This is a genomic window from Amycolatopsis sp. NPDC004368, assembly GCF_053602515.1.
Genome location: NZ_JBSGDT010000039.1, coordinates 1 through 56862 on the forward strand (window position 1 = coordinate 1; position 56862 = coordinate 56862).

The 56862-nt window shown below is 71.1% G+C and carries 53 protein-coding genes, 2 pseudogenes and 1 riboswitch (1 of these 56 only partly in view); of the genes and pseudogenes, 16 read left to right on the forward strand and 39 right to left on the reverse strand.

From position 1 onward, the window contains the following. The 10 genes and pseudogenes from ACWEOE_RS35295 to ACWEOE_RS35340 all read right to left on the reverse strand — a co-directional run. A pseudogene (locus ACWEOE_RS35295) lies at positions 1-126 on the reverse strand (lipoyl synthase); the annotation flags it as partial. After that, entirely contained in the window at positions 123-1397 is a 1275-nt protein-coding gene (glyA, locus tag ACWEOE_RS35300; RefSeq protein ID WP_452016978.1) for a serine hydroxymethyltransferase, read from the reverse strand. The gene glyA and the pseudogene ACWEOE_RS35295, both read right to left, overlap by 4 nt. Beyond that, a complete protein-coding gene (gcvH, locus tag ACWEOE_RS35305; protein ID WP_452016980.1) occupies positions 1398-1775 on the reverse strand; it encodes a glycine cleavage system protein GcvH in 378 nt (125 codons plus the stop codon). It abuts the gene before it with no gap. A gap of 11 nt (positions 1776-1786) precedes the next feature. Next, positions 1787-2896 (reverse strand): glycine cleavage system aminomethyltransferase GcvT, encoded by a 1110-nt coding sequence (gcvT, locus tag ACWEOE_RS35310; RefSeq protein WP_452016982.1) that lies wholly within the window; start codon positions 2894-2896, stop codon positions 1787-1789. A 7-nt stretch (positions 2897-2903) separates the two neighbouring features. Then, a complete protein-coding gene (gcvP, locus tag ACWEOE_RS35315) occupies positions 2904-5735 on the reverse strand; it encodes an aminomethyl-transferring glycine dehydrogenase (RefSeq protein ID WP_452017097.1) in 2832 nt (943 codons plus the stop codon). Between the two features lie 151 nt (positions 5736-5886). Beyond that, positions 5887-5979, reverse strand: a riboswitch (glycine riboswitch). A gap of 85 nt (positions 5980-6064) precedes the next feature. Next, on the reverse strand, positions 6065-6502 hold the full coding sequence (locus tag ACWEOE_RS35320) for a hypothetical protein (RefSeq protein ID WP_452016984.1): 438 nt from the start codon (positions 6500-6502) through the stop codon (positions 6065-6067). 153 nt (positions 6503-6655) lie between these two features. Continuing rightward, a complete protein-coding gene (locus ACWEOE_RS35325; RefSeq protein ID WP_452016986.1) occupies positions 6656-7423 on the reverse strand; it encodes a 3-oxoacyl-ACP reductase in 768 nt (255 codons plus the stop codon). Positions 7424-7428: 5 nt separating this feature from the next. Further along, positions 7429-8796 (reverse strand): aldehyde dehydrogenase family protein, encoded by a 1368-nt coding sequence (locus tag ACWEOE_RS35330; RefSeq protein WP_452016988.1) that lies wholly within the window; start codon positions 8794-8796, stop codon positions 7429-7431. Then, positions 8793-9521: a gamma-glutamyl-gamma-aminobutyrate hydrolase family protein gene (locus ACWEOE_RS35335; protein ID WP_452016990.1), complete on the reverse strand. Its 729-nt coding sequence runs from the start codon at positions 9519-9521 to the stop codon at positions 8793-8795. The genes ACWEOE_RS35330 and ACWEOE_RS35335 overlap by 4 nt, the downstream gene beginning before the upstream one ends. Further along, on the reverse strand, positions 9502-10869 hold the full coding sequence (locus tag ACWEOE_RS35340; protein WP_452016992.1) for a glutamine synthetase family protein: 1368 nt from the start codon (positions 10867-10869) through the stop codon (positions 9502-9504). Before ACWEOE_RS35340 ends, ACWEOE_RS35335 begins: the two co-directional genes overlap by 20 nt. 214 nt (positions 10870-11083) lie before the next feature. Between ACWEOE_RS35340 and ACWEOE_RS35345 the strand changes: the two genes are divergently transcribed. After that, positions 11084-11605, forward strand: coding sequence for a general stress protein (locus tag ACWEOE_RS35345; protein WP_452016994.1), 522 nt, complete (start codon positions 11084-11086; stop codon positions 11603-11605). 137 nt (positions 11606-11742) lie between these two features. On the opposite strand, the gene ACWEOE_RS35350 is transcribed toward ACWEOE_RS35345, so the two are convergent. The 13 genes from ACWEOE_RS35350 to rsmD all read right to left on the reverse strand — a co-directional run bounded on the left by ACWEOE_RS35350 (position 11743) and on the right by rsmD (position 21564). Continuing rightward, positions 11743-13011, reverse strand: coding sequence for a DUF1700 domain-containing protein (locus ACWEOE_RS35350; protein ID WP_452016996.1), 1269 nt, complete (start codon positions 13009-13011; stop codon positions 11743-11745). Beyond that, entirely contained in the window at positions 13008-13331 is a 324-nt protein-coding gene (locus ACWEOE_RS35355; protein WP_452016998.1) for a PadR family transcriptional regulator, read from the reverse strand. Before ACWEOE_RS35355 ends, ACWEOE_RS35350 begins: the two co-directional genes overlap by 4 nt. Positions 13332-13442: 111 nt before the next feature. Beyond that, a complete protein-coding gene (locus ACWEOE_RS35360) occupies positions 13443-14639 on the reverse strand; it encodes an MAB_1171c family putative transporter (RefSeq protein WP_452017000.1) in 1197 nt (398 codons plus the stop codon). Then, positions 14636-15178 (reverse strand): hypothetical protein, encoded by a 543-nt coding sequence (locus ACWEOE_RS35365; protein WP_452017002.1) that lies wholly within the window; start codon positions 15176-15178, stop codon positions 14636-14638. Before ACWEOE_RS35365 ends, ACWEOE_RS35360 begins: the two co-directional genes overlap by 4 nt. Positions 15179-15181: 3 nt before the next feature. Further along, positions 15182-15613: an XRE family transcriptional regulator gene (locus tag ACWEOE_RS35370; protein ID WP_452017004.1), complete on the reverse strand. Its 432-nt coding sequence runs from the start codon at positions 15611-15613 to the stop codon at positions 15182-15184. 51 nt (positions 15614-15664) lie between these two features. Next, positions 15665-16528, reverse strand: a complete 864-nt coding sequence (mutM, locus tag ACWEOE_RS35375; RefSeq protein ID WP_452017006.1) for a bifunctional DNA-formamidopyrimidine glycosylase/DNA-(apurinic or apyrimidinic site) lyase — start codon at positions 16526-16528, stop codon at positions 15665-15667. A 105-nt stretch (positions 16529-16633) separates the two neighbouring features. Further along, on the reverse strand, positions 16634-17401 hold the full coding sequence (rnc, locus tag ACWEOE_RS35380; protein WP_452017008.1) for a ribonuclease III: 768 nt from the start codon (positions 17399-17401) through the stop codon (positions 16634-16636). A 14-nt stretch (positions 17402-17415) separates the two neighbouring features. Further along, positions 17416-17598, reverse strand: coding sequence for a 50S ribosomal protein L32 (gene rpmF / locus ACWEOE_RS35385; RefSeq protein ID WP_220237671.1), 183 nt, complete (start codon positions 17596-17598; stop codon positions 17416-17418). Positions 17599-17673: 75 nt separating this feature from the next. Then, positions 17674-18291 carry a YceD family protein gene (locus tag ACWEOE_RS35390; RefSeq protein ID WP_452017010.1) on the reverse strand — a complete coding sequence of 206 codons (618 nt, stop codon included), beginning with the start codon at positions 18289-18291 and terminating at the stop codon, positions 17674-17676. A 79-nt stretch (positions 18292-18370) separates the two neighbouring features. Beyond that, positions 18371-19102 (reverse strand): DivIVA domain-containing protein, encoded by a 732-nt coding sequence (locus ACWEOE_RS35395; protein ID WP_452017012.1) that lies wholly within the window; start codon positions 19100-19102, stop codon positions 18371-18373. Between the two features lie 217 nt (positions 19103-19319). Further along, the gene (locus tag ACWEOE_RS35400; protein ID WP_452017014.1) at positions 19320-20030 is read right to left on the reverse strand and encodes a ribonuclease domain-containing protein; all 711 of its coding nucleotides are present in this window, start codon (positions 20028-20030) and stop codon (positions 19320-19322) included. A 432-nt stretch (positions 20031-20462) separates the two neighbouring features. After that, positions 20463-20945 (reverse strand): pantetheine-phosphate adenylyltransferase, encoded by a 483-nt coding sequence (gene coaD / locus ACWEOE_RS35405; RefSeq protein WP_452017016.1) that lies wholly within the window; start codon positions 20943-20945, stop codon positions 20463-20465. A gap of 52 nt (positions 20946-20997) precedes the next feature. After that, positions 20998-21564 carry a 16S rRNA (guanine(966)-N(2))-methyltransferase RsmD gene (gene rsmD / locus ACWEOE_RS35410; protein ID WP_452017018.1) on the reverse strand — a complete coding sequence of 189 codons (567 nt, stop codon included), beginning with the start codon at positions 21562-21564 and terminating at the stop codon, positions 20998-21000. 121 nt (positions 21565-21685) lie between these two features. Between rsmD and ACWEOE_RS35415 the strand changes: the two genes are divergently transcribed. The 4 genes from ACWEOE_RS35415 (at position 21686) to ACWEOE_RS35430 (ending at position 26821) form a co-directional block, all read left to right on the forward strand. Continuing rightward, positions 21686-23809 carry a HelD family protein gene (locus ACWEOE_RS35415; RefSeq protein WP_452017020.1) on the forward strand — a complete coding sequence of 708 codons (2124 nt, stop codon included), beginning with the start codon at positions 21686-21688 and terminating at the stop codon, positions 23807-23809. Between the two features lie 631 nt (positions 23810-24440). Then, positions 24441-25436: an LLM class flavin-dependent oxidoreductase gene (locus ACWEOE_RS35420; protein ID WP_452017022.1), complete on the forward strand. Its 996-nt coding sequence runs from the start codon at positions 24441-24443 to the stop codon at positions 25434-25436. Between the two features lie 275 nt (positions 25437-25711). Continuing rightward, a complete protein-coding gene (locus ACWEOE_RS35425) occupies positions 25712-26434 on the forward strand; it encodes a hypothetical protein (protein WP_452017024.1) in 723 nt (240 codons plus the stop codon). After that, positions 26435-26821: a GntR family transcriptional regulator gene (locus ACWEOE_RS35430; RefSeq protein WP_452017026.1), complete on the forward strand. Its 387-nt coding sequence runs from the start codon at positions 26435-26437 to the stop codon at positions 26819-26821. 145 nt (positions 26822-26966) lie between these two features. Here ACWEOE_RS35430 and ACWEOE_RS35435 read toward each other — a convergent pair whose 3' ends face one another. The 3 genes from ACWEOE_RS35435 to ACWEOE_RS35445 all read right to left on the reverse strand — a co-directional run bounded on the left by ACWEOE_RS35435 (position 26967) and on the right by ACWEOE_RS35445 (position 32299). Continuing rightward, positions 26967-27764, reverse strand: a complete 798-nt coding sequence (locus ACWEOE_RS35435) for an arginase family protein (RefSeq protein WP_452017028.1) — start codon at positions 27762-27764, stop codon at positions 26967-26969. 121 nt (positions 27765-27885) lie between these two features. Further along, on the reverse strand, positions 27886-31263 hold the full coding sequence (locus tag ACWEOE_RS35440) for a pyruvate carboxylase (protein ID WP_452017030.1): 3378 nt from the start codon (positions 31261-31263) through the stop codon (positions 27886-27888). A gap of 142 nt (positions 31264-31405) precedes the next feature. Continuing rightward, positions 31406-32299, reverse strand: a complete 894-nt coding sequence (locus ACWEOE_RS35445) for a S8 family peptidase (RefSeq protein WP_452017032.1) — start codon at positions 32297-32299, stop codon at positions 31406-31408. 165 nt (positions 32300-32464) lie between these two features. Here ACWEOE_RS35445 and ACWEOE_RS35450 point away from each other — a divergent pair, with 165 nt between their 5' ends. After that, the gene (locus tag ACWEOE_RS35450) at positions 32465-32695 is read left to right on the forward strand and encodes a DUF4288 domain-containing protein (RefSeq protein ID WP_452017034.1); all 231 of its coding nucleotides are present in this window, start codon (positions 32465-32467) and stop codon (positions 32693-32695) included. A gap of 84 nt (positions 32696-32779) precedes the next feature. Here ACWEOE_RS35450 and ACWEOE_RS35455 read toward each other — a convergent pair whose 3' ends face one another. Continuing rightward, positions 32780-33997 carry an erythromycin esterase family protein gene (locus ACWEOE_RS35455; RefSeq protein WP_452017036.1) on the reverse strand — a complete coding sequence of 406 codons (1218 nt, stop codon included), beginning with the start codon at positions 33995-33997 and terminating at the stop codon, positions 32780-32782. A gap of 31 nt (positions 33998-34028) precedes the next feature. Here ACWEOE_RS35455 and ACWEOE_RS35460 point away from each other — a divergent pair, with 31 nt between their 5' ends. Further along, a complete protein-coding gene (locus tag ACWEOE_RS35460) occupies positions 34029-34661 on the forward strand; it encodes a TetR/AcrR family transcriptional regulator (protein ID WP_452017038.1) in 633 nt (210 codons plus the stop codon). A gap of 969 nt (positions 34662-35630) precedes the next feature. Here ACWEOE_RS35460 and ACWEOE_RS35465 read toward each other — a convergent pair. The 3 genes from ACWEOE_RS35465 to ACWEOE_RS35475 all read right to left on the reverse strand — a co-directional run bounded on the left by ACWEOE_RS35465 (position 35631) and on the right by ACWEOE_RS35475 (position 40039). Continuing rightward, on the reverse strand, positions 35631-36128 hold the full coding sequence (locus ACWEOE_RS35465) for an N-acetyltransferase family protein (protein ID WP_452017040.1): 498 nt from the start codon (positions 36126-36128) through the stop codon (positions 35631-35633). A gap of 164 nt (positions 36129-36292) precedes the next feature. After that, entirely contained in the window at positions 36293-38446 is a 2154-nt protein-coding gene (gene recG, locus ACWEOE_RS35470) for an ATP-dependent DNA helicase RecG (RefSeq protein ID WP_452017042.1), read from the reverse strand. Then, the gene (locus tag ACWEOE_RS35475) at positions 38447-40039 is read right to left on the reverse strand and encodes a DAK2 domain-containing protein (protein ID WP_452017044.1); all 1593 of its coding nucleotides are present in this window, start codon (positions 40037-40039) and stop codon (positions 38447-38449) included. Between the two features lie 177 nt (positions 40040-40216). On the opposite strand from ACWEOE_RS35475, the gene rpmB reads away from it, so the two are divergent. Beyond that, positions 40217-40408 carry a 50S ribosomal protein L28 gene (gene rpmB / locus ACWEOE_RS35480; protein WP_091623274.1) on the forward strand — a complete coding sequence of 64 codons (192 nt, stop codon included), beginning with the start codon at positions 40217-40219 and terminating at the stop codon, positions 40406-40408. Positions 40409-40555: 147 nt separating this feature from the next. On the opposite strand, the gene ACWEOE_RS35485 is transcribed toward rpmB, so the two are convergent. The 5 genes from ACWEOE_RS35485 to ACWEOE_RS35505 form a co-directional block, all read right to left on the reverse strand. Beyond that, complete coding sequence (locus ACWEOE_RS35485) at positions 40556-41347, reverse strand: alpha/beta fold hydrolase (protein ID WP_452017047.1); 792 nt, start codon at positions 41345-41347, stop codon at positions 40556-40558. A 64-nt stretch (positions 41348-41411) separates the two neighbouring features. Beyond that, positions 41412-42089 (reverse strand): uracil-DNA glycosylase, encoded by a 678-nt coding sequence (locus ACWEOE_RS35490; RefSeq protein ID WP_452017049.1) that lies wholly within the window; start codon positions 42087-42089, stop codon positions 41412-41414. 31 nt (positions 42090-42120) lie between these two features. Beyond that, on the reverse strand, positions 42121-42651 hold the full coding sequence (locus tag ACWEOE_RS35495) for a gamma carbonic anhydrase family protein (protein WP_452017051.1): 531 nt from the start codon (positions 42649-42651) through the stop codon (positions 42121-42123). Positions 42652-42667: 16 nt separating this feature from the next. Continuing rightward, positions 42668-43093, reverse strand: coding sequence for a GNAT family N-acetyltransferase (locus ACWEOE_RS35500; protein WP_452017099.1), 426 nt, complete (start codon positions 43091-43093; stop codon positions 42668-42670). A 58-nt stretch (positions 43094-43151) separates the two neighbouring features. Next, positions 43152-44114 (reverse strand): thiamine-phosphate kinase, encoded by a 963-nt coding sequence (locus ACWEOE_RS35505; protein ID WP_452017053.1) that lies wholly within the window; start codon positions 44112-44114, stop codon positions 43152-43154. 138 nt (positions 44115-44252) lie between these two features. Here ACWEOE_RS35505 and ACWEOE_RS35510 point away from each other — a divergent pair, with 138 nt between their 5' ends. The 6 genes from ACWEOE_RS35510 to ACWEOE_RS35535 all read left to right on the forward strand — a co-directional run bounded on the left by ACWEOE_RS35510 (position 44253) and on the right by ACWEOE_RS35535 (position 49180). After that, positions 44253-44486: an Lrp/AsnC family transcriptional regulator gene (locus ACWEOE_RS35510; RefSeq protein WP_220237647.1), complete on the forward strand. Its 234-nt coding sequence runs from the start codon at positions 44253-44255 to the stop codon at positions 44484-44486. A gap of 19 nt (positions 44487-44505) precedes the next feature. Further along, positions 44506-45051: a DUF3515 domain-containing protein gene (locus tag ACWEOE_RS35515; protein ID WP_452017055.1), complete on the forward strand. Its 546-nt coding sequence runs from the start codon at positions 44506-44508 to the stop codon at positions 45049-45051. Between the two features lie 92 nt (positions 45052-45143). Beyond that, positions 45144-46079: a hypothetical protein gene (locus tag ACWEOE_RS35520; RefSeq protein ID WP_452017057.1), complete on the forward strand. Its 936-nt coding sequence runs from the start codon at positions 45144-45146 to the stop codon at positions 46077-46079. A 1-nt stretch (position 46080) separates the two neighbouring features. Further along, positions 46081-47295 (forward strand): hypothetical protein, encoded by a 1215-nt coding sequence (locus tag ACWEOE_RS35525; protein WP_452017059.1) that lies wholly within the window; start codon positions 46081-46083, stop codon positions 47293-47295. Further along, the gene (locus ACWEOE_RS35530) at positions 47292-47978 is read left to right on the forward strand and encodes an ABC transporter ATP-binding protein (protein ID WP_452017061.1); all 687 of its coding nucleotides are present in this window, start codon (positions 47292-47294) and stop codon (positions 47976-47978) included. The genes ACWEOE_RS35525 and ACWEOE_RS35530 overlap by 4 nt, the downstream gene beginning before the upstream one ends. Then, a complete protein-coding gene (locus ACWEOE_RS35535) occupies positions 47969-49180 on the forward strand; it encodes an ABC transporter permease (protein WP_452017063.1) in 1212 nt (403 codons plus the stop codon). Before ACWEOE_RS35530 ends, ACWEOE_RS35535 begins: the two co-directional genes overlap by 10 nt. An 87-nt stretch (positions 49181-49267) precedes the next feature. On the opposite strand, the gene ACWEOE_RS35540 is transcribed toward ACWEOE_RS35535, so the two are convergent. Beyond that, positions 49268-50365, reverse strand: a complete 1098-nt coding sequence (locus ACWEOE_RS35540) for a D-alanine--D-alanine ligase family protein (protein ID WP_452017065.1) — start codon at positions 50363-50365, stop codon at positions 49268-49270. A gap of 1366 nt (positions 50366-51731) precedes the next feature. After that, positions 51732-53102 carry a MocR-like pyridoxine biosynthesis transcription factor PdxR gene (gene pdxR, locus ACWEOE_RS35545; RefSeq protein ID WP_452017067.1) on the reverse strand — a complete coding sequence of 457 codons (1371 nt, stop codon included), beginning with the start codon at positions 53100-53102 and terminating at the stop codon, positions 51732-51734. Positions 53103-53192: 90 nt separating this feature from the next. Here pdxR and ACWEOE_RS35550 point away from each other — a divergent pair, with 90 nt between their 5' ends. Beyond that, complete coding sequence (locus ACWEOE_RS35550) at positions 53193-53897, forward strand: pyridoxamine 5'-phosphate oxidase family protein (RefSeq protein ID WP_452017069.1); 705 nt, start codon at positions 53193-53195, stop codon at positions 53895-53897. On the opposite strand, the gene ACWEOE_RS35555 is transcribed toward ACWEOE_RS35550, so the two are convergent. Together ACWEOE_RS35555 and ACWEOE_RS35560 are read right to left on the reverse strand one after the other, a co-directional pair. Next, complete coding sequence (locus ACWEOE_RS35555; protein ID WP_452017071.1) at positions 53872-55320, reverse strand: sensor histidine kinase; 1449 nt, start codon at positions 55318-55320, stop codon at positions 53872-53874. The two genes, ACWEOE_RS35550 and ACWEOE_RS35555, sit on opposite strands and share 26 nt — an antisense overlap. Next, positions 55317-56018 carry a response regulator transcription factor gene (locus ACWEOE_RS35560; RefSeq protein WP_452017073.1) on the reverse strand — a complete coding sequence of 234 codons (702 nt, stop codon included), beginning with the start codon at positions 56016-56018 and terminating at the stop codon, positions 55317-55319. Before ACWEOE_RS35560 ends, ACWEOE_RS35555 begins: the two co-directional genes overlap by 4 nt. Before the next feature lie 138 nt (positions 56019-56156). Between ACWEOE_RS35560 and ACWEOE_RS35565 the strand changes: the two are divergent. Next, positions 56157-56862: pseudogene (locus tag ACWEOE_RS35565) on the forward strand (ferredoxin reductase family protein) (it continues 649 nt past the right edge of the window).

Consider the following 56862-nt stretch of genomic DNA (forward strand, 5'->3'; position numbering starts at 1 on the left):
CAGCTCAGTGAACTCCGGCCCCATCCGCACCCTCGTCCGGATCCACGACGGCTTCTTCTCGATCGGCGTCTCGCTGTTGCGGACCTCCAGCCGCAACAGCTTGCGTCCCTCGGGCTGCGCGCTCATCGCGACCGGTCCGCGTACAGCGGGTGCTTCTTCGCCAGCAGCTCCACGCGCCCGCGCAGCGTTTGCGCCACGGACTCGTCGAAGTCCGGTTTCAGCGCCTCGGCGATCACGTCGGCGACCTCGACGAAGTCGTCGGCCCCGAAACCGCGCGTGGCCAGCGCCGGCGTGCCGATGCGCAGGCCCGAGGTGACCATCGGCGGCCGCGGGTCGAACGGCACCGCGTTGCGGTTCACCGTGATCCCCACGGTGTGCAGCCGATCCTCGGCCTGCTGACCGTCCAAAGCGGACTGCACCAGATCCACCAGCACCAGGTGCACATCGGTACCACCGGTGAGCACCCGCACGCCCGCCTCGGCACAGTCCGAACGCGACAGCCGATCCGCGAGAATCCGCGAACCCGCCAGCGTGCGCTCCTGCCGCTCACGGAACTCGTCACTCGCGGCGATCTTCAGCGCCACGGCCTTCGCCGCGATCACGTGCTCCAACGGCCCACCCTGCTGGCCTGGGAACACCGCCGAGTTGACCTTCTTCGCCAGCTCCTCGCGGCACAGGATCAAGCCACCGCGCGGGCCGCCCAGCGTCTTGTGCGTGGTCGTGGTCACGATGTCCGCGTGCGGCACCGGCGACGGGTGCAGCCCCGCGGCCACCAGCCCCGCGAAGTGCGCCATGTCCACCATCAGTCGCGCGTCGACCAGGTCCGCGATCCGGCGGAACTCGGCGAAGTCGAGCTGACGCGGATAAGCCGACCACCCGGCGATGATCAGCTTCGGCCGGTGCTCCACCGCCAGGCGCTCGATCTCGGCGAGGTCGACGATCCCGGTCTCTTTGTCGACGTGGTAGGCCACCACGTTGTAGAGCTTGCCCGAGAAGTTGATCTTCATCCCGTGCGTCAGGTGACCGCCGTGGGCCAGGTCGAGGCCGAGGATCGTGTCACCGGGTTTGAGCACCGCGAACATCGCCGCCGCGTTGGCCTGCGCACCCGAGTGCGGCTGCACGTTCGCGTGCTCGGCGCCGAACAATGCCTTCGCCCGGTCGATCGCCAGCTGCTCCACGACGTCCACGTGCTCGCAGCCGCCGTAGTAACGACGGCCCGGGTACCCCTCGGCGTACTTGTTCGTCAGCACCGAACCCTGCGCCTCGAGCACACCCACCGGAGCGAAGTTCTCCGACGCGATCATCTCCAGCGTCGACTGCTGCCGATCCAGCTCCGCAGCCACGGCCGCGGCGATCTCCGGGTCCACTTCGGAGAGGTGCATATCGAACGTCGGCATTCAGTTCTCCTGCGTCAGCGCTGCGTATGCGGCGGCGTCGAGCAGCTCCGGGACGTCACCCGTGAGCCGCACCTTCAGGAGCCATCCTTCGGTGTAGGGGTCGGAGTTCACGATCTCGGGGGTGTCCGATGTGGTGTCGTTCACCTCGACGACCTCGCCGCTCACCGGCGAGTACAGCTCGCTCACTGACTTCGTCGACTCGACCTCGCCGAACACCTCGCCCGCGGTCACCGTGCCGCCGACGGCCGGCAGCTGCACGAACACGATGTCACCGAGGGACTCCGCCGCGAAGGCCGTGATGCCCACGGTCGCGACGCCGTCGACGACCGACAGCCACTCGTGTTCCTTGGTGTAGGACAGGTTCTCAGGGATGCTCACGCTGCTTTTCCTCAGGCTCGGGAGTAGAAGGGCAGGGCGACGACCTCGACGGGCTCGATCCGGCCCCGAATGTCGACGGAAAGCTTTGTACCGGGCTCGGCGTACGCCCGCTCGACGTACGCCATGGCGATCGGGTAACCGAGCGTCGGGGAAAGGGCACCGCTGGTCACTTCGCCCAGCGAAGTGCCCTCCGGCGACACCACCGCGTACCCGTGCCGCGGCGCCCGACGACCGGTCCCCCGCAGCCCGACCCGCACGCGCGGAACGTCGGCCTTCGCCAGCTCCTCCAGCGCGGCCCGGCCCACGAAGTCACCCGGCTTCTCGAACTTCACCACGCGCCCCAGACCGGCGGCAAACGGATTCAGCTCACGCGAGAGCTCGTTGCCGTACAGCGGCATCCCGGCCTCGAGCCGCAGCGTGTCGCGGCACGCCAGCCCACACGGCACCAACCCGAACGCCTCGCCGGCGTCGGTCAGCGCGCGCCACAACGCGGGCGCCTCGGCGGCCGGCACGTACAGCTCGAAGCCGTCCTCACCCGTGTACCCGGTGCGGGCCAGGAGCACGTCGTGCCCCTTCACCACGGCGGGCACGCTCGCGTAGTACTTCAGCGCGGCCAGGTCGGCGTCGGTCACCGCGGCCAGCACGTCGACCGCCCGCGGACCCTGCACCGCGATCAAAGCCGTGTCCGCCGAACGGTTCTCCACCACGGCGTCGAACCCGGCGACCCGCTCGGTCAGCGCCTCGGCGACCACGTCGGCGTTGCCGGCGTTGGCCACGACCAGGTACTCCTCGTCGGCCAGCCGGTAGACGACCAGGTCGTCGAGCACACCACCGTCGGCGTCGCAGATCATCGTGTAGCGGGCGCGGCCCGGCTTCACCCCGCTGAGGTTGCCGACCAGTGCGTAGTCGAGCACGTCGGCGGCCTGCGCGCCGCGCACGTGGATCTCGGCCATGTGCGACAGGTCGAACAGCCCGGCCGCCTCGCGCACGGCCTTGTGCTCGGCCAGCTCACTGGCGTAGCGGACCGGCATCGACCAGCCCGCGAAGTCGGTGAACAGCGCACCCAGTCCCTTGTGGACGGCGTGCAGGGAAGTCTCTCGAGACTGTGTCGGTTCAGGCACGGGTAGCTCAGCCTTCGTACGCGTTGAGGGGCGGGCAGGAGCAGACGAGGTTGCGGTCACCGCGCGCCCCGTCGATCCGGCGCACCGGCGGCCAGTACTTGTTCTTGCGCGACACACCCGCCGGGTACACCGCCAGCTCGCGGTCGTAGTCGGCCGTCCACTCGCCCACCAGCGCCTCCGCGGTGTGCGGGGCCGCGCGCAGCGGGCTCGTCTCCGCGGTCCAGCGGCCGGCGGCGACCTCGTCGATCTCGTGCCGGATCGCGATCATCGCCGCGCAGAAGCGGTCGATCTCGCCCAGGTCCTCGCTCTCGGTGGGCTCCACCATCAGCGTGCCCGCGACCGGGAACGACATCGTGGGCGCGTGGAAGCCGTAGTCGATGAGCCGCTTCGCGACGTCGTCCACCGTCACGCCGGTGTCCTTCGTGATGCCGCGCAGGTCGAGGATGCACTCGTGCGCGACCAGGCCGTCCTGTCCGGTGTAGAGCACCGGGTAGTGCGGCGAGAGCCGGGCGGCGACGTAGTTGGCCGCGAGCACCGCGACCTTCGTGGCCGTGGTGAGGCCGGGCGCGCCCATCATGCGCACGTACGCCCACGAGATCGGCAGGATCGACGCCGAGCCGTAGGGCGCGCCGCTGATCGGGCCGACGCCGGTGGCCGGGCCCGCGGCGTCGAGCAGCGGGTGGTTCGGCAGGTACGGCGCGAGGTGCGCGCGCACCGCCACCGGGCCGACACCGGGGCCGCCACCGCCGTGGGGGATGCAGAACGTCTTGTGCAGGTTCAGGTGCGACACGTCGCCGCCGAACTCGCCCGGCTTCGCCAGGCCCAGCAACGCGTTGAGGTTCGCGCCGTCCACGTACACCTGGCCGCCGCCGTCGTGCACGATCTTCGCGAGCCGCTCGATGCCGTGCTCGTACACGCCGTGCGTGGACGGGTAGGTCACCATGATCGCCGCGAGCGTGTCGCGGTGGGTGTCCACCTTGGCCTGCAGGTCTTCGAGGTCCACGTTGCCCTCGTCGGTGCACTTCACCACGACCACGCGCATGCCCGCGAGCACCGCCGAAGCCGCGTTGGTGCCGTGGGCCGACGACGGGATCAGGCAGACGTCGCGCTCGGGCCGGCCGTTGGCGTGGTGGTAGCCGCGGATGGCGAGCAGGCCGGCGAGCTCACCCTGGCTGCCGGCGTTGGGCTGCAGTGACACCTCGTCGTAGCCGGTCACCTCGGCGAGCCAGCCCGACAGCTGCGCCACGAGCCGGTGGTAGCCCTCGGCGTCCTCGGCCGGTGCGAACGGGTGGATGCCCGCGAACTCGCGCCAGCTGATCGGCTCCATCTCCGTGGTGGCGTTGAGCTTCATCGTGCACGAGCCCAGCGGGATCATGCCGCGGTCGAGCGCGTAGTCGAGGTCGGCGAGCTTGCGCAGGTACCGCAGCATCGACGTTTCGGAGCGGTGCGTGCTGAACACCTCGTGGGACATGAAGCCGCTCTCGCGCACGATGCCGCTCGGCAGCGCGTTCGCCGAGGCGGCTTCGGCTTCGATCCCGAACGCGTGCAGCACCTTCGCCACGGTGTCGGGCCGGGTCACCTCGTCACAGGCCACGCGCACGTGGTCGGCGTCGACGTGGCCCAGGTTGATGCCCGCCTCGCGCGCGGCCGCGTGGATCTCGGCGGCGCGGCCAGGCACGTGCGCCACGACCGTGTCGAAGAAGGACTCGTGCACGATCTCGACGCCGCCGGAGCGCAGGGCCGCGGCGAAGCCCGCCGCCAGCTCGTGCACGCGGGTCGCGATGGCCTTCAGGCCGTCCGGGCCGTGGTAGACGCCGTACATCGCGGCCAGCACCGCCGGCAGCACCTGCGCGGTGCAGATGTTCGACGTCGCCTTTTCGCGGCGGATGTGCTGCTCCCGCGTCTGCAGCGCGAGCCGGTACGCCAGGTTCCCGTCGGCGTCGACAGAGACGCCCACCAGCCGGCCCGGCAGCGAGCGCTCGAGCCCGGCGCGCACGGCCAGGTACCCGGCGTGCGGGCCGCCGTAGCCCAGCGGCACACCGAAGCGCTGCGTGGAACCGGCGGCGACGTCGGCGCCGAACTCGCCCGGCGAGGTGATCAACGTGAGCGCGAGCAGGTCGGCGGCCACCGTGTACAGGGCGCCCGCGGCCTTCGCGGCTTCGGAGATCGCGTGGTAGAAACCGCGGCCGCGCAGCACCCCCGAAGCGCCCGGGTACTGCACCACGACACCGAAGAACTCCTCCGGCAGCCCGGTGAGCAGGTCGCGCACCTGCACGTCGATGCCCAGCGCGACGGCGCGCGTGCGTACGACCGCGATGGTCTGCGGCAGGCACTCGGCGTCGAGCACGATCACGTTGGACTTCGACTTCGACGAGCGGCGCATGAGCGTCATGGCCTCGGCGACGGCGGTCGACTCGTCGAGCATCGACGCGTTGGCCGTGGTCAGGCCGGTGAGGTCGGCGACCATCGTCTGGAAGTTGAGCAGCGCCTCGAGCCGGCCCTGCGAGATCTCCGGCTGGTACGGCGTGTAAGCGGTGTACCACGCGGGGTTCTCGAGTACGTTGCGGCGGATCACGCCCGGCGTGACGGTGTCGGAGTAGCCGAGACCGATCATCTGCGTCATGGGGCGGTTGAGCGCGGCCAGCGCACGCAGCTCGGCGGTGGCTTCCTCTTCGGACGCGGCCGCGGGCAGCTCAAGGCCGCGCATGGTGCGGATCGCGGACGGAACCGCCGCGTCGACGAGGGCGTCCAGGCTTCCGTAACCGCATTCGGCGAGCATCTTGGCCCGCTCGGCCGCGGCGGGGCCGATGTGGCGGGCGTCGAACGGTGTCGAAGTGATGGGAGCTCCTCGGGCCGGGCACCGGGCGCAGCGGTGCGCTGGGAACTCCCCCTCTGTCATGGGCACCTGAGAGTTTCACCGCGCAGTCTTGTTCGAACCTGCGGCTTTCACCTTGGGTGAGGCGCGGGTGCGCCTGCTTTCCAGAGTGGCCTCGCGCGAAGCGGTAGTGGGTACCTGAGAGATTCCGGGGAGTTTGCTCCTTCGGTGTCCCATCGATCTCATGGGACTCTCCCGCTCCGGCTCGAACGGCCCGGTATGCAAGTTTGTGTGCTTGGTGTGCTCGCGGCCACCGTACCTGCCGCTTCTCTCGCCAGTCTACCTCGGACGGTTCACGCCACACCCGCCGAGCCACGGCTGAAGGTGCGCAGGTGACGGGTCTGCGCGGGCAGGGTCATGGGGACCTTGGTGAGCTTCGGCGTCCCGGCGAGCAGCGCGCACCCGTCGGCACAGCGCGTGAGCAGCACGGCGAGGTCGCGCAGCTCCTCGCCGTCGGCCGCGCGGCAGGCCTGGGCGCACAGCGACAGCAGCCGCGCCGCCTCGGCGCACATCGCCTTCACCGACATCCGCACCATCGCGACGTCGGCGGCCAGGCCCGAACACCGGTCGAGCGTGTCGGCGCACAGGCGCGACATCGACGCCGCCGCGAGCACGACCGGTCCCATCGCGGCCAGTTCACCACCGGCGAACGCGCGTTCGCACCGCACGCGGCACAGTTCGCAGAGGTCGGCGACCTCCCGCAGCATCGGTGACGTTTCACGGATCGGCATGGCACCCTCCCGGATCGGGCGACCGGACCGGTCGCCTCGACTCCGGTCTACCCACCGCGAAACCGGCACAGGGCGAGCGCCACCGGAACAGGCGGAAGATCAACCCGTCCCGGTGACAGCCCTTCCGAAAGCCGGCTGTCCAAAGCTGTCTGTCTAAAGCGGAGTGACGTACGCGCCCGAGATGCCACCGTCCACGAGGAACTGCGACGCCGTGATGAAGCTGGCGTCGTCGCTGGCCAGGAAGGCCACCGCGGCCGCGATCTCCTCCGGCTCAGCGAAGCGCCCCACCGGCACGTGCACCAGCCGCCGCGCCGCGCGTTCCGGGTCCTTCGCGAAGAGCTCCTTGAGCAGCGGCGTGTTCACCGGCCCCGGGCACAGCGCGTTGACGCGGATGTTCTCGCGCGCGAACTGCACCCCCAGCTCGCGGCTCATCGCGAGCACCCCGCCCTTGGACGCGGTGTAGGAGATCTGCGAGGTCGCCGCGCCCATCACCGCCACGAACGAGGCCGTGTTGATGATCGAGCCCTTGCCCTGCCGTTGCATGTGCGGCAGCGCGGCCTTGCAGCACAGGTACACCGAGGTCAGGTTCACGCGCTGCACGCGCTCCCACGCCTCGAAGCCCGTGGTGAGGATCGAGTCGTCCTCGGGCGGCGAGATGCCGGCGTTGTTGAACGCCACGTCGACCGCGCCGAACTGGTCCACGGCCGTGGCGAACAGCGCTTCCACCTGTTCGGGTTCGGTCACGTCGGCCTGCACGAACAGGCCCCCGACCTCGTCGGCCGCGGCCTTGCCGGCGTCCGGCGTGAGGTCGCCGATCACGACCTTCGCGCCCTCACTCGCCAGCCGGCGCGCCGAGGCCAGGCCGATGCCGCTGGCCCCGCCCGTGATCACGGCGACGCGGCCCTCGAAACGCTGCACCATCTGTCTCAATCCTCCGTGCTCAGGAAAACGTTTTTCGTCTCGGTGAACGCCGCCGGCGCGTCGGGGCCCAGCTCGCGGCCGAGGCCCGACTGCTTGAACCCGCCGAACGGCGTCCAGTACCGCACCGACGAGTGCGAATTCACCGAAAGGTTCCCCGCCTCCACACCGCGGGCCACGCGCAACGCCCGCCCGACGTCGCGCGTCCAGATCGAGCCGGACAGGCCGTAGTCGGTGTGGTTGGCCATGCGGACGGCGTCGGCCTCGTCGTCGAACGGGACCACGGCCACGACCGGCCCGAAGATCTCGTCGGCGGCCAGCGGGTCGGCCAGGCTCGCCGGCGTGACCACGGTGGGCGCGAACCAGAAACCGGGCCCGTCGGGCGCGCTGCCGCGGAACGCGACGGGTGTCGCGTCGGTGACGTACGAGGACACCTTCGCGTGGTGCGCCGCGGAGATCAGCGGGCCCATTTCCGTGGCTTCGGCGCCGGGGTCACCCACGGCCACACCCTGCACGGCGGGTTCCAGCAGCGCCATGAACTTCTCGTGGACGCTGCGCTGCACGAGGATCAGCGAGCGCGCGCAGCAGTCCTGGCCGGCGTTGTCGAACACGCCGTACGGCGCCGTCGCGGCGGCTTTCTCCAGGTCGGCGTCGGCGAACACGATGTTGGCGTTCTTGCCGCCGAGCTCCAGCGTCACGCGCTTCACCTGCTTCGCGCAACCGGCCATGATCTGTTTGCCGACCTCGGTGGAGCCGGTGAACACGACCTTGCGCACCAGCTCATGCTCCACGAACCGCTGTCCCACCACCGAACCCTTGCCCGGCAGCACCTGGAACACGTCTTCGGGGATCCCGGCCTCGCGGGCGAGCTCGCCGAGGCGGATCGCGGTCAGCGGTGTGAGCTCGGCGGGCTTGAGCACCACGGTGTTGCCGGCCGCCAGCGCCGGCGCGAAACCCCAGCCCGCGATCGGCATCGGGAAGTTCCACGGCACGATCACGCCGACCACGCCGAGCGGCTCGTGAAAGGTCACGTTCACCCCGCCGGGCACCGGGATCTGTTGCCCGATCAAGCGTTCCGGCGCGGCGGAGTAGTAGTTCAGGACGTCGCGGACGTTGCCCGCTTCCCACCGCGCGTTGCTTATGGTGTGTCCGGAGTTGCTCACTTCGAGGCGCGCGAGGTTCTCGAGATCGGCCTCGACGGCATCGGCGAAGCGCCGCAGCAGCCGCGCGCGATCGGCGGGGGCGACGGCTCGCCAGCTGCTGAACGCCGCGTGGGCGCGGGCGATCGCCGCGTCGGTCTCTTCGGCGCTCGTGAGCGCGACCGACCGCACCACCTGTTCGGTGGCGGGGTTGATCACGTCGAACGTCTGCGTCACTTGCGCTCCTCTGCTGCTGGGACTGCGGCCTCGACCAGGGCCCGGAACAGGCGGACGTCCCCGGTGTCCTGCTCGGGGTGCCACTGCACGCCGAGGACGAACTCGTCGCCGGGCAGCTCGGCCGCCTCGACCGTGCCGTCGGCGGCGTGCCCGGACGCGACCAGGCCGGCGCCGAGCCGGTCGATGGCCTGGTGGTGGTAGCAGTGGCCCTTCGTCTCGGGCCCGAGCAACGCGGCCGCGCGCGTGCCGTCGACGAGCGTGATGCTGCTCGTGCCGAAGGTCGCGGGCGCGGGCTGGTGCGCGGTGTCACCGAGGGTTTCGGGCAGGTGCTGGGTGAGCGTGCCGCCCAGCGCCACACTGATCACCTGGAGGCCGCGGCACACGCCGAGCACGGGTTTGCCGGCTTTCCGGGCCGCGGCGAACAGGCCGAACTCGAAGGCGTCGCGGTCGGCTCGGGTGTAAGTGGCGGGGTGGGGCTCGGCGCCGTAGCGGTGCGGTTCGACGTCGGCGCCGCCGGTGAGCACGAGCCCGTCGACGCGGTCGACGAGCGTCTCGTACGCCCCGGTCAGCGGCGGCAGCAGCACGGGGATCCCGCCGGCGGCGATCACGCAGTCGGCGTAGACGCGGTGCAGCAGCGTCGCTTCGGTGTCCCAGGCGAGGAACTTGGCTTGCTCCACGTAGGTGGTGAGCCCGATGACGGGTTTTTCAGAGGCGTTCGAAGCCACGGACGAGCTCCCAATCGGTCACGGCCTTCTCGAACGCCTCCCGTTCGATGCGGGCGGCGTTGAGGTAGTGGTCCACCACATCGTCGCCGAAGGCCTCGCGCGCGATGCGGCTGCCCGCCAGCACCTCGGCGGCTTCGCCCAGCGTGGCCGGCACGGTCGGCTTGTCCGAGTCGTAGGCGTTGCCCGTGAACTCCGGCTCCAGCGGCAGCTCGTTCTCCACGCCGTGCAGCCCGGCGGCGATCAACGCGGCGACGGCCAGGTACGGGTTCACGTCCCCGCCCGGCACGCGGTTCTCGAACCGCAGCGAATCACCGTGCCCGACCACGCGCAGCGCGCACGTGCGGTTGTCCGTGCCCCACGCGACGGCCGTCGGCGCGAAGCTGCCGCGCGCGAACCGCTTGTAGGAGTTGATGTTCGGGGCGAAGAAGTAGGTGAGTTCACGCAGCGCGGCGAGCTGCCCGGCGAGGAAGTGCTGCATCAGCTTCGAGAAGCCGTGGTCGCCGTCACCCGGGAGCACGGCGCTGCCGTCGCCGGCGCGCAGCGAGAGGTGGATGTGGCAGGAGTTGCCCTCGCGTTCGTTGTACTTCGCCATGAACGTGAGGCTCTTGCCCTCCTGCGCGGCGATCTCCTTGGCGCCGTTCTTGTAGACGCTGTGGTTGTCGCACGTGGTCAGCGCGTCGGCGAACCGGAACGCGATTTCGTGCTGGCCGGGGTTGCACTCGCCCTTCGCCGACTCGGGGTACAGCCCGGCGCCGGCCATCTCGTTGCGGATGCGGCGCAGCAACGGCTCGACGCGCGCGGTGCCGAGCATCGAGTAGTCCACGTTGTACTGGTTGCCGGGCCTGAGGCCGTGATAACGCTTGTCCCACGCGGATTCGTAGCTCTCGTCGAACACGATGAACTCGAGCTCGGTGCCCACGAACGCCTGGAGGTTCCTTTCGGCCAGCCGATCCAGCTGCCGCCGCAGCACCTGCCGCGGCGACACCGCGACGGGCCCGCCACCGTCCACGCGCTCGACGTCGGCGAGCACGAGCGCGGTGCCCTCCTGCCACGGGACGTTGCGAAGGGTCGAGAAGTCGGGGCGCAGCACGAAGTCGCCGTAGCCCGCGTCCCAGCTCGAGATCGCGTAGCCGTCCACGGTGTTCATGTCCACGTCGACGGCCAGCAGGTAGTTGCACGCCTCGGTGGCGTGGCCGACGACCTCGTCGAGGAAGTACTCGGCCGAGCAGCGCTTGCCCTGGAGCCGGCCCTGCATGTCCGTGATCGCGACCAGCACCGTGTCGATCGAGCCCGCCGCCACCTGCTCCCGGAGCGCGTCGAGCGTGAGCAACCCTCGCCTGCCAACCATCGCACCGTCCCCAAAGGTTTGGGTGGGATCCTTTGCGGGTTCTTCCTACCGGCCACCGCTCGCGTGGTCAATCCGGTCAAAGGTATTTTCTGGATCCATTGCGTCAGGGCCGCGTATGTCCGGCTTGCCCGGCTGAGAAGATTCTGTGAATCGTGGGTTTACGGGACCAAACGCGCCGCCCCGGGCGTTGGACGGGGCAAGAGAGGTGAGAGGGATGACAGAAGCATTCACGCAGTCCACCATCGGTCAGCAGCAGGCCCGGCCGCAGCTCCCGACCATGCCCACCGGCTGGCCCATCGGCTCCTACGAGTCCTACGAGCAGGCCCAGAAGGCAGTCGACCACCTCGCGGGCACGGACTTCCCGATCGGCGACGTCACCATCGTCGGCATCCAGCCGATGCTCGTCGAACGCGTCGCGGGCCGCATGAGCTGGAGCAAGGTCCTCAGCAGCTCCGCCATGTCGGGTGCGGTGTTCGGCCTGTTCCTGGGTCTGGTCCTGAGCCTGCTGAACCCCGCCGCGGGCCTGCTGTCGATCGTCATCGGCCTCGTCGCGGGCGTCGCGTTCAACCTGTTGTTCGGCGCCCTGGGCTACGCCGCCAACCGCAACAAGCGCGGCTTCATCTCGCAGAGCCAGCTCGTCGCCCAGCGCTACGACGTCCTGTCGCAGCCGCGCAACGCCGAGAAGGGCCGCGCCCTGCTGGCGGACCTCGCCGCCCGCTCGGCTTTCGGTCATTGACGTAGCGTCCCGCTGAAGCTCGGGCGCCTGGGTCTCGGACCCGGGCGCCCGAGTTCTTTTTTTCACTGCCCGGGTCACCCACAAGACGGAACCGGGGGAGCAGCCCCGACCTCTGCTCCCCCGGCCCCTCGCACGCTCTACCTCGTGGGCGGAGCAGAACTGGTGGGCGTGGTCGGCGCCGTCGGCTTTGTGGGCGCCGACGAAGCGGGACTCGTCGGCGTGAGGGCCGGTGCCGAGGTCGTCGGCTTCGGGATGGCGGCCGCGAACGGCACGTCGTCGGTCTCCTTGCAGTACCCGCGGTAGCCGTTGTAGCCGTCCAGGTTCCCGTTGGCGTCCTGCACCCCCTGCACGAGCCGCGGCCGCGGGAACCGGTTGTCCTCGCCGATCTTGGAGCGGGTGCCGGTGTCGGCTTCACAGCCGTAGCGGGTGACGGCGAGCGGGCGGCCCTGGTCGTCGTACAGGTAGACGTCGGTCAGCGGCTTGCCGGAGGCGTCGAAGGCGTAGAGGTTTCCCACCTCGGAGCCGCCGTAGAGCAGTTCCTCGTTGCCGTAGCTGTCGGTCGTCGACGACGAGTACGACGTGGTGCTCGGGTAGAACGTGCGGTGCGTGATCAGGTCGATCGTCGCGCCGAAGCCACCGAACGCGCCGCCGATCACGAACGCCGACACGGGCACCGCGATCCACATCAGGCGCCGGTCGGACGCCGTCCTCGGACCGGCCCAGACCACCGCCGCGGCGGCCACGGCGAGGAATGGCAGCAGCAGCACCGCGTACGAGTGCCGCACCATCAGCAGCAGCCCGAACCCGAGCAGCGCCACCGCGCACACCACCCACCACGCGGGCTTCAGCGAACGCAGGTACGTGACGGCCTTGTCCCCCTCGCGCTTCTCACGCCAGGACCGCACCGATTCGCGCGCCCGCACCACCTCGGGCAGCTCCTGCACCGCCGAAACCCCGCCGTTGAACAAGAACACGAGGCTCAGCACGAACACCGGCGCCAGCAGCAGCAGGCCCAGCAGCACGTCCGGGTCGAGCTGCACCGCCGCGGCGAAGGCGAACAGCGCCAGCCCCACGGCGCAGAACAGCAAGCCCCACAACGCGAATCGCGGCGCGAGCAGGCTCCGCTTCTTGGGCGTCGCCAGAACCGCGGTGGTCGCCTCGGCGTTCACGTCCGCCGGCGGATAACCCCCGGACGCCCGCAGCTCGGCCGCGTAGCTCTCCGGCGACCCGAGCCGTTCGATGAGCTGCTCGACGCGCGCGTCGGCCCCCAGCTCCGTCTCCATCTCGGCCAGGTGCGGCCGGACGTCCTCCAGGATCTCCTCGATCTCCCCCGCCGGCAGATCGGCGAGCGCGGTCCGGACCCGCGCCAGGTACACCCGCACCGCGGTGGGCTTCTCCGTACTCATGCTGCAACTCCCAGTAGACCGTTCATGGTCGACGCGAAACTCGCCCACGTCTTCCCCGACTCCTGCAGCCGCGCTCTCCCCGGCTCGTTCAGGCTGTAGTACTTGCGGTGCGGCCCTTCTTCGCTCGGCACGACGTACGACGTCAGCAGCCCGGCCTTGTACAGCCGGCGCAACGTGCCGTAGACCGAAGCGTCCCCCACTTCCTCCAGGCCGGCGACGCGGAGTCTTCGGAGTACGTCGTAGCCGTACCCGTCGTCATCGCGCAGCACGGCCAGCACCGCCAGGTCGAGCACTCCCTTGAGCAGCTGACTGATCTCCACGGCACCCTCCAGTCTTACGTTTGGAACGGTACCACGCATTGCGCAGTAGTGTGCACGGCGGACGGCCATTCGGCGGAAGATCACCCCCAGGTGTTCGCCGAGGAACGGCGATCAGACCGAGACGCCCAGCTCAAGCCGGGTTTCGCGGCGGACGTCGGCCACCAGCGCCGAACGCCGCCACGCGCGGGTCACCTCGACCAGCCACGCGGCCTCCGCGCTCACGTCGGCGGCCACGGTCCGGCTGACGGGCGCGTCGGCGTCGTCGGGCTGGAAGCGGTGGCCGGCTTCGCGCGCGACGAGGGCCGCCGCCAGCGTGGCGGCGTCGACGGTCGCGGCCACCCGCCGCGTCGGCACGCCTTCGCGCCGCGCCCGGTCCACGACTCGCGCCGGCAGGTCCGGGTCGAAGTACGGGCGCAAAACGAGGTGCCCGTCTCGGATCTCGATCACGCGCCGGTAGAGGGCGAACTCCGCGCCACGCCCCAGCCCGCGCGCCGGATCCAGGGCGATCCCGGGCACGGCGTCGCGCAGCACCGTCCACAGTGGCTCGATGCGGCGGTAACCGCGGTACGCGCGCAGCCACCGCACCGGCGCCCCCAGCGACGGCCCCCACACCGACAACGTCGACCCCGCCACCGCGAGCACCACGCACGTCGCCCCGAGCACCGCGGCCGGCAGGTCCTCCGTCGCCCCGACACGGCCGGTGGCGACGAGCGAGGCCACGTCGTCGAGGTCCCACAGCGTCCACGCCACGCCCGCCACCGCACCGGCGAAGATCAGCCACAACCCCGTGCGCAGTGAACCCGCGCGGGCGCGCGCCGCGAACCGCGCGAAGAACACCGCGACCAGCACGAGGCTGAGCACGCCGTACACGACGAACACGAGCTCGTACGCCACCAGAAACGGTCGCCGCCCAGTGGCGACGACCGTCTCGTCGCCCGCGCGGTCGGGCCCCGCGAGGGTGAACAGCACGATCTCGGTGGCGATCACCAGCCACGACAGCACCGCGTGCCAGCCGAGCCGCGCGTCGGCGCCGAACCGCATGGAGCGCGTGAACGCGACCGTGAACCCGATCGCGCCGAACTTCGCCAGGTCGCCGGCCAGCGGCGCGTACTCGCCGTACCAGACCTGGTGGCCGGCCAGCTCGTCCATCGCCGGCATGCCGTCGGTGATGCCGAGTGCGATGCAGATGCCGAAGCCCGCGAGGAACCACAGCGTGCGCGCGGGCTGGTCGCGCCCGGCGTCGAGCAGCTTCACGCCGAAACCGGCGAACCCGAGCACGCAGGCCAGGTACGCCAGCGTCTCGATCACGGGTTCCGACGGCGCGGACGGCCGCCGAACATGTCGTCCATGCGCGCCAGCCCGCTGTCCCCCTGCGGGCGCGGTGCCTGCACCTTCGCCACGCGCTGGGCGAGCAGCGACGCCACCAGCTCGGCTTCCTGCTCCTGCACCTCGGAGTACGTGGTGCGGCCCAGCACGCGCCGGACCAGCTCGGGCGAGAGGTTCGGCATCAACGCGCGGCTCACGGCGACGTCGATCGCCGCGCCCTCGGCGCCGGCGTCGGAGCCGACGTGCCCGCACAGCAGGTGACCCACCTCGTGCAGCAGGATGTGGCGGCGGTGCAAGGCGGTGGTGTTCGTGGGGTAGAGGATGTAGTCGGCTCGCGCGGTGCTCATCAGCAGGCCGCACGGCCCGTCGGACGGCACGTTGACCGGCATCAGCTCGATGGGCCGACCGCGGCCGGCGGCGATGCCCGCCACGAACTCGTCGGCGTCGAAGGGCTCGGGCAGCGCCGGCGCGTCGGCCAGGCGACGGCACCGTCGCCAGAGCTCGCGCCGCCGGTCCGCCACCGCTCAGCCCTCCTTCTTCGCGCCGCCTCGCGCGGCCTCCCTCCGGGCGATCGCGTCGATCATGTCGCTGATCGTGTCGAGCCCGTCGGGTGAGAGCGTGATCGCCCGCAGCGCCACGTCACGGACACCCGCGTCCCGCAGGGCACCCAGCAACGCCAGCTCTTCCGCGATCTTCACGCTCTGCTCGTCGTCGAAGAAGTATGCCGGAGGAACGCCGAAAAACTGCGCGAGTGCCTCCAGATGACGCTTCGTGGGATTGTCACGACGCCCGGTGCGCAGCTGCCAGAGGTACGTGGTGGAGAAGCTCTCCCCCGTCGCCTCACGACACGCGCGGGCGACGTCCTCGTGGCTGTACTGCTCGCGATCGGGCCGGCGCACGACGTGGAACAGCTGGTCGATCTTGTCGGCCAGCGACGATCTGTCCGGCTCCGTCATGCTGCTCCTCTTCCGCCGCGTTCATCTTAGTTGGTCACGCCGACGGGCGCATCAACGCAAGCTGCGGGGCCTCGGCTGGCACTTCGGGCAGGAGTACGACGAGCGGTTCATGAACGGTTCCCGCCTGATCGCCGTTCCGCATCGGCGGCACGGTAGTCCCTCCTGGCCGTACGCGTCGAGCGAACGCGAAAAGTACCCGGATTGCCCGTTCACGTTGACGTACAAGGCATCGAAGGACGTGCCGCCCACGGCGAGCGCGGCGCTCATCACCTCACCGGCGGCGGCCAGTAGTGCGGTGCCCTGCGCGTTGGTGAGCTTGTCGGTGGGCCGGGTGCCGTGCAATTTGGTGCGCCACAAGGCTTCGTCGGCGTAGATGTTGCCGACGCCGGATACGAGGGTCTGGTCCAGCAGCGCGCGCTTCACCTCGGTGCGCCGCGAACGCAGTGCCTTCACGGCCGCGGCCGGATCGAACTTCGCGTCCATCGGGTCCCGCGCGATGTGGGCGATCGTGGCAGGCAGCAGGTCACCTTCGACCTCGGCGAGATCGTCGAGCGCGAGGCCACCGAACGTGCGCTGGTCCACGAACCGCAACTCCGGGCCGTCGTCGTCGAATCGTACGCGCACGCGAAGGTGCTTCTCGTCGGGCGTGCCCTCGGGCTGCACCAGCATCTGGCCGCTCATGCCGAGGTGGGCGAGCACGGCCTCACCGTGCGAGAGCTCCAGCCACAGGTACTTGCCCCGCCGGCGCGCGGCTTCGATCACGACCCCGGCGAGCCGTCCGGTGAAGTCCTCGGCGCCGAGGGTGTGCCTGCGGATGGCGCGCGGGTGCAGGACCTCGACTTTGCTGACGGTGCGGCCGGCCACGTGGGCCTCGAGGCCGGCGCGCACGACCTCGACCTCGGGAAGTTCGGGCATGGCGTCCATTCTGCCCGCCGGGTACGACAGTTCCGGGCCGGTCGGGCGTCAGCCTTCGGTGGTCATCTGCCGAAAGCAGCGTTCCGAAAGCACTGTCCCCAAGACTCAGCTCGCGGAAGTGTCGCCGATTTTCGGGGCGCCGTCGGACCCGTTGCCGAGTTCCTCGGACAGCGCGCGCCACGCCGTTTCGGCGGCCTTCTGCTCGGCTTCCTTCTTCGTGGTGCCCGCTCCGGTGCCCAGCGCACGACCCGCGACGAGCACCGTGGCGGTGAACTCCTTGCGGTGGTCCGGACCGGTGTCCTCCACGCGGTACTCGGGCACGCCGAGACCGGAGGACGCGGTGAGCTCCTGCAGGCTGGTCTTCCAGTCGAGACCGGCCCCGCGCAGGGGCGCCTCGGCCAGCAGGCCGTCGAAGAGGTGGTGCACGAGCTTGCGCGCGACCTCGATGCCGTGGGCCAGGTACGTGGCACCGATCACGGCTTCGAGACCGTCGGCGAGGATGCTCGCCTTGTCCCGGCCGCCGGTGAGCTCTTCGCCCTTGCCCAGCAACAGGTGCGCGCCCAGACCGCCCTCGCCCAGGCCCCGGGCCACACCCGCCAGCGCGTGCATGTTGACGACGCTGGCGCGCAGCTTCGCGAGCTGGCCTTCCGGCAGGTCCGGGTGCGTGGTGTACAGGTGGTCCGTGACGACCAGGCCGAGCACCGCGTCGCCGAGGAACTCCAGCCTCTCGTTGGGCGGGAGTCCACCGTTCTCGTACGCGTACGAGCGGTGGGTCAGCGAAAGCCGAAGGAGCTCGGGGTCGAATTCGACCCCGAGCGCCTCGAGCAGTGTTGTGGGATCGGCCGCGGGTCCCCCGGCGGACTTACCCCCCATGATCGGCTGCCCGATCAGGCGGGCTCGACGACCTGGCGGCCGTTGTGCTGGCCGCACGTCGGGCACGCGATGTGCTGCAGCTTCGGCTGGCGGCAGGCGCGGTTGGAGCAGGGCACCAGCTGAACCGGAGCCGCCTTCCACTGGCTGCGGCGCGCGCGCGTGTTGGATCGCGACATCTTCCGCTTCGGGACGGCCACGAGTAGATCTCCTTACACCTGTCTGCCCGCGTTCACGAGCCGAACTGACTTCTCCCGGATCGAGCTGGACGCTCGTCAGGCTTGCTCTCCGGAGCCGTGCGCAGGCTTTTCGCCCGCGTTCTCGTCGAATCGCTCGACCAGCGCGGCCCACCGAGGGTCTATCTTCTCATGCCCGTGTCCGGGCTCGAGATCGGCCCACTTGACACCGCATTCGGAGCACAGTCCGGCGCAGTCCTCCTCGCACAGCGGCACGAGGGGAAGCGCCAGGACCACGGCGTCGCGGACGATCGGTTCGAGGTCGATCCGGTCGTCCACCAGGCGGGGGATCTCGTCCTCGTCGGTGGTCTCCTCCGTGGCGGAGCCGGGGTAGGCGAACAGCTCGGTGAGGTCGACCTCGATCTCCTCGGTGAGGGGGTCGAGGCAGCGCGAGCACGTGCCGATGGCGGTGGCACTCGCCGTGCCGCTGACCAGCACGCCCTCGACCACGGATTCGAGGAGCAGGTCGAGCTCGAGCGTCGAGCCGGCTTCGAGTGAGATGACGTCGGGCACGCCGAGGGTGGCCTCGAGCGGCACGGTGCGACGGACCTCACGGCTCAGGCCGGCGTGGCGGCCGAGCTCACGGGTGTCCACGACCCACGGGCTCTTGTCGTCGAGCTGCGCGGGGCGGGAGTTCTGGGCGGGGTTTTCTGACATCGGTTACCAGGGTACGCAGGGTGCGCCACCTCTTTCGAGCTGGTGCCGAGCGTCACTCCCGGCGCCCTGTGCCGGCCGGTCAGACCTGGTAGTCGTACAGCGTCGGGCGGCCGGCGCCGCTGCCACCGAGGTTCACCGGCGAACGCAGGTGGTTGCGGCCCGAGTCCACGGTGCGCAGCGTCGTCGCCAGCAGCTCCGAGAACTCGGCCAGCTTGCCGTCCACGTACGCGTCGCACTCGGCGCGCTGGCGGTCGGCCTCGGCGTGGGCCTCGTCCACGATGCGCGCCGACTCGGCGTGCGCGGCCTGGACCACCTCGGTCTGCGAGACGAGCCGGGCCTGCTCGGCGCGGGCGTCCTCGATGGCGCGGTCGTAGGCGTCGCGGCCGGCCTGGATCATGCGCTCCGACTCGGCGCGCGAGCGGTCGGTGAGGTTCTGGTACTCCGCCTGCCCGGCCGCGACCATGCGCTCGGCCTCGTTGTGGGCGTCGCCCATCATCTGCTCCGCGCGGGCGCGCGCGTCGGCGAGGATCCGCTCGGCTTCGGAAGCGGCGTCGGACACCGTGCGCTCGGCCTCTTCGTTGGCCCCGGCCACGGTCTCGCCGGCTTCCTTGCGGGCGGCGTGCAGCAGGTCGTCGCGCTTGTCCAGCACGTCCTGGGCGTCGTCGACCTCGCCGGGCAGCGCGTCGCGGACGTCGTCGAGCAGCTCGAGGACGTCACCGCGCGGCACGACGCAGCTGGACGTCATGGGCACCCCGCGGGCCTCTTCGACGATCGTGACGAGCTCGTCGAGTGCCTCGAAAACCCGGTACACGGCCACTCCCTCAAGCAGTAATCCCCGTTCGCTGAGGATCAGTCTGCCCGCTCGCCGGGCTGAACCGGTGAACGCGCGCCGGACTGGGCGTGTCCTCTTGCGAACGGCTCATGACACAGCGTGCCGCCCCACCCGCAGCGGTGAGGCGGCACGGCCGTTCCGAGCGTGGTCAGGAGTTGGCGTGGTCAGGAGTTGGCGTGGTCAGGAGTTGGCGCGATCAGGAGTTGAGGTCGATCGCCTTGAACGTGACGTAGCGGTCCGGCGTGTAGGCCAGCTCGCCGCCCTTCCCCTTGATCACGCGGTCGTTCGCGCCCACCGCGAACAGCTGGTAGTACCCCGCGGCACAGGCCGGCAGCACGCCCTCGCGGTTCTCGTAGGTCTGGCCGGTCGCGCCGCCGCGCACCTGGTTCACGACCGACTTCGCGGCCGAGGACAAGGTGGAGTAGCCGATCTTCGCCAGGCCCGAGAGGTTGCCGCAGGAGCCGGTGCTGCCGCCGCCACCGGCCACGTCGATGACCTTGAAGGTCTCGTAGTGGTCACCGGTGTAGAAGTACTCGCCACCCTGGCCGGTGATGATCCGGCGCGTGCCGCGGGTGCTCGCCCCCGGCGTGGGCACCGTGTACTCGTGGTAGTACCCGGACGAACAGGACGGGAGGATTCCTTCCCGGTTGTCGAAGACGACTCCGTCGTTCTTCGGGTACGGGAAGGGCCCGCCCTTCTTGATCAGGTTGTAGGTCGTCGTCGCCTCCGCGGGCAGCGCGGACAGCGACGTGTGCGAAAACCCGGACAGATTGCCGCACGAGTTCTGCAGCACGGACGCCGGCGCCGCCGGGATCGCGGGCGCCGCAACCGCAGCGGTGCCGAACCCGAGGAAACCGACCAGCAGGGCGAACAGGACGGTCGCTAAGCGCGAACGGTGGTTGGCCATTTTCGGACCGTAACCCGATGGGGTGGTCTTCAGGCTGCCGTCAAGTGAACAGCTTCACGCGCGCCCCGAAGTCCCGACGATGGTCGCAACCCGTTCGGGCGAATGCGCCGGGTGACCGTGCGGAATCCCGCTCGAGGACGCGCAGCCTTCGTGCTCGCAGCCAACCGGCACCTGGACGTAAACCCTCCCAGCGCGCTCGAGTTCGACCAGCCCGAGTGACCACCCGACCAGTCCGGTCGGCGACCTCACCAGCCTCGGTTGAAACCGCACTGCTCCTGCGCGGAACCGAGCACACCTCGCTCGCGACCGAGCAAGCTTTGTGCGAACCACACCCTGATCGAGAACTCGTACCCCGGCTCAAGACCCGGCGCGCACCCGTCCGCAGACCCACAGACCTCGATCAGCTCCGAACAGCCCTTGTCCGCAACCGCACTACCCCTGCCGCGGAAACACCTTCCCCAGCCGTTCGAACACCACCGGCGGCACCAGCTTCTCGACGTCACCACCCATGGCGGCGACCTCCTTCACCAGCGAGCTCGACACGAACCCGTAAGCCGGGTTGTTCGCCATCAGCAGCGTCTCGAGGCCGGTGAGCTCGCGGTTCATCTGGGCCATCTGCAGCTCGTAGTCGAAGTCGCTGACCGAGCGCAGCCCCTTCGCCACCGCCGCGATGTCGTTGTCCCGGCAGTAGTCCACGAGCAGTCCCTGCCACGAGTCCACGCGCACGTTCGGGATCTTCGCGGTGATCTCCCGCAGCATCTCCAGCCGTTCCTCGACGCTGAAGAGGCCCTTCTTGCTCTTGTTCACCCCCACCGCGACCACGACCTCGTCGAAGAGGAGGGAGGCCCGCTCGATGATGTCGAGGTGTCCGTTGGTGGCCGGATCGTAGGACCCGGGACAGACCGCACGCCGCATGCGCGGACGCTACCAAGCCGCGACGCTGCGCGCGCACCTCGTGACGGTTGCGTCACACCTGTGATCGACGCGAGTACTCGGCCCAGTACAGGGCGGTGTCGCCGTACTTCTTGTCCCGCGTCGGAGTGAACCGGGCCGGCCACGCGGGGGCGCCATCGCGGGCGGCGCGTTCGATCACCACCAGCGCGCCGTCCGAAAGCCAGCCACCCGCGTCCAGCGACGCGAGCACGGAGCCGAGCGCGGCGGCGTCCACCGCGTACGGCGGGTCGGCCAGCACCACGTCGAACTCCCCGGGCGCCGGCGCCGCCACCACGGCCTCGACGGACGCCGCACGCACCGTTCCGCCCAGGCCCAGGGCACCGACGTTGCCCCGCAGCACGTCGGCCGCCCGGCGGTCGGCCTCCACGAACCACGCGTCGGCGGCCCCGCGCGACAGGGCTTCGAGGCCGAGGGCGCCCGAGCCGGCGTACAGGTCCAGCACCCGCGTGCCGTCGAGCTCGCCCGCCACTTCCAGTGCGTTGAACAGGGCTTCGCGCACCCGCTCGGACGTCGGGCGGGTGCCCTGGGGCGGCACCTTGAGCCGCCGGCCGCCCGCCTTCCCCGCCACGATCCTCGTCACCCCGCCATCTTCGCCGAACGTCGCGGTGTGGCGTTGGGCAGGACTTGCTGAACCTCGCGCGCGCGGGCGCGTACAGTCGTTCTTCGCCCTCGTGAGGCATCGAGTCGTTTAGGAGCGTTGCGTGTCGGAACCCCGGGTGAGACGGGCGGAGATCGCCGTCGAGCAGGCCCACGTGGATCGGGTCTACACCCGGCTCGCCGAGCTGCGGGCACAGGCCGAGGCGATGCGCACCAAGGGCTACGAGCTGGGCCAGGGCGCACAACGCGAGGCGATCTTCGAACAAGCGTCGATGCTTTTCGAACGCGACATGATGGTTTTCCACGCCAACCAGACCCTGCAGACGCTCGACGCCGAGTACGAGGGCCTCGTGTTCGGCCGCCTCGACCACCTCGACCGCGAGCACATCTACGTCGGCCGCCTCGGCATTCGCGACAACGAGTTCGACAACCTCGTCACCGACTGGCGCGCGCCCGCCGCCGCCGCGTTCTACCAGGCCACGGCCGAGGAGCCGATGGACGTGGTGCGCCGCCGCGTGATCCGCTGCTCCGGACAGACCGTGCTCGACGTCGACGACGACGTGCTGATCCCCGACGCCGTACCCGAGGACATGCAGGTCGTCGGCGAAGGCGCGCTGATGGCCGCGCTGGGTCGTTCCCGCGGCGAGAAGATGCGCGACATCGTCGCCACGATCCAGAAGGAACAGGACGAGGTGATCCGCGCGCCCTGGCGCGGGGTCACCGAGATCACAGGCGGCCCGGGCACCGGCAAGACGGCCGTCGCCCTGCACCGCGCCGCGTACCTGCTCTACCGCCACCGCCGCCAGCTCGGGGGCGCCGGCGTGCTCGTGATCGGGCCGTCCGGGGTGTTCACCACCTACATCTCGCGCGTGTTGCCGTCGATGGGCGAAACCAACGTCGAGCTGCGCGCGCTCGGCGAGGTGCTCGACGGCCTCGCGGCCACGCGCCAGGACAGCTCCGAGCTCGCCGCGATCAAGGGCTCGCTGCGCATGCGGAAGGTGCTGCTGCGCGCGCTGCGGGACACCCCGCCGGACGCCCCGCAGGAAATGCGCATCGTCTACCGCGGCGAGGTGCTCAAGCTCTCCGCGCGCGAGCTGGAGAAGGTGCGCCGCAAGGCCCACACGCAGGGCGCGCCGCCGAACCGCGCGCGCGTGCGCACGGCCGAACTGCTGCTGGGCGCGCTCGCGGACAAGGCGGAGGAATACGCGAAGGCCGACGGCAAGCAGCTCGACCGCGCCGAGCTCGTCACCGAGCTCGGCGAGCGCATCGAGTTCCACCGCTTCCTCGTGGTGTGGTGGCCGGTCCTGTACCCCGCCCAGATCCTCAAGTGGCTCGGCGACGAGAAGCGCCTCGCCGCGGCGTCGAAGGGCGTGCTCAACCGCCACGAGATCAGCCTGCTGGCCGCCGATTTCGCCGACCGTTCGCGCGGCTGGTCCGTGGCCGACGTCGCCCTGCTCGACGAGCTGCGCGTGCTCGTCGGCCCCGAGCCCAAGCGCCGCCGGCGCCAGACCGTCCTCGAAGCCGAACCCGAACGCGGCTCCACCGGCGGCGGCACCCACCGACCCGAGCACTACGACGAGTACTCCCACGTCGTCGTCGACGAGTCCCAGGACCTCTCCCCCATGCAGTGGCGCATGGTCGGCCGCCGCGGCAAGTACGCGAGCTGGACCGTGGTCGGCGACCCGGTGCAGAGCTCGTGGCCCGACCCCGACGAGGCCGCCGCCGCACGCGACCAGGCGTTCGGCGTGAAGACCACTCGCCGCCGCTTCACGCTGCGCACCAACTACCGCAACTCCGCGGAGATCTTCGACCTCGCCGCGAAGGTCGTGACCGGCCACGCCCAGGCCGACGAGCTCCCCCGGGCCGTCCGCACCACCGGCATCGAACCCGAGGTCCGCCCCGTCGAAGCCGAGGCCCTCGCCGGTGCGACCCAGGCCGCGGTCAAGGAACTGCTCGGCGCCGTCGAAGGCACCGTGGGCGTCATCACGGCCATGGACCGCGTTCCCGAGGTCGAGTCCTGGTTCACCGACGAAACCGACGAACGCCTCAAAGTCGTCGGCAGCCTCGACTCCAAGGGCCTCGAATACGACGCCGTCGTGCTCGTCGAACCCGTGGACCTCGTCACGGAATCCTCGACGGGCCGCCGCGTCCTCTACGTCGCCCTCACCCGGGCGACCCAGCACCTCATCGTGCTGGCCTCGAACCCGGACTGGCTGCCGTCCGCCTGAGCCGCTCCGAACCGTCGCCGCTCAGTGGCGAGGCCGCCGCCGACCTCGCCACACCCCGAGCCCGGCTTCGGGATTCGCCACTGACCGGCGCCACATCCTCGGGCAGCGGCCGCCCCCATCTCGACCCCGGCTTCGGGACCGACCATCACGATTCGCCTCTGATCGGCGACCAGCAGCACACCGGCCCAGCCACGCGCACTACGCCAGACGAAGACTCCGGACTGGATCGCCCGATTCGCCACTGACCGGCGACACACCCTCCAGCGGCGGCCGCCCGCCAAGTCGGCCCCATTTCCAAACGCGACCTTCACGACTCGCCGCTGATCGCCAACCAACACCACACCAGCCGCAGCCACGCACTGCGCCAGATGGAGACTCCGGCTGATCGCCCAATTCGCCACTGATCGGCAACGCCCTGATGAGAGCACCGAAACCACCACTCGAGCCGGCACCTCCAGCCTCCTGATCGACCGTCGTCCCCATCCCGCCGGCCGGGCGCCCGGGTTCGCCACCCAGTGGCGAATCCCCCTCGCCTGCCTGATCACCTCCGTCTCCAACCTGAGCCGACCGCCACACCACGAGAGGCCACTCGGCGGGAAGGGAACAGCTGCCTTGTGCGTTACTGCTCAACGTGAGCTCTCTGCCTGACGTCCCGCTGTCCGTTCTCGACCTCTCCCCCGTTTCGGACGGGCACGGGGTCGGCGAAGCGCTGCGCAACACGATCGACCTCGCCCGTCACGCCGAGCGGCTGGGGTATCGCCGCTACTGGCTCGCCGAGCACCACAACATGCCGGGCATCGCCAGCTCGGCGACGGTGGTGCTGATCGGGACCGTCGCCGACGCCACGGAGTCGATCCGCGTGGGCTCCGGCGGCATCATGCTGCCCAACCACGCGCCACTCGTGGTGGCCGAGCAGTTCGGCACGCTGGAGGCGCTGCACCCGAACCGCATCGACCTCGGCATCGGGCGCGCTCCCGGCACCGACCAGCGCACGGCACTCGCGTTGCGCGGCCCCGGCGGGCTGTCCGCCGAGAACTTCCCCGAGCAGCTGATGGAGCTGCTCGAGTACTTCGAGCGTGACCCCGCGCGCGGCGTCAACGCCGTGACCGCCGAAGGCAACAAGCCGCCGCTGTGGCTGCTGGGGTCGTCGGGCTTCAGCGCGCAGCTCGCGGGCCGCCTGGGTGTGCCGTTCTCGTTCGCGCACCACTTCGCGGCCGAGAACACGCTCCCGGCCGTGCAGCTGTACCGCGAGAACTTCCGCCCGTCGGAGACGCTGGCCGAGCCGTACGTGATGCTCGGCGTCTCCATCGTCGCGGCCGAGACCGACGAGCGCGCGCAGTTCCTCGCCGGCCCCAGCGGCCTCACGTTCCTCAGCCTGCGCCGCGGCCGCCCCATCGCGCTGCCGACGCCCGAGGAAGCCGCGGAGTACCCGTACACGGACATGGACCGCGCGTTCCTCAACGACCGGTTCGGCTCCAGCATCATCGGCTCGCCGGAAACCGTCCGGAAGGGACTCGAGCAGCTGCTGGCCGACACCGGCGCCGACGAGCTCATGGTCACCACGATGGTCCACGGCCACGAAGACCGCGTCCGCTCCTACGAGATCCTCGCCGACCTCAAGAACTGACGACGAGCGCAAGAGAGATCCCGGCCCCGGTGGCCGGGATTTTCTTTTGCCCGCCCACCGACGGCCGCGCCGCGGACAGCCGCTGCATCGGCCGTTCAGTGGCCAATTCGCGGCGAACGCGACCGGCCCCCGACGAAATCCCGCCCGTCGGCCGAAGACGCGCGCGTCTTCGCCCCCGGGACGACCACGTCGCCAACGCCGAAGAAGGGCGTGACCGGCGCACCACCTGCCCGTCTTGTATCATATGCTTGATACAAGACAAGGGGGCTTACGCCATGCCCATCGACAATGTGGTCCCGGTCGCGATCGTTTGCGGTCTGTTCGGCCTGGCCATCCTGTTCGTGCTCTGGCCGGGCCGGCGTCAGGGCGCACGCCTGCTCGCCAAATGGGGCGTGCCGGACGCGACCCCGGACCAGGTGTCCGTGGCCGTGCTCTACCTGCGCCGCCGCAGGTTCTGGTATCCGTGGCTGTTCGTGGGCCTCCCGTTCATCCCCGGCGCACGGGATTTCGCCGACGCCAACGACGTCAGTGCGATCATGACCGTGCTCCTCCTCGGCGGGTTGATCGCCGAGGTGCTCGCGCAACGCCCGGCTCCGAGCGCACGCCGCGAAGCCGTGCTGGCTCCGCGCGGCATCCTCGACTTCGCCCCGAAATGGGCGATCGTCGTGACCTCGCTGGCCGCGCTCGCTGCCGCGGTCCATCTCGCCGTGACCGGGCAGTGGACGCTGTTCGGCGTGACCGCCGCGGCCACCGTGGTCGCGTGGGGCGTGGTGCTCCTCGCCGTGCGACGGCCGGCCACCGGCGACCCCGACGTCGACCTTGCCCTGCGTTGCCGCAGCGCCCGCGTCGCACTCGGGCTCGCCACCGGCATGTGCGCCACGACCGGCTGGTCCGGCAGCAACCTGGCGTCGTTCCTGGCGTTCGTCGTGACGCTCGCCGCGTTCATCGCGATCGCCACGCCGCCGCGGAAACTGCCCGCGACCGCGACGGCGAAGTAGATGCCGTTGCGAGTGACCGTCGACGCCGACAACGGCGTCGCACCCTGGCGCCAGGTCCACGACCAGATCGTCCGCGCGATCGGCTCCGGCGCGCTGCCCGTCGACGCCCGGCTGCCACCGATCCGCCAGCTCGCCCGGGATCTCGGGCTCGCCTCCGGCACGATCGCCCGCGTCTACCGCGAGCTCGAGGCCGCCGGATTGGTGGCCACTGCGAGAGCGAAGGGCACGGTCGTCACCGGCTCGGCCCCACGGCCGGACCGCGCGTCCCTGCTCCGCGACGCCGCCACGGAGTACGCCCAGCGCATTCGGGAGCTGGGCGTGGATCCGGCGGACGCCGTCGACGCGGTGCGCACAGCCCTGAGCGAGGTTTCACGCGACAACCAGTGATCCGCCCCGGCCGGCGAGCGTTTCGCCATTTCGCAACCCATCTCCGGTACGGCTCGGGGACACCTCCTTCTGGCCGTACACACTCGTGGTCGCGCACCGGGGCCAAGACCACCGCCGAAGCGGAATCCGCCCGTGGGCAACGGGTTCAGTCCTGCAGCAGCACCCTCCCCACCGCGGCGATCACGGGCTCGAGGACCTCGAGTTCCGCGCCCACGCACTCCGTGATGCCCGCGCCGATCACGTCCAGTTCGGACAGTTCCTCGATCGCCTGGACAAGCTCGCTGACCGTGAGCCCGCCGGGCTCCGGACAGTTGGCGCCGTCGAACGACGCGGGGTCCAGCACGTCGAGATCGACGTGCAAGTAGACCTGTTCCGCGCCCGACGAGCGCAGCGTCGCGACGACATTTTCCGCGCGCACAGCCAAACCTCGGCCGATGGCCTCTTCCTCGGGAGCGTCGAAAACCCGCGTTCCGAACAAGGCCACCCGACCGGCCTCGACGGCTGGGCTCGCCGCGAACTCCGCGTCGCCTTCGCCGAGCAGCGACCGCAGCACCATGCCGTGGAACGCGCCCGACGGCGACGACGCGGCCGTGTTCAGGTCCGCGTGCGCGTCGAACCAGGCGACGCCGAGCGCCGGCCCGTAGCGGTATCGCGCGACGCCGACCGGGACGAGTTCGACTCCGCAGTCGCCGCCGATCGTCAAGACCGGGCCGCCCGGTGCTTCGAGCGCGGCGAGCTGCGCCGCGCGGTTCGGGCCCGTGAGCACGTCCCGGTTGGCGACGCCCGAGCGCACGTCCGACGTTCCTGCGTCCTGGTGGATGTGGTGCACCGGCAGGCCGAGGACGTGCCCGGCCAGCTCGGACAGCGCGAGGCAGCCTTCGACCAGTCCCCGTGCGCGGGGGCCGATCGCGCCCTGCCACTGCGGCACCGCGTTGATCAGCATGCGCCCGACGGTAGCGCGCAGGCCCGACAAAAGACGAGCCCGAGACGGCGCGAACGGCCCGTTCGCGCCGTGGTGGCACGAACGGACCGTTCGCGACAGTCGAAAGTGGCGCCGCGGCGCCCTACTCCAGCACGATGAGGAGGTCCCCGCCCTCGACCTGCTGAACGGAGGTGATAGCCAACCGACCGACCTTGCCCGCCGCCGACGCGGTGATCGAAGCTTCCATCTTCATGGCCTCGATCGTCGCCACTGTCGCACCGGCCTCGACCTGATCGCCTTCCGCCACCTGCAGCGTCACCACGCCGGCGAAGGGAGCGGCGATCTGCTTCGGGTTGCCCTTCTCGGCCTTTTCGGTCGCGGGGACGTCCGAAGCGATCGACCGGTCACGGATCTGGATGGGCCGGAGCTGGCCGTTGAGCGTCGACATCACCGTGCGCACACCGCGCTCGTCGGCCTCGCCGATGGCTTCCAGCTCGATGAGCAGCCGGACACCAGGCTCCAGGTCGACCGCGTACTCCTCGCCAGGGCGCAAGCCGTAGAAGAAGTCCTTGCTGGACAACACGCTTGTGTCGCCGTAGGCCTCGCGATGGGCTTCGAACTCCTTGGTCGGGCCGGGGAACAGCAGCCGGTTCAGGGCGCCACGACGGTTGTCCGTGAGGTCCTTGCGGTCCTCTTCGGACAGTTTCGCCACGGGCTTGGCCGCCGAACGGCCCTCCAGGGCCTTGGTGCGGAACGGTTCCGGCCAGCCGCCCGGCGGGTCGCCGAGCTCGCCGCGCAGGAAGCCGATCACAGAGTCCGGGATGTCGAACTTGTTGGGCTCGGCCTCGAAGTCGGCGGGTGAGACGCCGGCGCCCACGAGGTGCAGTGCGAGGTCACCGACCACCTTGGACGAAGGCGTGACCTTCACGAGGTGGCCGAGGATCTTGTCGGCAGCGGCGTACATGGCCTCGATGTCCTCGAAGCGATCGCCGAGGCCCAGCGCGATGGCCTGCGTACGCAGGTTGGAGAGCTGGCCGCCCGGGATTTCGTGGTGGTACACGCGGCCGGTGGGCGACGCGAGGCCGGCCTCGAACGGCGCGTAGATCTTGCGCACGCTCTCCCAGTAGGGCTCGAGGTCGCCGATGGCCTGCAGGTCGAGGCCCGTGGTGCGGTCGGAGTGGTCGGTCGCCGCGACGATGGAGCCGAGCGAGGGCTGTGAAGTCGTGCCCGCCATGGACGACACGGCGCCGTCGACCGCGTCCGCGCCCGCCTGGATGGCGGCGAGGTAGGTGGCCAGCTGGCCGCCCGCGGTGTCGTGCGTGTGGATGTGCACGGGGAGCTCGAATTCCTTGCGCAGCGCCGTCACGAGCTTCGCGGCGGCCGGCGCGCGGAGCAGGCCCGCCATGTCCTTGATCGCGAGGATGTGGGCGCCCGCTCCGACGATCTGCTCGGCCAGCTTCAGGTAGTAGTCGAGCGTGTAGAGCTTTTCGCCGGGGTCGGACAGGTCGGAGGTGTAGCAGAGCGCCACCTCGGCGACGGCGGTGCCGGTTTCACGCACGGCTTCGATGGCCGGGCGCATCTGCTCGACGTCGTTGAGGGCGTCGAAGATGCGGAAGATGTCGATGCCGGTGGCGGCCGCCTCCTCGACGAAGGCGTGCGTCACCTCCGTGGGATACGGCGTGTAGCCCACGGTGTTGCGGCCGCGCAGCAGCATCTGCAGGCAGATGTTGGGCACGGCCTTGCGCAGCTGTTCGAGGCGTTCCCACGGGTCCTCGGCGAGGAAGCGCAGGGCGACGTCGTAGGTGGCGCCGCCCCAGCATTCGAGGGACAGCAGCTGCGGCACGGTCGCGGCGACGACCGGCGCGACGGCCAGCAGGTCCTTCGTCCGCACGCGCGTGGCGAGCAGGGACTGGTGGGCGTCGCGGAAGGTCGTGTCGGTGACGCCGAGCATCGGCGACTCCCGCAGCCAGCGGGCGAAACCGACCGGGCCGAGCTCGGTGAGCTTCTGCTTCGAGCCCTCGGGCGGTGTGACGTCTGCGGGCAGCTGCGGCAGCTTCGCCGTGGCGTCGAGCGTGCGCGGGCGCTCGCCGTGGGGGCGGTTCACCGTCTGGTCGGCCAGGTAGGTGAGCAGGCGCGTGCCGCGGTCCGCCGAGTGGCGGGCGGTGAGCAGGTGCGGGCGCTCCTCGATGAACGACGTGGTGACGCGGCCTTCGCGGAAGTCCGGGTCGTCGAGCACCGCCTGCAGGAACGGGATGTTCGTGGAGACGCCGCGGATGCGGAACTCCGCGACGGCGCGCCGGGCCCGGCCCACAGCCGTCTGGAAGTCGCGCCCGCGGCAGGTGAGCTTCACGAGCAGCGAATCGAAGTGGGCGCTGATCTCCGTGCCGGAGAACGCGGTGCCGCCGTCGAGGCGGATGCCGGAGCCGCCCGGGGAGCGGTAGGCGCTGATCATGCCGGTATCGGGCCGGAAACCGTTGGCCGGGTCTTCCGTGGTGATGCGGCACTGCAGGGCGGCGCCGCGCAGGTAAATCTTGTCCTGCGAGAGGCCGAGGTCGGCCAGCGTCTCGCCGGAGGCGATGCGCAGCTGGGACTGCACGAGGTCGACGTCGGTGACCTCTTCCGTCACCGTGTGCTCGACCTGGATCCGCGGGTTCATCTCGATGAACACGTGGTTGCCCTCGCGGTCGAGGAGGAACTCGACCGTGCCGGCGTTGCGGTAGCCGATCTGGCGGGCGAAGCGCACGGCGTCGGCGCAGATGCGGTCGCGCAACTCGGGGTCGAGGTTCGGCGCGGGCGCCAGCTCCACCACCTTCTGGTGGCGACGCTGCACAGAGCAGTCACGTTCGTAGAGGTGAATGACGTTGCCCTCGCCGTCGGCGAGGATCTGCACCTCGATGTGCCGCGGTTCGACAACGGCCTTCTCGAGGAACACCGTCGGGTCGCCGAAGGCCGACTCGGCCTCGCGCGCCGCGGCCTCGATGGACTCGCGCAGCATCGCCGGGTCCTCGACGCGCCGCATGCCGCGGCCGCCACCGCCGGCGACGGCCTTGACGAACACGGGGAAACCGAGGTCGTCAGCCGCGGCCACCAGGGCGTCGACGTCGCTGGAGGGCTCCGATGAACCCAGCACCGGCACGCCGGCCTCGCGCGCGGCCTTCACGGCGCGCGCCTTGTTGCCCGTGAGCTCCAGGATCTCGGCGCTCGGGCCGACGAACGTGATCCCGGCCTGCTCGCACGCGAGCGCGAGATCCGGATTCTCCGACAGGAAGCCATAGCCCGGGTAGACCGCGTCGGCGCCCGCCTTCTTGGCGGCCTTGACGATCTCCTCCACGGAGAGATAGGCGCGCACCGGGTGGCCGGGCTCCCCGATCTCGTACGCTTCGTCGGCCTTCAGCCGATGGAGCGAGTTGCGGTCTTCGTGCGGGAACACGGCAACCGTGCCCGCCCCCAGTTCGTAGCCTGCGCGGAACGCTCGGATCGCGATCTCACCGCGGTTGGCCACCAGCACCTTGCGGAACATGCCCGGTCCTTCCCGTTTCGGATCGGTAGTGAAGGCACGTTACCCGGTTCTTCTCGCTCTCCGGGAGCCGAAGTCCAAGTGATGGACATCATGCGCGCCGACCTGCGTGCATGATGCGGGGATCTCGGGCTCGCCGCAACAGTCAGGCCGTCGGTGCGGGCAAGGTGCAGAGCAGGCGGTTGGCGGTGCCGGAGGGCACGTTTTTCAGCGCCTCCGCGGTCGCTGCCTGCACCAATGCCTTGTCGACGTCGGCTGCGGCGGCGTCCGGGTGCTGGGATCGGTAGACGGCGGCGGCGCCCGCGACGACGGCCGCGGCCATCGACGTGCCCGATAACGTGCCGACGTCCGAGGAGCCTGCGATCGGCGCCGGGATGTCGACGCCCGGTGCGTAGAGGTCGACGGGCGTCCCGAAGTCTGAGAACGACGCCACCTGATCCTGCACGTCGCTGGCCGCGACGGTGAGGGCGGCGGGGACCCTGGCGGGCGAAACCTGGCTGTCGTCTTCGCCGCCTTCGCCCGCGGGGACAACGGTCGGCATCACCGCGGCGAGGCCGGCCACGGCGTTGTCGAGCTGTTCGTTGGCGACGCCACCGATGCCGAGGACGGCGACGGCGGGCTGGTGGGCGTTCTGCGCGACCCAGTTGATACCCGCGATGATGTTGTCGGTGGACCCGCCGCCGTCCTTGTCGAGCACGCGGACCGGGAAGATTTGCGCGGCTTTGGCGACGCCGTAGCTGCGGCCGGCGACGATCCCGGCGACGCGGGTGCCGTGGCCGTTGGTGTCGGACGTGTCCGCGCCGTTCGTCAGGAAGTCCTTCCCCGGCTGCACACGGCCCTGGAAGTCGGGGTGTTTGGCGTCGACGCCGCTGTCGATCACGTAGACGGTGACGTCGGCGGCGTCGGATTCGTAGCGGTATTTCTGGTCCAGGCCCGTCCGCTGATCGATCCGGTCGAGCGCCCAGCTCGGCGGGTTGACCTGGGTGCCGCCGGCCGCGAGCGCGGGTGAGTTTCCTGCCGCTACCAGCAGGAACGTCATTGTCGCCGAAAAAAGACCACGAGCCGTTCGGTTCCGCATTCCTGCGTCGTATCCCGGGCGCGCATCGACGGCAACTCGACGTCACACGATGGGCTGGTCCGTGTTTGGGCACCAAGTGCGGTTGCCCGCTCGCCGATGCGCGGCGATAGTGATCAGGAAGGAACGATGAGCCCCAACGCGTATGTCGCCGTTGCCCTCCAAGAGGCGACGAGCGATTCGCCGGCGGACGAGCCGCTGTACCGCGAAGACTTCGTGCTCGTGTACGCCGAGAGCGAAGAGGCCGCGCGACGCTGCGACGCGTCGTGGGCGAGACGGACAGTGCGTCTCAACGAGCCGGGCAGGGTGTTCACGCTGCGCTGCAAGCGAGTGGTCAACGCCGCGCGCGCCCTTCGATGACGACCTCACGCGCGACGCCGACGTGTTTACCCGGCGTTTTCACGATTTCGCCGCTTATCGGCGATTCGAGCCGCTGCTCGCCGATCAGCGCCTGGATACGTGGTCGCTGACCGACATCGTCGGTAGGTAGACGAGGGCGTCGAAGGCCTGCACGACGTCGACCTGGGTGAAGGTGTGGGCGTGGCGCATGCTTGTGGGCCCGGCGACGCCCTTCGCGCGGTGGGCCCGCAGGTCGATGAGGCAGGCTTCGGAGGCGGCGAGGGTGGCCTCGACGCTGCCGTCGGCGGCCGGGGCGAGGTCTTCGGCGTGGACGCGGAAGCCGAGGCGTTCGCCTTCGTCCGGGGCGAGACCGGTGGTGGTGCCGGTGCCGGCGGTGAGGCCGAGGGCGAAGTAGTCGTCGCCGAACTCGGCGGCCAGGTGCGTGCCCGCCGAAGGGAAGACCATCCCCGGCGCCGGAGAGAAGGGGACGCGCTGGAGGTGTCCATTGTGGACCATCACGACGATCTTCGTGTCTTCGCCGTGTAGCCGGCGAAGCAGCTTCACGGTCGAAGCCATGTACGTGTCGCGCGACGACCCCTGCATCTCCGTCGCGACGCCCGCCATCATCGCCGCCAGCTCGCGCAGGTACTGGTCGATGCGCAGGGCGCCGAGGGCGTGGTGTTCGGCGATGGCGTGAGTCGACCGGTCGCGCCGCTGCTCGTACACGGGCGCCAGCGAGCGAAGGTGCGACAGCAGGGCGGTGAAGGCCGACGTCGCCGCGTCCCGCGCCGGGGCGGCCATTGCCGCGTAACGGCCAGGGGCGACGGCGCTGCTGGCCGACGCGTACGGCTCCGAAGCGGTGAGACCGGCATCGACCAGCGGGACGACGTCGGGAGCGACGTCCTCGAGGTACCGCCGCACGGCGTTCAGCGCGGGAGCCGGTGAGCCGCCGGAGCTGGGGACGTCGAGGCCGGCATAGGTGACGCCGCCGTGGCCTCGGAGCCAGGCGAGCATGTCGTGCGCCTCGGGCGAATCGCCGAGAGAGAAAGTAAAGCCGTCTCGCCCGATTTCGGCGACGTCGCCCGGTGCGCCGCGTAGCCAGCCGTCGACGAGCTCGCCCTCGGCGAACCCCGACTCGAACCCGAGGACGGTGAACCCACGTTCCTCGACGAGGTGGCGCAGCAGCCGGTTGCGGAGCTCGCCGAACTCGCGGATGTGGTGGTTGTTCTCGCCGATCGCGACGATGCGCGCGTCGCCGACCAGGTCGGCGATCGGCGAGACGTCGTCGGGCGAGAAGGGGGTGCGGAAGTCGAGTTCTGGCATACTGGGCACACTAACGCAACTGGAGTAGCGCTTGGCAAGCGAAATGGCCGGAACCCGTCGACCGGGCGGTCGCACTGAACGCACGCGCCTCGCCGTGCTGCAGGCGACGCTCGACCTGCTCGCGGAGCGCGGCTTCACGAACCTCACGGTGGACGCGGTCGCCGACCGTTCGGGCGTCCACAAGACCACGATCTATCGCCGCTGGGAGTCGACGGACGGCCTCGTGGCCGACGCGCTGCGCCTGGGCACCGAACAGCCCTGGACGGCCCCCGACACCGGCTCGCTGGCCGGCGATCTGGCGGAGACGCTGTTGGAACTGGTGCAGTTCTTCACCGAGCCCGGCCTGCGCGAACTGCCGACGGCGTCGGTTCTGGCGGCGTTCCACTCGGAACGCGCGGCGGAAGCGCTGCACGGCTTCTACGAGGACCGGCACTCGCGCTCGGCCGTGATGGTCACGCGGGCGATCGCGCGGGGCGAGGTGCCGGCCGGTACCGACGCGGCGGAGGTGGTGCGGGTGGCGAGCGGACCGATCTTCTACCGGCTGTTCATCGCGCGGGAGTCACTGACGGCGGCTGACGCGCGGGTGGCCGCCGAGGCAGCCGCGGCGGCGGCACGGGCTGGGGTGTTCGTGCGGGACGCAGCGGATGAGGCTGGCGGGGAATAGGGGTTTGAGCTGGGGGTCGCCGTTGAGTGGCGATGCGTGGACAGCGGTGGATCGACGCTGTGTCGCCGAATGGACTGCGGATAACGGGAGCGAGAAGGCAGGACTCCCGGTTTCGCCGCTGAGTGGCGATGACACCAGCCGCAACAATCCGCCGGAGCGTGACCGAACGCGTCACAAACTCAAAGGCATGCTGACTGCCGCTACGGGGAGGCGAACGCGCCGGACGGGGCGTGCCAGCGAGGATGGCGCGTGAGCGAAATCAAAAGGCCTGCGCCATCGCGTGTCGCCGCTGTGAGGCGACAGCGTCGGCCGGAACATGCCGCCGAGTATGGCCTGTGAGCGAAGGCAGAAGCCTGTGCCAACGGGTGTCGCCGTTGAGTGGCGGCGACACCGGCCGCTCCAAGCCGCCGACCCCTCACCGAACGCAGGACAAACTCTGAGGCAGCCAAACCGCCACCGGCGAGCGGCGCCGGCCGGGGTGGGCCGCCGACAGCGGCGTGCGAGCGAAGGCAACAAGCCAGTGCCCTGGGTGTCGCCGCTGTGAGGCGACGGCGTCGGCCGGAATGTGCCGCCGAGGATGGCCTGTGAGCGAAGGCAGCAAGCCGGCCCCCCGGGGTAGCGCCGCTGAGAGGCGACGGCGTCGACGGGGTGGGCCGCCGAGGACGGCGCGTGAGCAAAGGCAGCAGGCCGGTGCCAACGAGTGTCGCCGCTGAGTGGCGAATGGCTTGGCCCGACGTGAGGCGAGGCTGCGCGGGAGAACGTAGCGCGACGCGGGTGATGATCAGCACGAGGTTCCGCCGCGCGGTGAGGCGGGCAAGGTCGTCACCGAGCGGTGGAAATGAAGCAGCGGCTCAACCTCGCGCCAACCAGACGGCGAAAACGCGCCGCAGCTCCCAGCACCGGACCCAGCGCACAGACGACGGAAATGGCCGGCAACCTGAGTTTCGCCGATTACCGGCGACACCCAGGTCAGCGCGGAGAAGTGCGGTAGCGGATTTCCTCAAGGGTGACGGTGCCGTCGGCGACGGACTCGACCTTGGTGCGGCCGTCGAGGGTCCAGCCGGTGCGTTCGTAGAAGGTGCGGGCGCGGGTGTTGCCCGCGAGGACCCAGAGGGTGGCCGTGGGGAAGTCGGCGGCGAGGGTGGCGTGGGCGTGGGCGTGCAGGGCGCGGCCGTAGCCCCGGCTCCAGAACTCGGGCAGCAGGTAGATCGAAGCGAGTTCGCCGGTGTCGGGGGTGGCGTCGTCGTCGCGGCTGGGGCTGGAGGCGGCGAAGCCGGCGATGGTGCCGTCGGGGGTTTCGGCGACCAGCACAGTGTGGCGGGGTTCCGGGGTGGCCAGGTTCTTCGCCCAGAAGCCTTCGCGGGCCGAAGCCGAGAGGCCCGCGAGGAACTCTTCGGGGAGCAGACCCAAGTAGGCCGCTTGCCAGGAGGCGACGTGGGCGTGGGCGATGCCGGGAGCGTCGGACACGACGGCGGGCCGGATGACGGCGGACGAAGCAGGAGAAACCGCCGTGCCAGGGGCAGACGCCGAGGCAGCCGCGAGGCCCGAGGCCAGCCCCCGCCCGGAGGCCGAGCCCGGGCGCGATCCGGACGAAGAAGACCAGGCACCAGCAGGCAAACCGCCGTCGGCAGTCAACTCTTCTCCAGGTACTCCGCACGGTCCATGTCCACGACATCGGACACCATCTGGGCCAGCCCAGGGTAGGAAGACAGCGTCGGGTCGCGCAGCACGATTTCCTGGGACTGGGCGCGGGCCTCGGTGATCACGTCCTCGTCGCGCAGAAGGGACAGCAGTTTCAGGCCGGAGCGCTTCCCCGACTGGGCCGCGCCGAGGATGTCGCCCTCGCGGCGGAGCTCGAGGTCCAGGCGGGAGAGTTCGAAGCCGTCGGTGGTGGACTCGACGGCGGCGAGGCGTTCGCGGGTGGAGGTGCCGTCCAGGGTCTCCGTGACGAGCAGGCACAGCCCGGGCACGCTGCCCCGGCCGACGCGGCCGCGTAGCTGGTGCAGCTGGCTCACGCCGAAGCGGTCGGCGTCGAGGATGACCATGGCGGTGGCATTGGGGACGTTCACGCCGACCTCGACGACGGTCGTCGCCACGAGGACGTCGATCTCGCCGGCGCCGAAGGCACGCATCACGGCGTCCTTCTCATCGGCGGGCATGCGGCCGTGCAGCGCGGCGACGCGAAGGCCCTTCAGCGGACCGCCGACCAGCTCCGGCGCCACGTCCAGCACGGCCAGCGGTGGCCGCTTGTCGCTCTTGTCCGACGGGGGTTCGTCGCCGATGCGCGGACACACGACGTAGGCCTGGTGGCCCTTCGAGACCTCCTCGCGCACCCGCTCCCACGCCCGATCGAGCCACGCGGGCTTCTCCGCCACCGGCACCACGGTCGTCTTGATCGGCGAACGGCCGACGGGCATCTCGCGCAGCGCGGACGTCTCGAGGTCGCCGTACACGGTCATCGCGACCGTGCGCGGGATGGGCGTCGCGGTCATCACCAGCACGTGCGGCGACGTGGAGTCCGAGCCGCGCGAACGCAGGGCGTCGCGCTGCTCCACGCCGAAGCGGTGCTGCTCGTCGACCACGACGAAACCCAGGTCGGCGAACTGCACGGTGTCCTGGATCAGCGCGTGGGTGCCGACGACGATGCCCGCCTCGCCGCTGACGGTCTCCAGCAGCGACTTCTTGCGTTCCTTCGCGCCCATCGAACCGGTGAGCAACGTCACGCGCGTGGCCTTGTCCGCCGCGCCCAGCTCACCCGCCATCCCGATGTCGCCGAGCATTTCGCGCAGCGAACGCGCGTGCTGCGCGGCCAGTACCTCCGTGGGCGCGAGCATCGCCGCCTGTCGCCCCGAATCGACGATCTGCAGCATCGCCCGCAGCGCGACCACCGTCTTGCCCGAGCCCACCTCGCCTTGCAGCAGGCGGTTCATCGGGTGCTCGGTGGCGAGGTCGGCCGCGATCTCGTCGCCGATCGCGCGCTGGCCGGCGGTCAGGTCGAACGGCAGGCGCTTGTCGAACGCGTCGAGCAGGCCGCCGTCGGTGTGCGGGCTGGCCTTGGCCGGACGCGACACCGCGGAGTGGCGACGCTGGGCGAAGATCAGCTGCACGGCCATGGCCTCGTCCCACTTGAGGCGGTGACGCGAGGTCTCCAGGTGCGCCCAGTCCTCCGGCCGGTGGATGCCGCGCAACGCGCGTTCGAGGCCGGGCAGGCCGTGCTGCTTGAGCACCTCGGCGGGCATCGGGTCGGAGTCGATCTCCAGCACGTCGAGGACTTGGCGCACGCACTTGGCGATGGACCACGTCGGCATGCCCTGGGCCGCCGGGTAGACGGGGATGATCTCGGCCAGGAAGTTGTCGACGGCCTCGGCTTCGCGTTCGGCGTCGAGCAGCTCGTACTCCGGGTTGGCCAGCTGCAGGGTGTCGCGGAACGCCGTGACCTTGCCCGCGAACAGGCCCGTCTTGCCCGGCACCAGCTCCTTCTCGCGCCACGCCTGGTTGAAGAACGCGCAGGCCAGCCGACGTTTCCCGTCGGTGATGACCATGTCGAGGATCGTGCCGCTGCGCGACTTCATACGGCGCTTGCTGATCTTCTCGATCCGCGCCAGCACGGTCGCGTGTTCACCCAGCTCCAGGCCGGCGATGTCGGTGAGCTCCCCGCGCTCGGCGTAGCGGCGCGGGTAGTGGCGCAGCAGGTCGGAGACGGTCTCGATGTCGAGCGCGCCCGAAAGCGCCTTTGCCGTCTTCGCACCCAGCAGCAACGGCAGTTTGTCGCGCAGCCCCGCCATCTATTCCACCCCCATCAGCAGCACGGCTCCGGCCTGGCCACTGGCATAACCCGTCAACTCCACTTCGGGGTGCTCGAGCCGCAGCTGCTCGGCGAGCTCAGCGGTCACGCCCGGCGGGGCGGCGGCCCCGCTCAGCACGGTGACCAGCTCGCCCCCGAGCGTCAGCATGCGGTTGAGCACGCTCATCGCGGCCGCGACGAGGTTCGTCTCCGAAGCCGGCGCCGGTTCGATCAGCACCACCTCGTCGTCGACCAGGCCGATCACGTCACCGGACTGGGCCCGGCCCACCCAGGTTAGCGACTCCTCGTCCGCGATCCGCACCTCGCCACGCCTGGTCGCCGCGGCGGCTTCGGCCATGGCGACGACGTCGTCGTTCACGCGCCGGCCCTCGTCGTGCACCGCGAGCGCGGCCAGCACCTGCACCGGTGACGTGCAGGGGATCACCACCACGTCGCGGTCGCCGGCCATCGCGTGGCCCGCCGCGGCGTCGGCGGCGGCCGTGAGGTCGAGCCCACCGGGCAGCACGGTGACGTGCTGGCCCGCGGCCTCGTTGAACAGCCCGATCATGTCCTCGACACCGGGTTTCGCGCCGTCGGGCACCGCCAGCACGGCGACCCCCTCGGCTCGCAGCAGCTCGGCCAGGCCACCACCGTGGACGACGGCCACCACCGACCGGCTCAGGCCGCCGCCGGGCTCGATCGGCATGGGCGTGAGCAGCGGCTCGACCCGGATGCCGCGGGGCCGGCCCAGTTCCAGGCCCGCCTCGATGGCCGCGCCGATGTCGGCGCAGTGCACGTGCACGGCGTGGCTGCCCGAGCCGTCGCCCGCCACCGTGACGCTGTCGCCGAAGCCGCTCAGCTCCTTGCGCAACGCCGGCAGCCGCGCCTCGTCGACGCCGTCCAGCAGGTACATGACCTCCCACGCGTAGGGCGCGGGCTCGGCGGACGGCACCTCGGCCGCCACGGTGAACTCGTGATCGGGGCGGGTGACCGTGCCGCCGACCACGGCGGCCAGCGCGTCGAGCACGGCGACGAGGCCGCGTCCGCCGGCGTCGACGACCCCGGCCTTGGCCAGGGCCGGCAGCTGTTTCGGCGTCTCCTCCAACGCGGCCGCGGCGGCCGCGGCGACGGTGGCGGCGACCTCGCCCAGCGGCCGCGTGTCCTCCTGAACGGCCGCGGCCACCACGTGGAGCACCGTCAGCATCGTCCCCGCGACGGGCCGGCTGACGGCCCCCGTCGCGACGCGGTCGGCTCGCGCCAGCGCCTCGGCGAGGCCGGCGCCGTCGAGGTCGCCACCGTCGGCCGCCCAATCGGCGATTCCCCGGACGACCTGCGAGATGATCACGCCGGAGTTGCCCCGCGCGGCGGCCACGGCGCCCCGCGCGAGGACGGCCAGCGCTTCGGCCACGCTCGACGGCTCGGCGGCCGCCAGTGCGTCGCGCGCGCCCGACATGGTGTGCAGCAGGTTCGAGCCCGTGTCGGAGTCCGCGACGGGGTACACGTTGATGCCGTTGATCGCCGGGCGCAGCACCTCCAGGCTGCTCACGCACGCCGCCGACCAGGCCGACACCGCCGCCACGTCCAGCACCCGCACCCCGTAACCTCCTCGCTGGTCCCCGCGAGGGTATCGACTCCCCGGGCGTCGATCCTGGAGGACTCGATCTCGCAGGTACGACCCCGCGCGGACCCTACCCAGACGGGTAGTTACTATGGTCGAGTTGCCCAGCGCGTCTGGGCGCCATTCTTTGTCCCATATCCAGAGGAGTTCGACGTGGCTGCCGTGTGCGACGTCTGTGGCAAGGGACCCGGCTTCGGCAAGTCGGTCTCGCACTCCCACCGGCGTACCAACCGCCGGTGGAACCCGAACATCCAGACTGTGCACGCCAAGATCGGCGTGTCCCAGCGCAAGCGCCTCAACGTGTGCACCTCGTGCATCAAGGCCGGCAAGGTCGTCCGAGGCTAACGCGAAAGCTTGGGATGGCGAGTGCTCGTGGAGAGCACTCGCCATTTTTTCGCCTTGGGTGCCTTCTGGGGTCGAACCCCCAGATCCCCGCCAGGGGGCAAGCCCCTGGACCCCCACGAGTGGTCACCACTCGCTGGGCGGCTTTTGTCACCTCAGGAACTCGGTCAGGATCGCGCGCAGCGATTTCGGGGCGTTGAGGACACCGTGGTCCTGGCCGGGAATCGACTCGTACCGCGCGTGGGGCACGGTCTCGGCGACGGCCCGCGCCGACGCGGCCATCCACGCTTCCCCGGCGCCGCCCGAGAGCACGAGCGTGGGCACGGTGATGGCGGCCAGACGATCGGCCGGCAACCAGGCGCCCGGACCGGTCACAGTGATGTCGTACGGCAGCGTGTGCGCGTAACCGGCGAACCACTCCCACACCGGCTGGCCCTTCATCGCCGCCACGCCCGCAGGCGGAACCGACACGCCTTCGGACAGGAACAGCTCCACCGCACCGTCGCGATCGCCCCCGGCCACGAGGGCGCCCAGCCGCTCCGCGAGGTCCTCACCAGGGCGTGGCCGCTGAGCGTCCACGATGTACGGCGGCTCGTACACGGCCAGCTTCGTGATCGGCAGCCCCCGCGCGGCCGCCTCCAGGGCCAGGATCGCGCCCGACGAGTGGCCGAACACCGCCGCCGAGCCGCCGACGGCGTCGATCACCGCCGATAGGTCGTCGAGCTCGCGTTCCACCGAGCAGACGGGCGCGTCACCGCTCTCACCACGGCCTCGCCGATCAACGGCGACACCACCGAACCCGGCTTCGGCCAGCACGGCGGCGAGCGCGGCCACGGTCGTCCGGTCGTTCACGGCGCCGCCGACGAGCAGGACCGGCGAACCCGTGCCGTGGAGGTCGAAGGCGATCGGGGTGCCGTCGGCGGAAGTGACGGTGGTGGTCATGGCTGTCCTCCTGGGTGTCGTACTCACCTTGGAGGTCGGAGCGACCGGCCGCGACCGGACGGGCTCAGGGAAGTTTCCACTCCACCGGCGCCGCGCCCTGGTCGGCCAGGAGCTGGTTCGCACGGCTGAAGGGCCGCGAGCCGAAGAAGCCGTTGTGCGCCGAAAGCGGGCTCGGGTGCGCCGACTCGATGCACGGGATGTCGCCGAGCATCGGGCGCAGGTTGCGGGCGTTGCGGCCCCACAGGATCGCCACCATCGGCTCGGACCGGGCCGCGAGCGCCTTGATCGCCTGCTCGGTCACCTGCTCCCAGCCCTTGCCCTGGTGGGAGTTCGGCTTGCCGGGCTGCACCGTGAGCGCGCGGTTGAGCAGCAGGATGCCCTGGTCCGCCCACGGCGTCAGGTCGCCGTTGGTGGGCAACGGGTACCCGAGGTCCTCGGCGTACTCCTTGTAGATGTTGACGAGGCTCTTCGGCAGCGGCCGCACGTCGGGCGCCACCGAGAAGCTCAGGCCGACGGCGTGGCCCGGCGTCGGGTACGGGTCCTGGCCGACGATCAGCACCCGCACGTCGTGGAACGGTTGCTTGAACGCCCGCAGCACGTGCTCCCCCGCCGGCAGGTACGTGCGGCCCGCCGCGATCTCCGCGCGGAGGAACTCCCCCATCGCGCTGACCTGCGGAGCCACGGGCTCGAGGGCCTGCGCCCAGCCGGCTTCGACGATTTCCTGCAGCGGTCGTGCGGTCACGGCCCGCGAGCCTAGCGCGGTGCGAGCGACGTCACCGTGGCGGGTCGAGCCGCCGCAGCTCCTCGCGGAACCGTGCGCCGCGCCGCACGTACGAGTCGACGATCGTGGCGATCTGCTCGGCGGAGAACGACTTGTTGGGCCGCACCTTCGCCGGCACGCCCAGCGCGATCTCCCCCGTGGCCACGTGCGAGTTGTACGACAGCACCGCGCCCGCGCCGACCATCCCGCCGTCCTCGATCACGGTTCCGTTCAGCACCACCGAACCCGACGCGATGAGGCAGCCGGTGCCGATCGTCGCGCCCTCCACGTGCACGGCGTGGCCGATGGCCGACGACGGTCCGAGGATCGTCGGGTGCTTCTTGGTGCAGTGGAGCACGCAGCCGTCCTGCACGCATGCCCGTTCGCCGATCTCGATGTAGCCGTGGTCGCCGCGCAGCACCGTCTGCGGCCACACCGAAGCACGCGGGCCGATGCGCACGTCGCCGATCACGGTGGCGTCGGGGTGGACGTAGGCGTCCGGGTGGATCGAGGGTTCCAGGTCACCGAGCGCGTAGATCGCCAAAGCCGTCTCCCGTTGGTCACACGAGGTTCTTGCCGAAGCACCGGTTGTCGGGCTCGCCGGAGTACACGCCGAAACCCGGGATCTCCGTGTAGTCCGAGGAACGGTAGAGGGCGATCGCCTCCGGCTGCGCGGTACCCGTCTCCAGCACGGCTCGCCGCCGTCCCGCCGCGACGGCCGTGCGTTCCAGCTCGGCGAGGATCGCCCGCGCGAAACCCTTGCCCCGCGCGGATTCCACGACGTACATCCGCTTCAGCTCGATGTCGCCGGGACGGAACGCGGGCGTCGGCCCGTCGTGCGCGCGCCACGCGCCGGAAGCCACGGGCACGTCATCGAGGTAGCCGATGAGGAACAGCCCCCGGGGAGGCGCGAACTGCGCGGAGTCCATCGGCGTCGAGTCTTCGCTGCCGTAGCGGCGCACGTACTCGAGCTGCACCTCGGCCATCAGCTTGACGGCGTCGGGATGGTCGTACGCAACCGCTCGGATCTCCACGCCGAGGAGACTAGTGCTGCTGCCAGTGCTCCCAACCGCCTTCGTGACCATAATCCTTGCCGTCCACGGTCACCCCGGACCCCGGCATCGTCACGGCGCCGATCTTGCGCCAGCCCTCCGGCAGTTCGTCGAACGGCGGGAAGGTGGCCGCGAGCGCGTGGTCTTCACCACCCGTGAGGACCCAGCGCAACGGATCGGCGCCGAGCGCGGTGCCCACCTCCTGCAGCCGCGAGGAGATCTCGAGCTCGGCAGTGCTCACGTCGAGCCCCACATCCGACGCCGCGGCGATGTGCCCCAAATCGGCGAGCAGCCCATCGGAGATGTCGATCATCGACGTCGCGCCCGCCAGCGCGGCCTGCGGCCCGGCCGGGTACGGCGGTTCCGGGCAGCGCTGCGCGTTGACGACCCCGACCGGCGAACGGAACCCCCGCCGCAGCACGGCGAGTCCCGCCGCGGCCCAGCCGAGTCGCCCGCAGACGGCGAGGACGTCGCCGGGCCGGGCACCGGAGCGCGTCACCGGTTCGCGATCTTCGAGGTCACCCAACGCGGTGACACTGATCACGATCTGGTCGGCACTCACCATGTCACCGCCGGACACCCCGACGCCGGCGCGGGTCGCCTCGGCCCACATGCCGTTCATGATCTCCGTCACGACCTGCGCGGGAGTGTCCGGTGGGCACGCGAAGCCCACGAGCACCGTGGTCGGTTTCGCGCCCATGGCCGCGACGTCCGACAGGTTCACCGCCACGGCCTTGCGCCCCACCTGCTCGGGGCTCGACCAGTCGAGGCGGAAGTGCACGCCCTGGACCAGCACGTCCGTGGTCGCCACCACGCGGCCGTCGGGTGCGGCCACCACGGCCGCGTCGTCGCCGGGGCCGAGCAGTGTGGTCGCCGGCTGGCGACGTCCGTCGGTGACCGCCTGGATCAGCGCGAACTCGCCCGTCCCGGCCACCGAGCCATCGTCCGGTGACACCGGTCACCTCCTGTTTCTCTCCGTGTGCGAAGCCACGATCACCGACAGTCGGATCCCCTAGGTTTTTCCCGGGGCTGGCGATACCTTGCCTACACCGTTCCTACCTCGACTCCATCGCTACCGACGAAAGGGCACGCCGTGGTCCACGCATACATCCTCATCCAGACCGAGGTCGGCAAGGCGGCCGCGGTGGCGGCGGAGATCTCCGGGGTGCCGGGCGTGACCAGTTCCGAGGATGTCACCGGCCCTTACGACGTGATCGTGCGCGCGACCGCCGAAACCGTGGACCAGCTCGGTCAGCTCGTGGTCGCGAAGGTGCAGAACGTGGAAGGGATCACGCGCACCCTGACCTGCCCGGTGGTCCACCTCTGACGCGTGGTGCACTAGCCGGGTGGCAGATACCGACACCGGCGCACCGCCGAGGGTGGTGCTCGTGGTCGCGGCCGTGCTCGTGGTCGCGCTGGCCGTGGTGGTCGCCGTCTTCGCGGTGACGAGGAATTCGTCGCTCAGCGGCGAAAGCGTCGCGAACGGACCGCTCGCGCTCGTCGCCGTTCCCGCGCCGCAGGCGAGTTCGCCGGCGTGCACAACCGTGGTCGACGCGATGCCGGCGACGCTGAAGTCCAACGGCCAGGACCTCGCCCGCCGCACGCTCGCGCAGCCCGCGCCGAAGGCCACCGTCGCCTGGGGTGACGGCGATGCGATCGTGTTGCGCTGCGGCCTCGACCGGCCACCGGAGCTCACGCCGACCGCGCAGCTGCGGTTGGTCAACGGCGTGCAGTGGCTTCAGGTCACCGAAGACGCCGCAGCCACCTGGTACGTGGTGGACCGCGAGGTCTACCTGGCGCTGACCGTTCCCGACTCGGCCGGAACGGGTCCACTGCAGACGGTGTCGGACACCGTCAGCGCGAAGCTGCCGGTCAAACCGCTGAAGTTCTGACCGTTCGCGTTCACCGGCGACGGGCGCGCTGGCGCTCCGCGGCCTGATCAACTTCGCTCAACCTTTTCCGCCTGCCACCCGTTCGAGCTGGCATGAGCAGGAAACTCACCAAGCCGGCCTTGCTGTTGGCCGCCGCGGCGTGCGCCTCGCTGCTGGCCGGCTGCGGCGGCACGGGCGGCGGCGACACCGCCTCGGCGAAAGCGCCTGACGCGCCCAGCTCCGCCCCCGCGACCACCGCGGAGACCGCGGAGACCGCCACCGCCGGTGCGTCCGACCCGAACAGCCCCGAGGGCAAGGCCGAGGCCGACTCCGTCAAGTCCGAGAACCTCATGGCCGACTGCATGCGCCGGGCCGGGTTCAAGTACGTGCCGCACCCGATGCACTACGCGGTCTCGTCGAGCAACCTCGGAGGCATGGACCCGGCGCTGACGTCGTACGACGCGCTCAAGGCCTACCGCCAGAAGTACGGCTACGGCACCACTTACGCCAGGGACGTCTTCCCGGACAACCCGGCCGTCGCTTTGCCGGCCAACCCGCCGAACCCCAACAACGCCATCTACGCGGCCCTGCCCGCCGCGCAACAGCAGGCCTACGACAAGGCCTACGGCGCCCCGCGGATGCTGACCTTCGAGCAGGCCAAGCAGCCGGTGGGCGGCTGCATCGCCGAGGTCAACAAGCACATGGGCAACACCGGCACCGTCAGCGGCTCCGACGCGAGCCAGCAGGCCGCCGCGCGGGAAGCGCAGCAGCGGCTCACCTCCGACCCGCAGGTGCTGGCCGCCGCGCAGAGCTACGGCACCTGCCTGCGGCAGAAGGGCTACCAGGTGCCCAGCACCAAGCCCGGCGTCATCGAGCACACCCTCAGCCAGGCCGCGCAGCAGGCGTACGACTCGGCTCCCGTCGCCGACGAGCAGCAGGGGCTGAGCAAGGACATCAAGACCTCGCTGGACGACCAGGAGTGCGGCAAGTCCTACGAAGCGGTCGCGAAGCCGTTCGTCCAGGCGTTGCTGCAGGCCGGAGTCGGCTGACGTGGCCACCAACCCCCGGCGCGTCGTGCTCGTGCTGCTGGGCGTGGCGGTGGCGGCGGGTGCGGTCGGCTGGCTCGTGGGTTCGCGGATCACGTCGCCCGCCGACGCCGCGGCCGTCCACCAGCCACCGCCCGCGTCGCTCATCACGGTCGAGGTGCGCAAGCAGAAGCTCACCAGCACCGTGGCCGCACAGGGCACCGTCGCCTACACCGGGGCGACACCGCTCACGCTGACCGGTTCGGTCGGCGCGCCGGCCGGTGACGCGGGGGCCCCGGCCACCCAGCTCGTGACCAAGGCCCCGGAAGCCGGCAAGACCGTGGCCGCGGGCGCCCGGTTGCTGGAAGTCAGCGGCCGCCCCGTTTTCGTCCTGCCCGGCGCGGTGCCGATGTACCGCACGCTGGCCGACGGGATGACCGGCGACGACGTCAAGCAGCTCCAGGCAGCGTTGACCACCCTGGGCTTCGGGCACCTGCGCAGCGGCAAGTTCGACGCCGCGACCCAGATCCAGGTCACGCGCTGGTACGAGCGGGCCGGTTACGAACCGCAGACCACCACCGACACGCCGCCGAAGGTGACGATCCCGTCCGGCGAAATCCTGTTCCTGCCCGAGCTTCCCGTGCGCCTCGACTCGGTCACCACCCGGGCGGGCGCGCAGGCGACCGGCCGGATCGGCACCGCGACCTCCAGCAGGGTGGATCTTCGGGGCACGCTGCCCACCGCGGACGCGCAGTACGTCCGGGCCGGCATGACGGCGAAACTCTCGCTGCCCGACGGCACCACGACGTCCGCGAAGGTCGACGCGCTCGGGCCGGATGCGGCTGCACCGCCCGCCGACCAATTTCCCGACGACGGCACCGCCGGTTCGGGTGCCCAGGCGAACGCGCCGGCGCAGGCCGGCGGCGCCGCGCAGCAGCCGGCCGACACCGTGCCGTTCCGCCTGGCCGTCGCGGATCCGAAGGCGCTGGCCGCCTTCGCCGGGCAGGCCGTGCGGATCGACATCGAGGTGGGCGCGACCTCCGGCGACGTGCTGGTCGTGCCGGTGGCGGCGGTCGCGACGAGCGCCGACGGCGCGACGCGCGTGCAGGTGCAGCGCGCCGACGGCCGGGTCGAGGACGTGCCCGTGCGCACCGGCCTGACCGCCGGCGGGCTCGCGGAGGTGAGCACCACCGGGGCCACGCTCGCCGCCGGGGACCGCGTCGTGGTGGGCACGCGGTGAGCGACCCGGTCATCCGGCTCGACGCGGTCGACCGCGTGTTCCCCGCCGACCCGCCGGTGCGGGCGCTCACCGACGTGCACCTGACCGTCGAACGGGGCGACTACGTGTCGATCGTGGGCGCGTCCGGTTCGGGGAAGTCGACCTTGCTCAACACGCTCGGGCTGCTCGACCGGCCGACCTCGGGCACCTACCTGCTCGACGGCGTGGAGACCACCGGCCTCGCCGACGGCGCCCGTGCGCAGCTGCGCGGCAGCCGGATCGGGTTCGTGTTCCAGGCCTTCCACCTGCTGCCCACTCGGAGCGCCGCGGACAACGTGGCGATGGCCGAGCTCTACGGGCGCACCGACCGCAAGCACCGGGCCGAGCGCGCGCGGGACGCGTTGACCCGGGTCGGGCTCGCGCACCGCACCGGATTCCGGCCGGATCGGCTCTCCGGCGGCGAACGGCAGCGGGTGGCGATCGCCCGCGCGCTGCTCGGGCAGCCGGCGTTGCTGCTGTGCGACGAACCGACGGGCAACCTCGACCGCGCGAACACCGAGAGCGTGCTGGACCTGTTCGACGAACTGTCGGAGCAGGGCGTGACGCTGGTGGTCATCACGCACGACGACGACGTGAGCCGCCGGGCGCGGCGGCGGGTCCGGATCGAGGACGGCCGGGTCGCCGAGGAGCCGGTGTGCGCCTGATCGATCTGGTGGACGAAGCCCTGGCCGGGATCGCGGCCCGGCCGGTCCGCACGGCGCTGACCGTGCTCGGCACCTTCATCGGCATCACCACGCTGGTGGTCACGCTCGGCGTCGCGGCGACCGCGGGCAACCAGATCGCCGGCCGGTTCGACGCGGTGACCGCGACCGGCGTGACCGTGACCGTGCCCCCGCCACCGGATCCGGCGAGCCCGCCGCTGGTGACGTGGTCCGGCCTCGCCGACCTCACGCGGCTCAACGGCGTGCACGAGGCGGCCTCGGTCGCCGAGCTGGACGCCGGCGGAGCCACGGCGTTGCCGGTGCGCGCCAACGAACTCGACGACCCGACGACCGTGACCGACCGCGCGCTGCCGGTGGCGGCCGCCACCGCCGGCCTGCCCGCGGTGGTGAACGCGACGATCGCCCAGGGCCGGTTCTTCGACGAGGGCCACGTGAGCCGCCACGACCAGGTCGCCGTTCTCGGCGCGAGCGCGGCGAAGCTGCTCGGCATCACGCGCGTGGACGACCAGCCCGCGGTGTTCGTGAAGGATCGTGCGTTCACCGTGATCGGCATCCTCGGCAGTGGTGGCCTCGACCTGGACCGCGCGCTGGACACCTCCGTCGTGCTCCCGTACACGGCGGCGGCCGACCGGCTCGGCGCCGGCGCGCCGTCGAATGTGCTCATCCGCACGGACCTCGGCGCGGCGGGCCTGATCGCTCGCCAGGCGCCGATCGCGTTGAGCCCCAAAGGTCACGACTCGCTGCAGGTCACGGCCCCGCCGGACCCGGCGAGCCTGCGCGGGGGCGTCGAGCACGACATCAACGGCCTGTTCATCGTGCTCGGCCTGGTGTCGCTGGTGGTCGGTGCGATCGGCATCGCCAACGTCACGCTGGTCACCGTGATGGAGCGCGTCGGCGAGATCGGCCTGCGCCGTTCGCTCGGTGCCCGCCGTCGCCACATCGCGGCGCAGTTCCTGCTGGAATCGGGCACGGTGGGGCTGTTCGGCGGTGTGCTCGGCAGCAGCGCGGGGATCATCGCGGTGGTGGTCGTGTCGGCGGCGAAAGACTGGACGCCGGTGCTGGACCTGACACTGGCCGCGGGGGCGCCGGTGACGGGTGCGTTGGTCGGGTTGCTGGCCGGGTTGTATCCGGCGATGCGGGCTGCGCGGATGGAACCGGTGGAAGCGTTGCGCGGAGGCACGTGAGGCGGATTTTTCACCGCCGTGCGCGAACGGCCCGGTGATTCCCCCTTTGCCGGGGAGCTACCGGGCCGTTCGTGTCGGGGTCAGTGGTCAGCGCAGGCCGGTCCCCCGGGCGATCGCGGTGTCGATGAGGGTCGACAGGAGCGTGCGGTAATCGACGCCCGTGACCTCCCACATCTTCGGGTAGGCCGACTTCGTGGTGAAGCCGGGCATGGTGTTGACCTCGTTGATCACCAGGTCACCGGCGTCGGTGACGAAGAAGTCGACGCGGGCCAGGCCCTGGCAGTCGAGCGCGCGGAACGCCTCGACGGCCATGGCGCGCAGGCGGTCGGTGAGGGCGTCGTCGAGCTTGGCCGGGATGTCCAGCTCGGCGTCTTCGCCGAGGTACTTGGTTTCGAAGTCGTACCAGGCGTCCTCGCCCTCGGCGAGCACCCGGATCTCCGCCGGCAGCGACGCTTCCACGCGGCCGTCCGGGAACTCCAGCACGCCGCACTCGACCTCGCGCCCGATCACCGCGGCCTCCACGAGCACCTTCGGGTCGGTGCGGCGGGCCAGCTCGATCGCGGCGTCCACATCGGACCAATCGGTGACACGCGAGATGCCCACGGACGAGCCCGCCCTCGACGGCTTCACGAAAACGGGCAGCCCCAGGCGTTCCCGGTCTTCCTGGGCCAAAGTGGACTGTCCACGCCGGAGCGCCGCATACGTGCCCACCGGCAGCCCCTCCGCGGCGAGCAGCTTCTTCGCGTACTCCTTGTCCATGGCGGCCGCGCTGGCCAGCACGCCCGGGCCCACGTAGGGGAGGTCGGCCATCTCGAGCAGCCCCTGGATGGTGCCGTCCTCGCCGAACGCGCCGTGCAGCACGGGGAAGACCACGTCGACGGCGCCCAGCACCTCGGTGGCCTTGCCGGGGTCGACGGTGCGCAGCTCGCGGCTGGTGGCGTCGCCCGCCAGCACGAGCGCCCGGCCCGACTCCACGGTCGGCAGCTCGCGGCCCTGGATGCTCAGCTCCCGCGGGTCACCGGTGCCCAGCACCCACCCACCCTGCGGGGTGATGCCCACCGGCAGCACCTCGTAGCGCTCCGGATCCAGGTTCGCGATCACGCTGCCCGCCGACAGGCACGAGATGGTGTGCTCGCTGCTGCGCCCGCCGAACACGACCGCCACGCGGATCTTCTCAGCACTCATGGTGGCTCACCGTACCGGGTGACCATGGCGAACGGCGCGCACCCGGTGTCGCGAGGGGTACCGCCGGTCGGGTGGGATGGGTGTGATCAGGCTTGTCGTGGGTGTGGTGGGCGTCGGTGCGGGGCTGGGCCCTCATGGTGGTGACGACTGCTCGGGGGCGGGCTGAGTGGTCCGGTCGTACCGCGGGCGGGTGGTGCGGTCACGTGAGGTAGTCGGTGGGCGACGGGAGCCGTTCGCGGCAGGCAGCCTGTGCACCACCGGACCCCTCCCGACGGCGGCCGAGGCGCTACTGGACCACTCGCAACGCGGCCGTGGCGGGGCGGGTCCACTCGCAACGCGGCCGTGGCGAGGCGGGCCCGCTCACCACATGCGCGGCCCGCCATCGGACCCCTCACCGCTGCCGAGGCTGCGCACACCGCGCCACTCGCAACGCGGCGCGGCGGGACCGGTCGCCACGAGGGCCACGTGCGAAAGGACCACTCGTGCCATGCGCCGCGCACCACCGGACCCCTCACCACGGCCGCGACTACGCACACCGCGCCACCCGCAACACGGCCATAGCGCGGCGGGACTGCTCACCCCGACCATGGCGGCGCCACCGAACCGTTCGCGATGTCGACCTCGCAGGGCGGGACCGGTCGCCACGAGAGCCATGCGCGAAAGGACCACTCGTGCCGTGCGCCGCGCACCGCCGGACCATTCCGACGGCGGCCGCGGCGTGGCGAGACCAGTCGCCCTGACGCCCACGCGCCAATGGACCACTCACGCCAAGCAGCCGCACCACAGGACCACTCACCCGATCTCGCGGCGCCACCGAACCGTTCCCGATGCCGACCTCGCACGGCGGGACCGATCGCCACGAGACCATGCACGAAACGACCTCTCTCGCCATGAGCCGCGCACCACCGGACCGCTGGCCATGGCCGCGGCACCACCGGACCGTTCGCAATGCCGACCCTCGCGCGGGGGGACCGGTCGTCCCGAGGGCCACGCGCGAAAGACCCCTCGCGCCAAGCAGCCGCGCGTCACCGGACCGTTCGCCCCGAACAAGGCGGCACCACCGGACCGCTCGCGACGGCGGCCGCGGCGCGGCGGGACCGGTCGCCCGGAGAACTACGGGCGAAAGGACCATCCACGCCAAGCAGCGGCGCATCACCGGACCGACTCACCGCGGCCATGTCCGCGGAGCCACCGGACCACTCGCGACGGCGACCGCGGCGCGGCGCGACCGATCCCCCTGAGGTCTGCGCGCGAAAGGACCACTCACGCCAGGCCACCGCGCACCACCGGACCATTCGCGACGAGCGCCGCAGCACAACTACACCACTCCCCCGCCCCGGCACCGCGCCACGATCCAACAGCAGGCTCACCGCAACAACCCCACCAAAGCCGGCAACGCACTCACCAACGCCTCCCGCGAACACCCCGCATACCCCAACGCCACCCCGTGCACCGTCGGCGTCCCGGCGAAGTGGCGGGCGAGCCCGTCGAGGCGGATCCCCTGCTGGTCGGCCGCCGCGAGGCACGCGGTTTCCCGCGCGGCGGACGTGAAGGGCACCACGAGGTGCGCGCCCGCATCGTCGCCCAGGATGGGGATTGCGGCGGAGGTGAGGGCGTCCGTCAGGAGAGAGCGGCGTTCCGCCAGTTCGCGGCGAAGTTTGCGCAGGTGGCGGCCCAGGTCCCCGTGGCGGGCGAGTTCGACGAGGACGCGCTGGCCGGCCGGGGAAGGGCGGGTGCCGGTGAGGTCGCGGTAGGCGAGCACGGCCGAGGCGACCGCCGGCGGTGCCACGAGCCAGCCGGCGCCGAGCGTCGGCGTGAGGATCTTGCTGGTCGTCCCCAGGTGGACGACGACGTCGGGCGCGAGGGCGGCCAGCATGGGCAGCGGGGCGACGTCGAAGCGGAGCTCGCCGTCGTAGTCGTCTTCGATGACGAGCATGCCGTCGGCGCGGGCGCGTTCGACGAGTTCCACCCGGCGTGCCGCGCTCATGCGGCTGCCCATCGGGTACTGGTGCGCGGGCGAGCAGTACACGGCACGCGCGCCGGCCGGGATGGCGTCCGGGCGCAGGCCCTCCTCGTCCACGGGCACGCCCACCACGGTCAGCCCCGCGGTCCGGAACGCCTGCACGGCCCGCTGGTACCCCGGCTCCTCGAACGCCACCACCGCACCACGCCGCAGCACCGCGGCCGCCAGCTCGACGACGGCCGCCGTGGTGCCGCCCGTCGCCAGGACCGAGCCGGCGGCCAGGCCGCGGTGGCGCAACAGGTGTTCCGAAACGGTGGCCCGGTATTCGGGCAGGCCGGCGCGGTGCGCACGCACCAACGGCTCCGGGTCGGCCGCTGCCCGCCACGCGCGGCGCCACGCGGCGCGGTCCAGACCGGCCGCCCACGGCGTGCCCGGCGTCAGGTCCAGCACGGGCGCCACCTCGGCCTCGGCCACGAGCGGTCCCGCCGGCGACACCGAGGCGGCCGCGCGCGTCGGCGGAGTCGTCACGTACGTGCCCGAGCCGTGGCGGCCGGCGATCCAGCCTTCGGCGTGCAGTTGCTCGTACGCGGCCGACGTGACCGTGCGCGAAACCCCGAGCCGCTCGGCCAGCGCCCGCGTGGACGGCAACCGGTCGCCGCCGCGCAGGTGCCCGCTCGCGGCGGCCTCTCGCAGAGCGTCGGCCAGCTGCACGGCCAGCGGCGTGCTCGCCGCGCGATCGAGGCTCACCGGCAGAGCGGTGTCGGCGTAGGACACGGGAACCCCCGAACCGAAGAAAAGTGGACTTTCCAAGTGTAGAAGAAGTGGCCGTTCAACGTATCCACTCGCCCGCGAGACACTGCGGACATGACCAGCGTGGACATGACCAGCGCGGACCTGCCCAGCCTCTCGCCGACCGCCCGCACCACCCTCGGCCGCAAGAAGAACCGTGCGGCCACCGACCGCGCGACGCTGCACGCCGTCCTCGACGAGGCCCTGATCTGCCACCTCGGCCTCGTCCGCGACGGCACGCCGCTCGTGCTGCCCACCGGCTACGGCCGCGACGGCGACACGCTCTACCTGCATGGTTCCACGGGCGCGGCCAGCCTGCGCACCGCGGCGCAGGACCTGGACGTCTGCGTGACCGTGACCCTGCTCGACGGCATCGTCTACGCCCGCTCGGTCAACAACCACTCGATGAACTACCGCAGCGCCGTCATCCTCGGCAAAGCCAGGCTGATCACCGACCCCGACGCGAAGCTCCACGCCCTGCGCGTGCTCACCGACCACCTGTCCCCCGGCTCCTGGGACCACGCCCGCGGCGTGAACGCCAAGGAGTTCGCCGCCGTTTCCGTGCTCGCCCTCGACCTCACCGAAGCCTCGGTCAAGCTGCGCGCGGAAGGCCCCGACGACGAGCCGGAAGACGTCGACGCCAACGCCGCCTGGGCCGGCGTCCTCCCGGTGAAAACCGTGTTCGGCGAACCGGAACCCTCGGCCGATCTGGCCGACGGCTGGCGAGTGCCCGGGCACGTCGCCGGGCGAACCGTCAAGACAGCGGCAGCCGCACGGTGAACACGGTGTGGCCCGGTCGGCCGGCGACGTCGACCGTGCCACCGTGCGCCACCACCAGCGAATGCACCACGGACAAGCCCAGGCCGGTGCCGCCGGCCGAGCGCGTGCGCGAGTTGTCCACGCGGAAGAACCGGTCGAAGATCCGCCGCTGATCCTCCGGCGCGATCCCGGGCCCGGCGTCCTCCACCCGGATCACCGCGAAGGAGTCCACGACTCCCACGGACAGCCACACCTGCGTCCCCGAAGGCGTGTGCACGGCCGCGTTCGCCAGCAGGTTGTCGAAGATCTGCCGCAGCCGCACGGGATCCGCGTCGACGACCACCGGCGAAGCAGGCAGCGAAACCGACAGCGGATGCGCCGGCCGCCCCACCCGGAACGCGTCGGCGGCGTCCGTCGCCACCGAGACAACGTCCACCCGTTCGGGGCGCACCGGCGGCTCGACGTCGTGGGCATCGAGGCGCGCGAGCAGCAGGAGATCGTCGACGAGCACGCTCATCCGCGCCGTCTCCTCGCGGATCTTCGCCAGGTGCGCCTCGCGTTCCGCCGGCTCGTTCGCCGCCGCGTAGCGGAAAAGGTCGGCGTAGCCGCGGATCGACGTCAACGGCGTCCGCAGCTCGTGCGACGCGTCGGCCACGAAACGGCGAAGGCGTTCGTTGGCCGCCGTACGCGCGGCGAGCGACGATTCGATGTGCGTGAGCATCACGTTGAACGCCGTGCGCAGCTCCGCCACCTCCGCGCCGCCGCCTTCGCCCGTGGCGCGCACCGGCAGGTTCGCGGTCGCCGTGAGGTCGTGCGACGCGATGTCGTGCGCCGTGCCCGCCATGTCCGACAGCGGTCGCAGCCCGCGCCGCAGCACGAGCCGGCCCACCACCACGAGGATCGCCAGTGCCAGCAGGAACGCGATCACCTCGACCAGCACCAGCTGCCGCACGGTGCTGTCCAGGTCCGCCTGCGGCGCCGCGCTCAGCAGCACGGTCCCGCGGCCGGCCGAGTCCGTCGCGACGGGACACGCGCGCACGCGGTAGGGCCCGTCGCCGTGGATGTACACGGTCCGGAAGACGTCGCCGCCCGTCGCGTCGGCGGCGACCTCGGCCAGCGGCTTGAGGTCCCTCGGCAGATCGCTGCCCGGCTGCGGTGTCGCGACTCCGCGGTCGACCTCGAACACCGCGGAGAACCACGAGTAGACGACCTGCGGGCTGCCGTGCGAGCTCCGCAGCCCCGGTACCTGCGCGACCTGGCTGGTCTTGAGCTGCTCGTCGAGCCGGCGCCCGAGGTAGCCGTGCATGAACTCGACCGTGACGGCCCCCACGATCGCGAACACCACCAACGCCAGCACCCCGAGCCCGAATGCCAGCCGCGTGCCGAGCCGCGACGCGCGCCACGCGCCGTACCAGCGGCGGACCCAGCGCCGCAGCCGGCTCACCGGCCCGCCCGCGCGACGTAGCCGACGCCGCGCACGGTGTGGATCAGCGGTTCGGCGCCGTCGTCGAGCTTGCGGCGCAGGTGCGAGATCACCAGCTCGACCACATTGGACCGGCCGCCGAAGTCGTACTCCCACACGTGGTCGAGGATCTGCGCTTTCGTGAGCACGGCCGGCGAGCGGCGCATGAGGTAGCGCAGCAGCTCGTACTCCGTCGGCGTCAGTTCGGCGAGCCGGTCGCCGCGGCGGACCTCGCGGGTGTCCTCGTCGAGCGTGAGGTCCTCCACCCGCAGCACGGCCGTGCGCGGCGCCGACGGCAAGGCGTTGCTCCGGCGCAGCACGGCACGCAGCCGCGCCATCAGCTCCTCGACGGAAAACGGCTTCACGAGGTAGTCGTCACCACCGCGGGTGAGCCCGGCGATGCGGTCGGCCGTCGCGTCTTTCGCCGTCAGGAAGACCACGGGCACGGCGTTGCCGGTCTCGCGCAGGCGATCCAGCACGGAGAAGCCGTCGAGGTCGGGCAGCATCAGGTCGAGCACCACGATGTCGGGCCCGAACTCCGCCGCGCGGCTGAGCGCGGCCGCGCCCGAGCCCGCCGTCACGGCCGTCCAGCCCTCGTAGCGGGCGACGGTCGCGACCAGGTCGGCGATGTGCGGTTCGTCGTCCACGACGAGCAGCCGCACCGGGTTCGGGTTGTCCACTCCACCATCCTCCGTGACCACCGCGCGGGCGCGCGAGCCGACGCCGCGGCCGACAGCCAGTCGACAGGTTCCGCCCAGATCCGCCACAGGTTCCGCCGCGACGCTGGTTTTCGTGACCGACAGCCGAAGGGAAGTCCCGTGAGTGTCCTGACCCCGATCGCCGTCCCGCCTCGCCCGGCGGTCGCGCCGCGCGTGGTCGCCAAGGCGTGGATCTTCGCGTTCCTGGCGGCCAACGTGGTGCTCGCCACGGTGTCCTTCGCCGTCGGCGGGCTGTCGGACGACCCGTTGATCAGCGCCGGGCGCCTCGCCGGGATCTACGCGGCGCAGGCCATGGCCGTGCAGCTGCTGCTCGTCGCGCGCCTGCCCTGGCTCGACCGCCGCCTCGGCATGGACCGGCTCACGTCGTGGCACCGCTGGACGGGGTTCAGCCTGCTGTGGCTGCTGGTCGCCCACGTGGTGCTGGTGGTCGTCGGCTACTCCGCGGTCGAGCGCACGAACGCGCCCGACGAGCTGGTGCAGCTGGCGAACACCGTCGAGGGGATCCTGCGCGCGATCGTCGCGTTCGTGCTCATCCTGGTCGTCGGCGCGGCTTCCGCCCGTTTCGCGCGCAAGCGGATGGCCTACGAGACGTGGCATTTCGTGCACCTCTACACCTACGCCGCCGTGGTGCTGGCCTTCACGCACCAGATCGCCGTGGGGCAGTCGTTCGCGAGCCACCCGGCGGCGCGGGCGTACTGGTGGACGCTGTGGCTGGGCGCCGGACTCGCCGTGCTGGCCGGACGCGTGCTCCTGCCGTTGCGGCGCAACCTGCGGCACCGGTTGCGGGTGGTCGCCGTGGTGCCCG

Excerpts from the sequence above, each read along its gene's own strand:
- ACWEOE_RS35435 (WP_452017028.1), bottom strand. The coding sequence starts at position 27,764 with ATGCTGATCAACGCGGTGCCGCAGTGGCAGGGCGCGATCGGCCCCCGC.
- ACWEOE_RS35485 (WP_452017047.1), bottom strand. The coding sequence starts at position 41,347 with ATGACCACCACCGTCACTTCCGCCGACGGCACCCCGATCGCCTTCGAC.
- ACWEOE_RS35455 (WP_452017036.1), bottom strand. The coding sequence starts at position 33,997 with ATGCCAGAACTCGACTTCCGCACCCCCTTCTCGCCCGACGACGTCTCG.
- ACWEOE_RS35400 (WP_452017014.1), bottom strand. The coding sequence starts at position 20,030 with ATGGCCAACCACCGTTCGCGCTTAGCGACCGTCCTGTTCGCCCTGCTG.
- ACWEOE_RS35430 (WP_452017026.1), top strand. The coding sequence starts at position 26,435 with ATGCCGTTGCGAGTGACCGTCGACGCCGACAACGGCGTCGCACCCTGG.
- ACWEOE_RS35340 (WP_452016992.1), bottom strand. The coding sequence starts at position 10,869 with ATGGTTGGCAGGCGAGGGTTGCTCACGCTCGACGCGCTCCGGGAGCAG.
- ACWEOE_RS35550 (WP_452017069.1), top strand. The coding sequence starts at position 53,193 with ATGACCAGCGTGGACATGACCAGCGCGGACCTGCCCAGCCTCTCGCCG.
- ACWEOE_RS35540 (WP_452017065.1), bottom strand. The coding sequence starts at position 50,365 with ATGAGTGCTGAGAAGATCCGCGTGGCGGTCGTGTTCGGCGGGCGCAGC.
- mutM (WP_452017006.1), bottom strand. The coding sequence starts at position 16,528 with ATGCCCGAACTTCCCGAGGTCGAGGTCGTGCGCGCCGGCCTCGAGGCC.
- ACWEOE_RS35520 (WP_452017057.1), top strand. The coding sequence starts at position 45,144 with ATGAGCAGGAAACTCACCAAGCCGGCCTTGCTGTTGGCCGCCGCGGCG.
- ACWEOE_RS35440 (WP_452017030.1), bottom strand. The coding sequence starts at position 31,263 with ATGTTCCGCAAGGTGCTGGTGGCCAACCGCGGTGAGATCGCGATCCGA.
- ACWEOE_RS35345 (WP_452016994.1), top strand. The coding sequence starts at position 11,084 with ATGACAGAAGCATTCACGCAGTCCACCATCGGTCAGCAGCAGGCCCGG.
- ACWEOE_RS35370 (WP_452017004.1), bottom strand. The coding sequence starts at position 15,613 with ATGACGGAGCCGGACAGATCGTCGCTGGCCGACAAGATCGACCAGCTG.
- ACWEOE_RS35390 (WP_452017010.1), bottom strand. The coding sequence starts at position 18,291 with ATGTCAGAAAACCCCGCCCAGAACTCCCGCCCCGCGCAGCTCGACGAC.
- glyA (WP_452016978.1), bottom strand. The coding sequence starts at position 1,397 with ATGCCGACGTTCGATATGCACCTCTCCGAAGTGGACCCGGAGATCGCC.
- ACWEOE_RS35500 (WP_452017099.1), bottom strand. The coding sequence starts at position 43,093 with ATGGCCGAGGTGCAGCTCGAGTACGTGCGCCGCTACGGCAGCGAAGAC.
- ACWEOE_RS35425 (WP_452017024.1), top strand. The coding sequence starts at position 25,712 with ATGCCCATCGACAATGTGGTCCCGGTCGCGATCGTTTGCGGTCTGTTC.
- ACWEOE_RS35350 (WP_452016996.1), bottom strand. The coding sequence starts at position 13,011 with ATGAGTACGGAGAAGCCCACCGCGGTGCGGGTGTACCTGGCGCGGGTC.
- ACWEOE_RS35450 (WP_452017034.1), top strand. The coding sequence starts at position 32,465 with ATGAGCCCCAACGCGTATGTCGCCGTTGCCCTCCAAGAGGCGACGAGC.
- rnc (WP_452017008.1), bottom strand. The coding sequence starts at position 17,401 with ATGGGGGGTAAGTCCGCCGGGGGACCCGCGGCCGATCCCACAACACTG.
- ACWEOE_RS35320 (WP_452016984.1), bottom strand. The coding sequence starts at position 6,502 with ATGCCGATCCGTGAAACGTCACCGATGCTGCGGGAGGTCGCCGACCTC.
- recG (WP_452017042.1), bottom strand. The coding sequence starts at position 38,446 with ATGGCGGGGCTGCGCGACAAACTGCCGTTGCTGCTGGGTGCGAAGACG.
- ACWEOE_RS35325 (WP_452016986.1), bottom strand. The coding sequence starts at position 7,423 with ATGGTGCAGCGTTTCGAGGGCCGCGTCGCCGTGATCACGGGCGGGGCC.
- ACWEOE_RS35445 (WP_452017032.1), bottom strand. The coding sequence starts at position 32,299 with ATGACGTTCCTGCTGGTAGCGGCAGGAAACTCACCCGCGCTCGCGGCC.
- coaD (WP_452017016.1), bottom strand. The coding sequence starts at position 20,945 with ATGCGGCGTGCGGTCTGTCCCGGGTCCTACGATCCGGCCACCAACGGA.